Annotated in this window: 47 protein-coding genes, 1 rRNA gene and 1 other annotated feature (1 of these 49 running past the window's edge); of the genes, 17 read left to right on the plus strand and 31 right to left on the minus strand. The window is 43.6% G+C overall.

The features are described 5' to 3' along the window. The 4 genes from ACED59_RS09245 to rluD all read right to left on the minus strand — a co-directional run. Positions 1-483: ribosomal RNA gene (locus ACED59_RS09245) — 16S ribosomal RNA — on the minus strand; the annotation flags it as partial. A 577-nt stretch (positions 484-1,060) separates the two neighbouring features. Further along, positions 1,061-3,634 (minus strand): ATP-dependent chaperone ClpB, encoded by a 2,574-nt coding sequence (gene clpB / locus ACED59_RS09250; RefSeq protein WP_017098368.1) that lies wholly within the window; start codon positions 3,632-3,634, stop codon positions 1,061-1,063. 142 nt (positions 3,635-3,776) lie between these two features. Then, positions 3,777-4,511: a peptidoglycan editing factor PgeF gene (pgeF, locus tag ACED59_RS09255; RefSeq protein ID WP_009848468.1), complete on the minus strand. Its 735-nt coding sequence runs from the start codon at positions 4,509-4,511 to the stop codon at positions 3,777-3,779. A gap of 8 nt (positions 4,512-4,519) precedes the next feature. Beyond that, complete coding sequence (rluD, locus tag ACED59_RS09260; RefSeq protein WP_009848467.1) at positions 4,520-5,494, minus strand: 23S rRNA pseudouridine(1911/1915/1917) synthase RluD; 975 nt, start codon at positions 5,492-5,494, stop codon at positions 4,520-4,522. A 137-nt stretch (positions 5,495-5,631) separates the two neighbouring features. On the opposite strand from rluD, the gene ACED59_RS09265 reads away from it, so the two are divergent. The 6 genes from ACED59_RS09265 to yjjX all read left to right on the plus strand — a co-directional run bounded on the left by ACED59_RS09265 (position 5,632) and on the right by yjjX (position 13,338). After that, complete coding sequence (locus ACED59_RS09265; RefSeq protein WP_009848466.1) at positions 5,632-6,360, plus strand: outer membrane protein assembly factor BamD; 729 nt, start codon at positions 5,632-5,634, stop codon at positions 6,358-6,360. A 157-nt stretch (positions 6,361-6,517) separates the two neighbouring features. Next, the gene (locus tag ACED59_RS09270; RefSeq protein ID WP_017098365.1) at positions 6,518-7,942 is read left to right on the plus strand and encodes a transporter substrate-binding domain-containing protein; all 1,425 of its coding nucleotides are present in this window, start codon (positions 6,518-6,520) and stop codon (positions 7,940-7,942) included. A gap of 424 nt (positions 7,943-8,366) precedes the next feature. Further along, positions 8,367-8,702, plus strand: coding sequence for a ribosome hibernation-promoting factor, HPF/YfiA family (hpf, locus tag ACED59_RS09275; protein ID WP_017098364.1), 336 nt, complete (start codon positions 8,367-8,369; stop codon positions 8,700-8,702). 110 nt (positions 8,703-8,812) lie between these two features. After that, positions 8,813-8,934 (plus strand) — a sequence feature (Phe leader region). A gap of 12 nt (positions 8,935-8,946) precedes the next feature. Continuing rightward, on the plus strand, positions 8,947-10,122 hold the full coding sequence (gene pheA / locus ACED59_RS09280; protein ID WP_017098363.1) for a prephenate dehydratase: 1,176 nt from the start codon (positions 8,947-8,949) through the stop codon (positions 10,120-10,122). Between the two features lie 353 nt (positions 10,123-10,475). Next, complete coding sequence (locus tag ACED59_RS09285) at positions 10,476-12,854, plus strand: bifunctional diguanylate cyclase/phosphodiesterase (protein WP_017098362.1); 2,379 nt, start codon at positions 10,476-10,478, stop codon at positions 12,852-12,854. Beyond that, positions 12,817-13,338: an inosine/xanthosine triphosphatase gene (gene yjjX, locus ACED59_RS09290; protein WP_017098361.1), complete on the plus strand. Its 522-nt coding sequence runs from the start codon at positions 12,817-12,819 to the stop codon at positions 13,336-13,338. Before ACED59_RS09285 ends, yjjX begins: the two co-directional genes overlap by 38 nt. Positions 13,339-13,455: 117 nt before the next feature. On the opposite strand, the gene trpR is transcribed toward yjjX, so the two are convergent. Further along, positions 13,456-13,752 carry a trp operon repressor gene (gene trpR, locus ACED59_RS09295; protein ID WP_009848461.1) on the minus strand — a complete coding sequence of 99 codons (297 nt, stop codon included), beginning with the start codon at positions 13,750-13,752 and terminating at the stop codon, positions 13,456-13,458. 172 nt (positions 13,753-13,924) lie between these two features. After that, entirely contained in the window at positions 13,925-15,874 is a 1,950-nt protein-coding gene (locus ACED59_RS09300) for a transglycosylase SLT domain-containing protein (RefSeq protein WP_017098360.1), read from the minus strand. A gap of 263 nt (positions 15,875-16,137) precedes the next feature. Between ACED59_RS09300 and ettA the strand changes: the two genes are divergently transcribed. From ettA to ACED59_RS09315, 3 genes are all read left to right on the plus strand, one after another. Beyond that, entirely contained in the window at positions 16,138-17,805 is a 1,668-nt protein-coding gene (ettA, locus tag ACED59_RS09305; protein WP_009848459.1) for an energy-dependent translational throttle protein EttA, read from the plus strand. Between the two features lie 90 nt (positions 17,806-17,895). Continuing rightward, entirely contained in the window at positions 17,896-18,264 is a 369-nt protein-coding gene (locus ACED59_RS09310) for a PilZ domain-containing protein (RefSeq protein ID WP_009848458.1), read from the plus strand. 49 nt (positions 18,265-18,313) lie between these two features. Then, positions 18,314-19,324, plus strand: a complete 1,011-nt coding sequence (locus ACED59_RS09315; protein WP_032499914.1) for a M23 family metallopeptidase — start codon at positions 18,314-18,316, stop codon at positions 19,322-19,324. A gap of 208 nt (positions 19,325-19,532) precedes the next feature. Here ACED59_RS09315 and tyrA read toward each other — a convergent pair whose 3' ends face one another. From tyrA to nagZ, 3 genes are all read right to left on the minus strand, one after another. Next, the gene (tyrA, locus tag ACED59_RS09320) at positions 19,533-20,660 is read right to left on the minus strand and encodes a bifunctional chorismate mutase/prephenate dehydrogenase (RefSeq protein ID WP_017098357.1); all 1,128 of its coding nucleotides are present in this window, start codon (positions 20,658-20,660) and stop codon (positions 19,533-19,535) included. Positions 20,661-20,777: 117 nt separating this feature from the next. After that, on the minus strand, positions 20,778-21,851 hold the full coding sequence (locus ACED59_RS09325; RefSeq protein ID WP_017098356.1) for a 3-deoxy-7-phosphoheptulonate synthase: 1,074 nt from the start codon (positions 21,849-21,851) through the stop codon (positions 20,778-20,780). A gap of 246 nt (positions 21,852-22,097) precedes the next feature. Continuing rightward, positions 22,098-23,087: a beta-N-acetylhexosaminidase gene (nagZ, locus tag ACED59_RS09330; RefSeq protein WP_017098355.1), complete on the minus strand. Its 990-nt coding sequence runs from the start codon at positions 23,085-23,087 to the stop codon at positions 22,098-22,100. 121 nt (positions 23,088-23,208) lie between these two features. Between nagZ and ACED59_RS09335 the strand changes: the two genes are divergently transcribed. Beyond that, positions 23,209-24,324 (plus strand): anhydro-N-acetylmuramic acid kinase, encoded by a 1,116-nt coding sequence (locus tag ACED59_RS09335; protein WP_029223989.1) that lies wholly within the window; start codon positions 23,209-23,211, stop codon positions 24,322-24,324. A 45-nt stretch (positions 24,325-24,369) separates the two neighbouring features. Next, positions 24,370-25,290 (plus strand): N-acetylmuramic acid 6-phosphate etherase, encoded by a 921-nt coding sequence (gene murQ / locus ACED59_RS09340; RefSeq protein WP_017098353.1) that lies wholly within the window; start codon positions 24,370-24,372, stop codon positions 25,288-25,290. 94 nt (positions 25,291-25,384) lie between these two features. Here the strand turns inward: murQ and ACED59_RS09345 are convergent, their stop codons facing one another. After that, positions 25,385-25,735: a DUF2799 domain-containing protein gene (locus ACED59_RS09345; protein WP_017098352.1), complete on the minus strand. Its 351-nt coding sequence runs from the start codon at positions 25,733-25,735 to the stop codon at positions 25,385-25,387. A gap of 252 nt (positions 25,736-25,987) precedes the next feature. Here ACED59_RS09345 and ACED59_RS09350 point away from each other — a divergent pair, with 252 nt between their 5' ends. The 3 genes from ACED59_RS09350 (at position 25,988) to btsR (ending at position 30,243) form a co-directional block, all read left to right on the plus strand. After that, entirely contained in the window at positions 25,988-27,478 is a 1,491-nt protein-coding gene (locus tag ACED59_RS09350; RefSeq protein WP_017077728.1) for a carbon starvation protein A, read from the plus strand. Between the two features lie 257 nt (positions 27,479-27,735). Further along, positions 27,736-29,406, plus strand: coding sequence for a sensor histidine kinase (locus ACED59_RS09355; protein ID WP_017098351.1), 1,671 nt, complete (start codon positions 27,736-27,738; stop codon positions 29,404-29,406). A 105-nt stretch (positions 29,407-29,511) separates the two neighbouring features. Next, positions 29,512-30,243, plus strand: a complete 732-nt coding sequence (btsR, locus tag ACED59_RS09360) for a two-component system response regulator BtsR (protein WP_017098350.1) — start codon at positions 29,512-29,514, stop codon at positions 30,241-30,243. A 154-nt stretch (positions 30,244-30,397) separates the two neighbouring features. On the opposite strand, the gene ispH is transcribed toward btsR, so the two are convergent. The 6 genes from ispH to murJ all read right to left on the minus strand — a co-directional run bounded on the left by ispH (position 30,398) and on the right by murJ (position 38,468). Further along, positions 30,398-31,354 (minus strand): 4-hydroxy-3-methylbut-2-enyl diphosphate reductase, encoded by a 957-nt coding sequence (gene ispH, locus ACED59_RS09365; protein WP_012603278.1) that lies wholly within the window; start codon positions 31,352-31,354, stop codon positions 30,398-30,400. Between the two features lie 175 nt (positions 31,355-31,529). Next, positions 31,530-31,961, minus strand: a complete 432-nt coding sequence (fkpB, locus tag ACED59_RS09370) for an FKBP-type peptidyl-prolyl cis-trans isomerase (protein WP_017098349.1) — start codon at positions 31,959-31,961, stop codon at positions 31,530-31,532. 357 nt (positions 31,962-32,318) lie between these two features. Continuing rightward, complete coding sequence (gene lspA, locus ACED59_RS09375) at positions 32,319-32,819, minus strand: signal peptidase II (RefSeq protein WP_009848445.1); 501 nt, start codon at positions 32,817-32,819, stop codon at positions 32,319-32,321. 158 nt (positions 32,820-32,977) lie between these two features. Then, positions 32,978-35,836 (minus strand): isoleucine--tRNA ligase, encoded by a 2,859-nt coding sequence (gene ileS / locus ACED59_RS09380; RefSeq protein WP_017098348.1) that lies wholly within the window; start codon positions 35,834-35,836, stop codon positions 32,978-32,980. Positions 35,837-35,899: 63 nt separating this feature from the next. Then, the gene (ribF, locus tag ACED59_RS09385) at positions 35,900-36,835 is read right to left on the minus strand and encodes a bifunctional riboflavin kinase/FAD synthetase (protein ID WP_012603275.1); all 936 of its coding nucleotides are present in this window, start codon (positions 36,833-36,835) and stop codon (positions 35,900-35,902) included. A 70-nt stretch (positions 36,836-36,905) separates the two neighbouring features. Next, positions 36,906-38,468, minus strand: a complete 1,563-nt coding sequence (gene murJ / locus ACED59_RS09390; RefSeq protein ID WP_009848488.1) for a murein biosynthesis integral membrane protein MurJ — start codon at positions 38,466-38,468, stop codon at positions 36,906-36,908. 250 nt (positions 38,469-38,718) lie between these two features. On the opposite strand from murJ, the gene rpsT reads away from it, so the two are divergent. Next, a complete protein-coding gene (rpsT, locus tag ACED59_RS09395; RefSeq protein ID WP_012603273.1) occupies positions 38,719-38,979 on the plus strand; it encodes a 30S ribosomal protein S20 in 261 nt (86 codons plus the stop codon). A gap of 220 nt (positions 38,980-39,199) precedes the next feature. Here the strand turns inward: rpsT and ACED59_RS09400 are convergent, their stop codons facing one another. Next, on the minus strand, positions 39,200-39,493 hold the full coding sequence (locus tag ACED59_RS09400; RefSeq protein ID WP_009848443.1) for a metalloregulator ArsR/SmtB family transcription factor: 294 nt from the start codon (positions 39,491-39,493) through the stop codon (positions 39,200-39,202). A gap of 100 nt (positions 39,494-39,593) precedes the next feature. Continuing rightward, positions 39,594-40,484, minus strand: coding sequence for a transcriptional activator NhaR (gene nhaR, locus ACED59_RS09405; RefSeq protein WP_009848442.1), 891 nt, complete (start codon positions 40,482-40,484; stop codon positions 39,594-39,596). 388 nt (positions 40,485-40,872) lie between these two features. On the opposite strand from nhaR, the gene ACED59_RS09410 reads away from it, so the two are divergent. After that, positions 40,873-42,018 (plus strand): Na/Pi symporter, encoded by a 1,146-nt coding sequence (locus tag ACED59_RS09410; RefSeq protein ID WP_017102996.1) that lies wholly within the window; start codon positions 40,873-40,875, stop codon positions 42,016-42,018. A 302-nt stretch (positions 42,019-42,320) separates the two neighbouring features. Here the strand turns inward: ACED59_RS09410 and ACED59_RS09415 are convergent, their stop codons facing one another. The 7 genes from ACED59_RS09415 to rppH all read right to left on the minus strand — a co-directional run bounded on the left by ACED59_RS09415 (position 42,321) and on the right by rppH (position 49,853). Beyond that, positions 42,321-42,797 carry a hypothetical protein gene (locus ACED59_RS09415; protein ID WP_017098347.1) on the minus strand — a complete coding sequence of 159 codons (477 nt, stop codon included), beginning with the start codon at positions 42,795-42,797 and terminating at the stop codon, positions 42,321-42,323. A gap of 217 nt (positions 42,798-43,014) precedes the next feature. Next, on the minus strand, positions 43,015-44,406 hold the full coding sequence (locus ACED59_RS09420; protein WP_017098345.1) for a winged helix-turn-helix domain-containing protein: 1,392 nt from the start codon (positions 44,404-44,406) through the stop codon (positions 43,015-43,017). 136 nt (positions 44,407-44,542) lie between these two features. After that, positions 44,543-45,394, minus strand: a complete 852-nt coding sequence (locus ACED59_RS09425; RefSeq protein ID WP_017098344.1) for a thymidylate synthase — start codon at positions 45,392-45,394, stop codon at positions 44,543-44,545. A gap of 9 nt (positions 45,395-45,403) precedes the next feature. Continuing rightward, on the minus strand, positions 45,404-46,225 hold the full coding sequence (gene lgt, locus ACED59_RS09430; protein WP_017098343.1) for a prolipoprotein diacylglyceryl transferase: 822 nt from the start codon (positions 46,223-46,225) through the stop codon (positions 45,404-45,406). A gap of 57 nt (positions 46,226-46,282) precedes the next feature. After that, positions 46,283-47,074: a sulfite exporter TauE/SafE family protein gene (locus tag ACED59_RS09435; RefSeq protein ID WP_017098342.1), complete on the minus strand. Its 792-nt coding sequence runs from the start codon at positions 47,072-47,074 to the stop codon at positions 46,283-46,285. A gap of 8 nt (positions 47,075-47,082) precedes the next feature. Further along, a complete protein-coding gene (gene ptsP, locus ACED59_RS09440; RefSeq protein ID WP_017098341.1) occupies positions 47,083-49,332 on the minus strand; it encodes a phosphoenolpyruvate--protein phosphotransferase in 2,250 nt (749 codons plus the stop codon). Positions 49,333-49,334: 2 nt separating this feature from the next. Continuing rightward, positions 49,335-49,853, minus strand: coding sequence for an RNA pyrophosphohydrolase (rppH, locus tag ACED59_RS09445; RefSeq protein WP_009848435.1), 519 nt, complete (start codon positions 49,851-49,853; stop codon positions 49,335-49,337). A gap of 616 nt (positions 49,854-50,469) precedes the next feature. Here rppH and mutH point away from each other — a divergent pair. Next, on the plus strand, positions 50,470-51,135 hold the full coding sequence (gene mutH / locus ACED59_RS09450; RefSeq protein ID WP_086017877.1) for a DNA mismatch repair endonuclease MutH: 666 nt from the start codon (positions 50,470-50,472) through the stop codon (positions 51,133-51,135). 98 nt (positions 51,136-51,233) lie between these two features. Here mutH and ACED59_RS09455 read toward each other — a convergent pair whose 3' ends face one another. The 6 genes from ACED59_RS09455 to recJ form a co-directional block, all read right to left on the minus strand. Further along, a complete protein-coding gene (locus tag ACED59_RS09455; protein ID WP_009848433.1) occupies positions 51,234-51,545 on the minus strand; it encodes a DUF6482 family protein in 312 nt (103 codons plus the stop codon). Between the two features lie 192 nt (positions 51,546-51,737). Then, positions 51,738-51,989 carry a hypothetical protein gene (locus tag ACED59_RS09460; protein WP_004735015.1) on the minus strand — a complete coding sequence of 84 codons (252 nt, stop codon included), beginning with the start codon at positions 51,987-51,989 and terminating at the stop codon, positions 51,738-51,740. A 572-nt stretch (positions 51,990-52,561) separates the two neighbouring features. After that, complete coding sequence (gene vpsR, locus ACED59_RS09465) at positions 52,562-53,896, minus strand: cyclic-di-GMP-binding transcriptional regulator VpsR (RefSeq protein ID WP_009848431.1); 1,335 nt, start codon at positions 53,894-53,896, stop codon at positions 52,562-52,564. 277 nt (positions 53,897-54,173) lie between these two features. Further along, positions 54,174-55,706 (minus strand): lysine--tRNA ligase, encoded by a 1,533-nt coding sequence (lysS, locus tag ACED59_RS09470; protein WP_009848430.1) that lies wholly within the window; start codon positions 55,704-55,706, stop codon positions 54,174-54,176. A 98-nt stretch (positions 55,707-55,804) separates the two neighbouring features. Further along, positions 55,805-56,903, minus strand: a protein-coding gene (gene prfB / locus ACED59_RS09475) for a peptide chain release factor 2 (protein WP_139137270.1) whose coding sequence is annotated in 2 segments (ribosomal slippage) — positions 55,805-56,827 and positions 56,829-56,903 — 1,098 coding nt in all. Because the reading frame shifts where the segments join, the coding sequence is not laid out codon by codon here. Positions 56,904-57,154: 251 nt separating this feature from the next. Next, a protein-coding gene (gene recJ / locus ACED59_RS09480) for a single-stranded-DNA-specific exonuclease RecJ (protein WP_012603262.1) crosses the window boundary here: on the minus strand, positions 57,155-57,671 show its 3' end. 1,220 nt of this gene lie beyond the right edge of the window; only the last 517 of its 1,737 coding nucleotides appear in the window; its start codon lies beyond the right edge, outside the window; its stop codon occupies positions 57,155-57,157.

Consider the following 57,671-nt stretch of genomic DNA (forward strand, 5'->3'; position numbering starts at 1 on the left):
GCAGCTATTAACTACACACCCTTCCTCACAACTGAAAGTACTTTACAACCCGAAGGCCTTCTTCATACACGCGGCATGGCTGCATCAGGCTTTCGCCCATTGTGCAATATTCCCCACTGCTGCCTCCCGTAGGAGTCTGGACCGTGTCTCAGTTCCAGTGTGGCTGATCATCCTCTCAGACCAGCTAGGGATCGTCGCCTTGGTGAGCCATTACCTCACCAACTAGCTAATCCCACCTAGGCATATCTTGACGCGAGAGGTCCGAAGATCCCCCTCTTTGGCCCGTAGGCATTATGCGGTATTAGCCATCGTTTCCAATGGTTATCCCCCACATCAAGGCAATTTCCTAGGCATTACTCACCCGTCCGCCGCTCGACGCCCAACAAATCCTCCGAAGATTCAATGTTGTCGTTTCCGCTCGACTTGCATGTGTTAGGCCTGCCGCCAGCGTTCAATCTGAGCCATGATCAAACTCTTCAATTTAAGATTTTGTCGGCTCAATGAATACTGACTTCAAAACTACAAAAAGTAATTCTAAAGCTATTATCTTTCCAACAGAAAGATAATGAATTGACTGTGCCAAGCCCTAAGACTTGATTGGTCACTCAGTTCATTGAAACCAAAGTTGATTCCGAAGAATCTGTTTTACTTCTCTTAATAAAAAGGGAAGATAAAACGTTTTGATATTCATCAACGAGTGCCCACACAGATTGATAGGTTTAAATTGTTAAAGAGCTTTACTTATTGAGCGTTCCTTTTAGTAAGGAGCCTCTCTAAGTGGACGGCCATTCTAGCGAATTGGGTTCCAGTGTCAAACACTTTTTCCAGCTAATTTTTCAAAGCATCTTAAATGCTTAATGTCGTCTCGTTACTTAGTTCAAACCGCTTGGTTATCCCTAGCAACGGAGGCGCATTATAGAGAGAATCCCCCTTTGCACAAGACCAAAAACGGAAAAAAATCGCCACAGGCGATCGTTCGGACACTATTCACTCAAAGCGTTCAAAATAGGTACGATTGCGTCTTAATTTCGACTAATCGTACCTATCGTTCTTACCTTGATTATTGGTGAGCAATAATTCGGTCATTATTCACTAATAGCTGCACTTTCTTATCCGGATTGATTTTCCCCGCAAGTATCGCTTTCGCTAACGGGTTCTCAACAGTTTGTTGAATTGCTCTTTTAAGAGGCCTTGCACCATATACAGGGTCAAAACCAACTTGAGAGATTAGCTTGAGCGCTTTTTCTGAAACTTCGAGTTCATAACCATTGTCTTCCATTCGCTTTTTCAAATGATCAAGCTGAATAGCGGCAATTGACTCGATGTGCTCTTGGCCTAATGGATGAAACACGACACTTTCATCAACTCGATTCAAAAACTCAGGTCGGAAATGTTTACCCACCACTTCCATAACCTCATTTTTAATCCCTTGGTAATCCAATGTATTAAAGTTCTCTTGAATACGAGTTGAACCTAAGTTCGATGTCATGATTACCACGGTATTTCTAAAATCAACCGTACGACCTTGTCCGTCAGTTAATCGCCCATCATCTAAAACTTGCAATAGAATATTGAAAACATCTGGGTGAGCTTTCTCTACCTCATCAAGCAGAATGACAGAATAAGGTTTTCGACGAACAGCTTCGGTTAAGTACCCACCTTCTTCATAACCCACATAACCAGGGGGAGCACCAACTAAACGAGCAACAGAGTGTTTTTCCATAAACTCAGACATATCGATACGAACCATGGCATCTTCACTATCGAACATAAAGTTAGCTAATGTTTTACACAGTTCCGTTTTACCTACACCTGTTGGCCCTAAGAACAAGAACGAACCAATCGGCTTATTCGGATCAGACAAACCAGCACGGCTACGACGAATCGCATTCGATACCACTTCGACCGCTTCCGCTTGACCGATAACCCGCTTATGCAGAACACCTTCCATTTTCAGAAGCTTCTCCTTTTCTGCTTCTAGCATTTTAGAAACAGGAATACCGGTTTGCTTTGAAAGGACATCGGCGATCTCAGCGTCGGTCACCTTATTACGTAATAAGGTCATTTCTTGCATTTCAGCTTGAGTCGCGAGATCTAACTGCTTCTCCAATTCTGGGATTCGACCATATTGCAATTCAGACATACGGTTAAGGTCACCAGCGCGTCGTGCAAAATCCATATCCATTCGAGCTTGTTCTAGCTCTGATTTAATATGTTGCGTACCAGACAGCGCCGCTTTTTCAGCGTTCCAAACTTCTTCAAGCTCTGCGAAATCGCGTTCTTTCTCAGAAAGTTCGCTTTGTAACGTACGAAGCCTCTTTTCACTGGCCTCATCATTTTCATTCGTCAGAGCTTGCTGTTCGATCTTCAATTGAATGATTTTGCGCTCTAACTTATCCAATGACTCGGGCTTTGAATCTATCTGCATTCGAATACTCGAAGCCGCTTCATCAATGAGATCAATCGCCTTATCTGGTAACTGACGATCTGAAACATATCGGTGAGATAGCGTTGCCGCCGCTACGATAGCAGGATCGGTAATTTCTACATGATGGTGGAGTTCATAGCGCTCTTTCAAACCACGAAGAATCGCTACCGTGTCTTCAACGGTGGGTTCATCCACGATCACTTTTTGGAATCGACGCTCCAAAGCCGGGTCTTTCTCTATATATTGTCGGTATTCATCGAGCGTTGTTGCGCCGACACAATGCAGTTCACCACGAGCTAATGCTGGTTTCAGCATGTTACCCGCATCCATAGAGCCTTCGCCTTTACCTGCGCCGACCATCGTATGAATTTCATCGATAAAGAGAATGACATTGCCTTCTTCTTTCGATAATTCATTAAGCACTGATTTTAGACGCTCTTCGAATTCACCACGATATTTAGCACCCGCAACTAATGAGCCCATGTCTAATGAAAGCACTCGTCGGCCTCTTAAGCCTTCAGGCACTTCATTATTGATAATACGCTGAGCCAAACCTTCGACAATCGCAGTTTTACCTACACCGGGTTGACCGATAATGACAGGGTTGTTCTTAGTACGACGTTGAAGGACTTGAATCGTGCGACGAATTTCATCATCACGACCAATCACAGGATCTAGCTTGCCTTGCTCTGCTCGCTCGGTCAGATCAATGGTGAACTTCTCTAAAGCTTGGCGTCTATCTTCCGCATTCGGGTCATCAACCTTTTGACCACCACGAACTTGCTCGATAGCTTGAGATAGTTTTTGCTCAGTAAGGCCTAACTCTTTAAGTAAGTTACCTAGAGGTCCTTTGTCTTCTATTGCAGCGAGTAGGAATACTTCTGAAGATATATAACTGTCTTGACGCTTTTGCGCGACCTTGTCACATAGGTTGAATAGCGTTCCCATTGCGTTAGAAAGCTGAACATCACCACCGATACCGCTGACTTTTGGGACTCTGTCTAATATTTCGCTCAATTTAGAACGCAATTGAACAACGTCAATATTCAGCATAGTGAGCAATGGACGAATCGCACTGCCATCTTGATTAAGCAAAGACACCATTAGGTGTACAGGTTCTATATATTGGTGATCACGACCTAATGCGAGCGACTGAGCATCAGATATCGCAATTTGGAATTTACTAGTGAATCGATCGAGACGCATGCCAACCTTCCTACTCTTAGATATGTTTATCTTATGGTTAGAAGATGGATACGGTAACGCAGATTTTCAAGGGATAAGGATGAAGAATAGAGCTGATATGAAAATATAAATGAACTGGATGAGTGGTTATGCTAGTCAGAGATTACTCTAACCAAATAAATGTTGCCTGACGCCCAGTAATACCATCACGACGATAAGAATAGAAAGCATCTGAATCTGCGTATGTACATAGATTCGAATCTGTCACCGAAGTCACGCCAACTTTCATTAATCGTTGAGTCGCAAGTTGAGACATGTTTGCTAACCACTTGCCGGGTTCAGATTTAGCTTTAAATGCTAATTTCGCTTGAGGGTCAAAACGAACAAAAGCGTCCAACACATCGTTGCCAACCTCAAACGCATCTTTACCAATAGCAGGGCCAAGCCAAGCAATGATCTGATTATCTGAATCTAGGTTTGAAAACTTTGCTACGGCATTTTCAAGAATGCCACCAGCAAGACCACGCCAACCGGCATGAACGGCAGCAACTTGAGTGCCTTTGGTATCGGTAAGGATGACCGGTAAGCAATCAGCTGTCATCGCAGAACACACAATCCCCTTTGCAGTGGTAAATGCACCATCCGCATCAAGCACATTCGCCACAGGTTCTAAAACCGTAATGACATCCGTTGAGTGAGTTTGATTTAGCCATACTGGAGCCGTGGGCATCTTAGATTGTTGCTTTAGCCATGTTCGATTACTTTCAACAAGTAAAGCATCATCCCCAACATGCATACCAAGGTTTAACCCTTGATAAGCACCTGTAGAACAACCATCAAAACGAGTCGAAGCAAATGCTTTCACGTTTTTTGGTGCATTCCAGTCAGGGATGATCATTGACACGATTAAATGTCGTCTTCTATGTTTTCGCGAGCATCAACACGCAACGCTTCAGCCATCACAACCATGTCATTTGGCACAGGTGCGTGGAACTCTACTTCTTCACCAGTAATCGGGTGAACAAACTTCAGCATAACCGCGTGTAGCGCTTGGCGATCAAAAGAACGAATCATTGTCGTTAGCTCTTCAGATGCACCTTTTGGAATACGTGCACGACCACCGTACGCAATATCACCTAACAACGGGTGCTGAAGGTATGACATGTGAACACGGATTTGGTGAGTACGACCCGTTTCTAGGCGCAGACGAATACGAGTATGTTCGCGGAAGTGCTCAGCAACACGGTAGTGAGTTACCGCAGGCTTACCCAGTTCATTAACGTCCATTAACGTACGCTTAGTTGCATGACGGCTAATGCCTTTCTCAACCACACCACCCGCGGTCATTTTACCAATAGCAATTGCTTCATATTCACGAGTAATACGACGTTTAGCAAGAGCTCGTACAAGGCGAGTTTGAGCTGGAACCGTTTTAGCCACAACCATAAGACCAGTTGTGTCTTTATCAAGACGGTGCACAATACCCGCACGAGGTACTTCAGCAATCTGAGGGTAATGGAAAAGCAATGCGTTTAGTATGGTTCCATCCGGCGTACCTGCACCTGGGTGTACAACCAGATCGCGAGGTTTATTGATAACCAATAAATCATCATCTTCATAGACAATGTCTAACGGAATATCTTGTGCTTCCCAGCGCTCTTCATCCGCAAGCTCTGCTTGTAAGATGATCGCTTCACCGCCCAAAACTATGGTGCGCGGTTTAGTGATAACTTCGCCATCCACTTGGATTTTGCCGTCAAGAAGCCACTCTTTAATACGAGAGCGAGAAAAATCGGTAAATAGTTCAGCGACAGCTTGGTCTAAACGTTGACCTAACTGGCTGCTTTTTACTGTGTCTGTTAATGTTATCTGCTGAGCCATATCGAACTTTTTTAAAAACCGTGAGACTAATACCCATTAGTATGGATAAAATAGAATAATTGCATCATTGTATCTGTTACTGGTTAGAAAGTAACGGAAGCTTACGAAATATTTAATTCAAGGAATCGACGCCTGACATGAAACACCTTACTTTAACGGGTCTATTAGCCGTATCACTCTTAGTTGGTTGTTCAAGTAGTGAAGAAATAGTACCGGATGTACCGCCATCGGTTCTTTACTCTGACGCCCAAGAATCACTGCAGAGTGGTAGCTGGCTTTCTGCAATCGAAAAGCTAGAAGCCTTAGACTCACGTTACCCATTCGGCGCCTATTCTGAACAAGTACAACTGGATCTGATTTACGCTTACTACAAAAATGATGACTTGGCGCTTGGCCTTGCGACTATTTCGCGATTCCTACGCTTAAACCCTACTCATGAAAAACAGGATTGGGTTCTTTACATGCGCGGTTTAACGCATATGGCACAAGACCGAAACTTCATGCATGATATTTTTAATATCGATCGTAGCGACCGAGACCCAGAACCTGTGAAACTTGCATTTGCTGATTTCAAACGACTGTTAGAACGTTTCCCAGCAAGCCCATACGCTGAAGATGCACAAAAACGCATGTTCGCACTGAAAAACCGCCTCGCGGAGTATGACTTAGCAACCGCTGATTTCTACCTGCGTCGTGAAGCTTGGATTGCAGCTATAAACAGAACACAAGAGTTGCAGAAGACTTACCCTGACACCATTGCTGCACGTAAGTCTTTAGACATTCAATTAGAAGCTTATGAACAACTAGGCTTAGAAGACGCAGTGTTACGAACAGAAAAGTTAATCGAGCTCAATCCACTGCCTTAGTCAGCGAATCACACTCGTCGTTAACTAAAACAATCACTTCAAAATCGCGCTAATTTGTTAGCGCGATTTTTTTTGAACTTCGTCTGGTAAACTTGATGAATGGCAACATAAGCAGTATCTTCAATAGATAACTTTTAACAAAACATCAACATGGAGTGTGGATGTGAGCAGGATGTTATTATTTATCTGGATCGGGTTATTTAGCCAACTTTCCAACGCATTAGAACTGTCCCCATTGAGCAATCAACCTTACATGGGAGACTTAGATGTACTCAAAACAAAAGGAACAGTGAGAGTATTGGTTTCGGCTGATCTGGGCTTTTACTACATAGAAGATGGCAAGCCAAAAGGTATTGTGGCAGAAATGCTCTACCACTTTGAGAAAAGTCTTCGTAAGAAGCACCCCTATCTCAACGTTCAAATCATCCCCGTGCAACGAGATGATCTACTCCCCTCGTTAGAATCTGGTTACGGTGATGTCGCTGTCGCCAACCTAACGATCACCGACAAGCGGTTAAGTGTCATCGATTTTTCCGATCCAATGATCAAAGATGGGAAAGAACTGATTATCACCGGAAAAAATTCTGCCCCTATCACCGAAATCAAGCAATTGAGTGGTCAAGAGGTCTGGATCCGAGCTAGCTCGAGTTACTTCGAGAGTGTTCAAAGAGTCAACAAAGAGCTTAACGCACTAGGTTTACCACCACTGCATGTCCACTTTATCGAAGAATCATTGCAAGACTACGAGCTGATAGAACTGGTTAATCAGGGTTATATACAAGGTACAGTTCTAGATAGCCACAAAGCTAAGCTCTGGCTCGATGTTATGGAAAACATTCAGGTACACACTGAGTTGCCGCTGCGTGAAAATGGTCAAATTGCTTGGGCACTGAGAAAAGACAGCCCTCAGCTAAAGAAAGAGATCAACAAATACGTAAAGACCGCACGAACAGGAACTCTACTTGGGAACGTTATCTATAATAAATACATCGACAACACTCGTTGGTTAGGACGAGCACTCAACCCTAATAAAGTAGACCGAGTGGCAAAACTGGCAGATGTCTTTGAAAAATATTCGAATGAATACGAATTCGACCCTTTGATGATGTCAGCTCAAGGTTTCCAAGAGTCTGGACTTGATCAAAGCAGGGTTTCTCACCGAGGCGCCATCGGTGTAATGCAGGTGTTGCCAAGTACCGCCAAAGACAAAAACGTCAATATAAAAAACATACATAAGGTGGATAACAACATCCATGCTGGTGTGAAATATATGCGCTTTATCAAAGACCGATATTTTGACGATCCAGCGATATCGCCTGACAATCAAATCTACTTCACTTTAGCTTCTTACAATGCAGGCCCCGCTAAGATAAGAAAGATGCGAAACATTGCTAAAAAGAAGGGTTATAACCCAAATATCTGGTTTAAAAACGTCGAAATCATCACTCGTAAGTACGTGAGTAAAGAACCCGTAACCTATGTCGCCAACATCAATCGTTACTTCGTCATTTACAAACAATTGCAAGCAATCAATGCCATCCGAGAGGACAGTACAGCGAGATTACTGAACACTAACGATTAACTTCCTCCTCAACATCAGAGCTTGAAGAACAAAGGTGTTAGATAAGGTTAAAAACATAAAAGCCGCATAAGAAAACTTATGCGGCTTTTGTTTATCTAATTCTGAAGAAGCTTACGTAGAGAGCTACATCATGATACCTATATCACAAAACACTATTGAGTAAATTTCAATCAAGCACTTTCTATAGGCTGTAGTCCGCCCCTAAAAACTGGTTTAATTTTTAGCGAAGCCTTGTCTCCAACTTATCGTTTTTCATAGGGATAACAAGTATTTTTCGACAAAAAGATATCAAGACTTGCGTGAGATCACATTTGATTTTAATGCTTATCCCACCCAACCAAAACAAGACCTAGATCACGTTCTTTATTCCTAAAAGTCGTAATCTGAAGTTAACCCATGAGGGATACAACAGAGGAAAACTTCTATGAAAATGAACATCACTGGTAAAAATATCGACATTACCTCTGCAATCCGTGATCACATAGAAAGCAAATTTAAGAAGCTGGATAAATGGCAAGTAGACATCATTGGCTGCCAAGCGAGCTTTAGCGAAGAACCAAATAAAAAGAAAAAATTTGAAGCCGTTCTAACGGTACCAAAAGGCCAACTTGTTGCTTCATCAATTCATGACGACCTCTACGTAGCTATTAACGAAGTAGAACAAAAACTAGAGCGTCAACTCAACAAGCTGCGCCATAAACCAGAAGCGCGCCGCGCTGAAAAGCCTGAAATCGAAGAGCTAGAAGCTAAAGTAGAATAAGGAAATATGACAGATTAAAAAATAGCGCCTCAGGGCGCTATTTTTTTGCTTGACGCTCGTAGCTCGCTTGCTTATTGTGTTTAAACATTCATAAAACAATCACTTTTTATGCACTCTCACTCTTTGTTTATTTTTGACTTCTTTTTTCTTCCGTAAATCGGAGGCTAAGTCGTTTTAGAAAAACAAGTCAAAAACGAACAAGAAGCCTCCCACACTAGGGGGGCTTTTTTATAAGGACACATTTATGACTGACCGAACAATTTCACTAGATGATATCCGCCTTCGTCTCAATGATTTAGACGACGAACTCCTAAAATTACTTTCAGAGCGTCGTAAGCTGAGTATCGAAGTCGCTAAAAGCAAGGTAGAAACATCAAAACCCGTTCGTGATGCAGTACGAGAGCAACAACTACTAGTCAAATTGATCAACAACGGAAAAGACAAGTACGAATTGGATGCTCAGTACATTACTAAGCTGTTTCACACCATCATCGAAGATTCCGTTTTACTGCAGCAGTCATACTTACAAAACCTAGCGAATCCGCAAAGCCGTAAACCACTAGCTCGCGTTGCATTCTTAGGTTCTAAGGGATCGTATTCTCACCTTGCGAGCCGTGAATACTTCAGCCGCAAGAATATGGAATTGATTGAGCTGAACTGTAATCACTTCAAAGAAGTCGCATCGACTGTAGAATCGGGCCATGCCGACTACGGTGTACTGCCGATTGAAAATACCAGTTCAGGGTCAATTAACGAAGTCTACGATCTGCTACAACACACAACGCTTTACATCGTTGGTGAACTTTCTCAACCGATTGAACATTGCCTTGTCGCGAAAAATGATATTCGTTTAGAAGACATTAAAACGCTCTATTCGCATCCACAACCTCATCAACAATGCAGTGAGTTTTTAAGCCGCCTTAAAGATGTCAGCCTTGAATCTTGTGCAAGCACAGCTGATGCTATGAAAAAGGTGAAAGATCTAGGCGGTGATGATGTGGCAGCGATTGGTAATGCATCGAGCGGCAAGCTTTATGGACTTCAACCAATCCAAGGCAACATTGCAAATCAAACTGAGAACCACACTCGTTTCATCGTGGTCGCTCGTAAGCCTGTTGAAGTATCGACTCAGATCCCAGCTAAGACGACACTCATCATGTCGACTTCTCAAGAAGCCGGTTCTTTGGTTGAAACACTGCTGATTCTGCAACGCTTAGGTATTAACATGACCAAGCTGGAATCTCGTCCTATCATGGGTAACCCTTGGGAAGAGATGTTCTATGTGGATTTAGAAGCACACTTAGATTCAGATAATATGCAGCAAGCGATAACGGAACTAACAGCCATAACTCGTCACCTAAAAGTGTTAGGTTGTTACCCAAGTGAGAACATTAAGGCTACTCAAGTTAAGTTGTCTTAACTTTTTATTATCTGTTCCCCCATTTTAACTGCTATAAGCTTTTCACTAATACAAGCATTTGGCCTACTGCAGGCCAAATGCTAAAAGAAAGTAACTAATGGAATAAAACTCGAACTAAGGAATACGCAAAGTCTGTATACTTAAAAAGGAATTGGTTGTGTTACTGATTCTCACTCCTATCCACTTCAATCACCCCCACCGTACTTAAACACTCATTACTGATAATTTAATCATTAAATACAAAAACTTAAAACCCAAACAAAACTCTTCAAACACAATATAATCGATGGCAAGAACTCTCGAAATAACATAAACTTGCGCGCTAAAATTTATAAACCATGTTGTGAATAACCATGAAGCTAAGTACTAAAATATTACTTGTGATTGCCCCCGTAATACTGTTCAGTACAGCGGCTTCTAGCTATATCATCTATTCCACGCAAAAAAACAGCTTTATCAAACGTGAAGACAATGCACTGCAATTAAGCATGGAAAAATTAGCAGGCTATTTTCAACAGTCTCGTTCTTTCCTCAACAATTACTCCTACACCCTCACCAATAGTGACCTGGTTAAGCGTTATTTTATGGTTGATGAAAATGTCGACCACCAACGTGAACTGACTGATAACCTAAACGAAACGATTAAGTTACTGCAAGATGGTAACGACAGTTTTACAAGGGTCGCGTTGCTTGATAGCGATCGAGCTCTTAAATATTACGCTGACAATACCAATGATCCTTTCGCAAAAATGGATCCCAAGATATTAGAGTTCATTGAGCATCAATATCAAAAAACGTTAGCAACTTCGAGTACGGACTACATACAGAATTCCCAAGGTGAAGGGGTATTAGTTCATTATGATGTTATTGATAAAAAAGCAGTTTCGACACCAATAAACGATCCACCCAACAATGTGTTTTTTGTGGTTGTATCTGTCTCTCTTGATAAGTTTAATTCACTACGAAAACAGATAGAGTTCGACTATCAAACTAGTTTGTTTTTTACCCCTACGTTAGTGACACAGGGGCGTGAGTTAACACAATCTATAAAGCTAGCACCTGGCCTCTACGCCACGCTCGATCCTGCACCATTCTTATTAGACAACAAACTCAAATCTATCTGGAATGAACTGAGCCTATCCTTTGCCCTATCTGCATTTGTCAGTGTTACCTTACTGCTGATCCTGCTATCTCGCTGGGTGATAAACCCGATCACCCGTTTAGATAGGCAGCTTCAAGAGGTTGAGAAAAAACAGAGAAAAAACATTGAGCGCCTAAGAACAAATGATGAGTTGGGGCGCTTATCCCAACGCTTTTATGATATGTACCAAGAGTTGGATGACACGTACCAACAGACTAAGTTGTTGGCAGAAAATGATCAGTTGACCCAAATAGCCAATAGGCACCAGTTTCAAACCTTCGTGCAGCAGTCGTTGTCAAAACCTAGCTCGAACACCGAAACCTGGGTTCTCTACTTTGATTTAGATAACTTCAAATTTGTGAACGACAAATACGGACACCAAATCGGCGACTCGATTCTCGTCAGTTTTGCTCAGCGTATCTCCAATATTTGTAACCACTACAAAACAGAATTAAATGCCCACTGTCTGCCAGCCCGACTTTCTGGGGACGAGTTCGTTGTATACATTAATGCTCCAAATCACCAAGAAAATATCGCACATCGATTTTCGAATGATTTACTCACCCCACTACAAAAGGGGTTTGTCACCGAGTCAGGTAATTTCCCGATTACGGTCAGTATTGGTATTGCGACCCACCCTAATGATGGCGATACAATCGAGAAGCTTCTTTCGAATGCTGATACCGCGATGTATCAAGCCAAACGTGCAGGTAAAAACCAATTCGCAGATTACTCGTTAGACTTAGATAAAACCATTCAGCGTCAAGCCAGTATTGAGAGCGCCCTCAGAGAAAATAATTTTGATGAAGAGTTTAAGCTCGTTTACATGCCTTATATGGACTCAACAGGAAGTTATATTATTGGTGTAGAAGTGCTATTACGTTGGCACTCGAAACACCTTGGTTTAGTGGCACCCGATGAATTCATTCCTATCGCCGAACAAACCGGATTATTTGAAATAATTGATCGCTGGGTTATCCAGAATGCATTTGCTTCATTTCATCAACTTCAAGCTCAATTCGATCACTCTATTCAGCTATCGATTAACTTATCTTCAGCCGGGATTAAAACCACTCACCTTGCTGATTTCATCAAAGAGCATGCGAAAATCAATCAGATTCCGCCCAATTTGATCGATTTTGAAATCACAGAAACCTTTTACTCAAACTCTCAGGGGTTCCCATTACTTAACCAGTTATCATACATGGGCTATAGATTAGCAATCGACGACTTTGGTTCTGGTTACACCTCGATCACTCAACTGGTTCAGTATCCAACTCAGAAGATTAAATTGGATAAAACCTTTTTGGACACCTTGATTGAGACAGATAACCAGAACATAGTGAAACCGATTATCGGGCTATGCCATGCTCAAGGGAAAAAGGTCACAGCCGAAGGAATTGAAACTCAATGCATGCATCAGTGGTTACAAGATGCGCAGTGCGATATGCTGCAAGGCTATTATTTTGGTAAGCCTATGCCATTAGAAGAGCTGACGGAATGGTACCGACAGCATCAACTCAATTTTATCGATAATAAAAAGAATCAACCACATGAAATCTGTAATCATCGCATCGCTGAATCCAGCTAAAATTAGCGCCGTTAAAAGTGCATTCTTATCTGCTTTTCCTGATACTGAATTTGACTTCAAAGGCATCAGCGTCCCTAGTGGCGTTGCCGATCAACCCATGAGTAATGAAGAAACCTATCAAGGAGCAGTAAACCGCGTGCACAACGCAACTCAAGCTCAACCTGATTCGGATTTTCATGTTGGATTAGAGTCTGGAATCGAAGGAAAGGTTACATTTGCTTGGATGGTCGTTGAAGCAAACGGTCAGCGCGGAGAATCTCGATCTGCAAGCTTGATGCTGCCACCTGTTGTGCTTGATAAGCTCCAGCATGCGAATGAGCTAGGGGATGTTATGGATGATGTGTTTGGCACAGATAATATCAAACAAAAAGGCGGGGCGATTGGCCTACTAACACATAACCAACTAACACGCAGCTCTGTCTATCATCAGGCTTTAATTTTAGCGCTGATCCCATTTGTGAATCCAGAGCACTTTCCTATCTAGATCTTCGCTAAACTTCGAAAGTCTCAGAGAACAATCACCAGAAATAAAAAACGCTAACATTCAGTTAGCGTTTTTATCGAATTCATAGCCACACTACTCAGTGGTTGCTTAACTCTGTTATTGTTTGAGCAAAAGGTCGGCGATCACGGCTTTCTCTTGTTCAGATTTGGCCTTTAGCTCATTCGAGCCTCTGGTTATCGTCGCGACACCTACTCCCAGCATTTGGCTAACCTGTCGTTGCGACATCTCACCTTTCATCAGCTCACAAAAGATATTAATTCGAGCAACCAAAGCATCTCGCTCGTCTGGTGTCATCATCATGGTCAACAATAGTTCATGTTGATCTTTTTCGACAGCCGTCTTTACCAAGTCCATCAGTTGTTGCCAATTCTCATATTCAGGTTGTGATGCCATATCTCTACACTTACTTTTAAATTCTGACTTTAAAGAGTCGCTTAACGATTGAAAGCGTCGAACACTTTATACCGAAACACTTGATGTGATCCAATGTAAAAAGGCAGTAAGTGGAAATGGTTCGCACTCACTGCCTTTAATATTACTCAGCTTGGAGAAAAATACAGAAAGCTTAGTATTTCGTTTTTGCCTCATGGGGCGCTAAAAACGTCCCTTTCTCACCCAGGAGATCTCGATAGTAAGTCTCAAACATCAAGATATTCTGAACGTAACCACGAGTCTCTTTGAATGGGATCATCTCGATAAAAGCAAATGCATCGAGCTTTTCATCGCTGCGTGATCGCCACTGTTTCACACGACTAGGGCCAGCATTATACGCGGCAAATGCGAAGATGCGGTTATCATCATATTGAGCGAGTAGGCCATCTAGATAGTGGCTACCAATCTCAATGTTCTTGCCGACATCATAAAGATCATCGCTGCCCTGGTACTTAATCTTATGTTTATTGGCCGTGTATTGTGCCGTCTTTGGCATAATTTGCATGATGCCACGCGCGCCAACTGGAGAGCGAGCCTCTGAATCCATCGCACTCTCTTGTCTTGCTAAAGACATCAAAGTAATTGGATCGAGATCGTGCTTCTCAGCATAGAAATTAAACCACCACTTATGAGCGACAGGGAAACGTAACGCAATGTTATCCCACATCTTCGCAGAAATACTCGCCGTTACCGTAAAGTGATTCCATCGCTGTGTCGCAGCATGAGCTGCAAGCATCGCTTTTTGCTCTTTATCTGCATGACTTAATAACCAGCGCCACTCACTCTTTGCAGCCGCTATTTTATCTCGCTCAATCAGCTCACCGATACGAACCAAAGAAGTGTCGAATGGTTTCACCATTTCTGCACTGTATTTAAGGGTCGAAGTTGGATAGCTAACTGGCTTATTTAATTGCTTAGCGGCAGCCACACTGTAGAAATTACGCTGACCCAAAATGTCTGACAGTCGCTTATTACCTTCAGCAGTATCGCCTAGTGCAATCTCAGCTCTACCCTGCCAATACTGCCAGCGAAGCGAAGCCTGATGCTTATCATCTAAGCGCGCAATCCACTCTTTCAAACCCGTCCAATCGGCATGTTGAATCGCTAAGCGAGCTCGTCTTTCCAGCAAAACTTGCTTTGATGAACTCGCGAGCATTTTGTCTCGCCACGCCATCAACTCTTCAGAGTCGGTATTGATCAAGCGGAACGCTAGGTAATCCGCGAGCTCTTGGGATTTTTCTTTCGAAAATTTTTGAGCTTTCACAACATCATCAAAAACCTCTTGAGCGCTGCTTGCGGATTTCCTTACTAGCTTCTCGAAACCAAATTCAGTTTGAGCTTGGTAGAATTCATTCGCTGGGTGCTTCTTAGCAAACGCGAGTACATTTTCAGGCTTGTTGTACAACGCCTTCATCTGCTTCGCTTGAGTAATTGACTCATCATGATCTAATTGCTTAACCAAGTAGCTCATTAACTTACCGTTTCGACTCTCGAACGCTAAAAGCATTCTGTCCAGAATCAGCTGATCCGTTCTTAAGCCCGCTTCATCCCAACTTTCGAAAAGTGAATCACAGTTATCATCAACACCACTGCCACTTAACCAAAGTTGTTTCGCACCTTTAAAGGCGAGATCTTGATTACCTTGTTCATAATTAGCGCGGTAATAGATACATTGATATTTTTCACCAACAGGCTCTTGGGTTTGAAACTCAAGGATCGTCTTCCACTGTTTTTGAGCCGCCAATAAATCTAAATAAGGCGCTCGTATACGATTGGAAAACGGCAGTGCTTTGTTCTCTTCAATAAAAGCATCCACCTCGCTTGGCGTTCGATCACCTAAGCCCAATAAAAAGGCGCGATAGTCAGTGTAAGGTGTTAACGGGTATGTTTGAATTTTATTACGAAGTGCTGAATAAGCTTTTAGATCACGGTTGTCTAAAACCTCTTGCGCTCTGTCATAAACATCACGCTGCATTTCAAGCTCGGAAGCATTGCTGGCCATAGCCATTGGAGCCTGTGAAAATGAAAACAAAATTGCCGATGCAGCGACAGCAATTTTCGTATTACCAATGCGGAAAAACATTCGCTCTTTCCTTAGTGCGTGTATGAATACGTGAAGTCTATTTACGCCCGACATCACATCAAATGTAAAGAGTTTGAGTGTAAATATTGTTAATATTTAACACATCGCCTCGAAAGCTTATTAAATATAGTTTTAATGACCAATGTGACAATAATAGGTGAGGATTAGTTCAAGAATGGCTTTTCTGTCCTAGGAGTAACATCTTTGAGGATATTGGTATAAAATAGCAAACAATTTTGAACAATAATTAGGATCGATCGGCAATGGCTGAATACGTATATACCATGTCTCGGGTGAGCAAAACTGTTCCACCTAAGCGTCAAATTCTTAAAGACATTTCTCTTAGCTTTTTTCCTGGCGCTAAAATCGGTGTTTTGGGTCTAAATGGTTCAGGTAAATCTACCCTACTACGTATCATGGCTGGTATTGATACTGATATTGATGGTGAAGCACGTGCACAACAAGGTCTAAAAGTAGGTTACCTACCTCAAGAACCTGTCCTAGACGAATCAAAAACCGTTCGTGAAATCGTAGAAGAAGCGGTTTCAGATGTTGCTGACGCACTTAAGCGCATCGACGCAGTATATGCTGCTTACGCAGAACCTGATGCAGATTTCGATGCATTAGCGAAAGAGCAAGGTGAACTTGAAGCACTGATCCAAGCAAAAGACGGTCATAACCTAGAAACAGCTCTAGAGCGAGCTGCAGATGCACTTCGTCTTCCTGAGTGGGATGCGAAAATCGAATTCCTATCAGGTGGTGAACGTCGTCGTGTTGCTATCTGTCGTCTACTTCTTGAGAAGCCAGACATGCTGCTTCTTGATGAACCAACCAACCACTTGGATGCAGAATCAGTTGCTTGGCTTGAGCATTTCCTTGTTGATTACAGCGGTACTGTTGTGGCGATTACCCACGACCGTTACTTCCTAGACAACGCTGCAGGTTGGATTCTAGAACTTGACCGTGGTGAAGGTATCCCATGGGAAGGTAACTACACATCTTGGCTAGAACAGAAAGATGAGCGTTTGAAGCAAGAAAAAGCAGGCGAAAGCGCACGTCAAAAAACGATTGAGAAAGAACTTGAATGGGTTCGTCAAAACCCTAAAGGTCGTCAAGCTAAGTCTAAAGCTCGTATGGCTCGTTTTGAAGAAATGACGACTGGCCAATACCAGAAGCGTAACGAAACCAACGAATTGTTCATCCCACCAGGTGAGCGTTTAGGTGACAAGGTACTTGAAGTTAAGAACCTAACGAAGTCATTTGGTGATCGCGTTCTTATCGATGACCTATCATTCAGCATGCCTAAAGGCGCTATCGTTGGTATCGTTGGTGCCAATGGTGCGGGTAAATCAACACTATTCAAGATGCTAAGTGGCGCAGAACAGCCAGATTCAGGCACAGTTGAACTTGGCGAAACGGTTAAGCTTGCTTCTGTTGATCAGTTCCGTGACAGCATGGACGACACAAAAACAGTATTCCAAGAGATCTCTGAAGGCGCTGATATCATTAAGATCAACAACTTCGAAATCCCTGCTCGTGCATACTGCTCTCGTTTCAACTTCAAAGGCAACGACCAACAGAAGATCATCGGTCAGCTTTCAGGTGGTGAACGCAACCGTGTTCACCTAGCGAAACTGCTAAAAGCGGGCGGTAACGTGCTGCTACTCGATGAACCAACCAATGACCTTGATGTTGAGACACTACGAGCTCTTGAAGAAGCACTACTTGAGTTCCCTGGCTGTGCAATGGTTATCTCGCATGACCGTTGGTTCCTTGACCGTATTGCGACCCATATCTTAGACTACCGCGATGAAGGCCAAGTTAACTTCTACGAAGGTAACTATACTGAATATACAGAGTGGCTGAAAAAGACTCTAGGTGCACAAGCGGCAGAGCCTCACCGCATCAAATACAAACGTATTGCAAAGTAAATAAGCTTGTATTTTGAACAAAGGCCGCGATAATAGCGGCCTTTGATATATCTGGCTTACTATTTACCTATTGATATAGAGAGATTACCTATGCTTGAAAGACGTAAATTTTCACGAGTTATTTATCAAGTTCCGACTGAGATTTCACAAGGACAAGTAAATGTATCAGGCTCAGTGCAAGACCTATCTCTTCATGGTTTACTCATTCAATGTGATAAATTACAGCAACTCAGAACTGACACTCCTGTTCAAGTCAGCTTTAAGCTCGAAAACAGTGATATCAATATTCAGTTAGAAGCAACGATAGTCTCGACCATCAATACCTCAATGCGTTTACGTATAGAGCATTTAGATATTGATAGTATCAGCTACCTTAAGCGCCTTGTGGAACTTAACGTTGGCGACGATGAACTGCTTTATAGAGAGATTGAACACCTTACCGATTTAGGTAATGAGTGACGTCTCCATTCCCCTTTTTCTATTAGAAGCATTTAGTTAATACAGAACCATGTCTAAAAAAGTTTCCATTACAATCCCCTTAACCCAAGGGGATCAGACGTTTTATTTCGGTCGAAAAGCCGTACTACTATGTACTACCGCAATTTTTTCAGTGCCTCTATTGATTAGCGGGGCTGCATACATGCACTTTGAGGGCAAGCAAGAACTCGCCCTACAAGCCGATGATGCACAACAATTGATTGAAACACTGATTGTTGAAAAAGAACAAACCGACTTTCTTTACGCTGAGCAGGTAGAAACCAATCACTCACTGTCTCAAGCATTAACCGAGAAAGAAGGCACTATTCAGTTACTTGGCAAGCGTGTATTTGATGTGGAATCAGTGCTTGGCCTGACCGATGAAGAGCCGCTTACTGATGACGTCTCTTTAGAAGACCGAATTGATGCAGCGGCAGTAGATTCAGCAGTCAGAGCCACAATGTTTCGTTTGATTCCAAATGACAGCCCTATGGCTTATCAACGCATATCATCCTCTTATGGTCGTCGCTCTAACCCTATAACAGGTAAACGCCACGTTCATACTGGTATCGACCTAACGTGTAAGCGTGGTGAAGATATAGTAGCGCCAGCAGATGGCGTAATTGAAACCGTGCGCCCAAGTAAGAAAGGCTTCGGTAACTTTATAACTATGCGTCACTCATTCGGCTTCATGAGCTCTTATGCGCACCTACAGAAGTTCAAAGTACGTAGCGGTCAATTTGTGAGTAAAGGCGATGTGATTGCGAGCTGTGGTAACTCAGGTAACTCAACCGGGCCACACTTGCACTATGAGGTACGCTTCCTTGGTCGTTCATTGAACCCTCAATACTTGATGGATTGGACACCTGAGAACTTCAACTACGTGTTCGAGAAAGAGAAAAAGGTTAAGTGGGGTCCATTGGTTCAACTGATTGATAATGTGGTTCGCTTGCAGATCAACCTGACTAACGTGCCTTACATTAGCTCGACCATAGACACCGTATCGAGTGAAGATAGTAAGAAACCTATCACGACTAACTAGTTATTGGTTATTGGTTATTGGCTATTGGTTATTGGTTATTGGTTATTGGTTATTGAGGGATATTGGTTATTGGTTATTGAGGGATATTGATTTGGCCTATGATGATCTCATTGCTTTTAGCCTACAGTAGACCAAATGCTTTCATAGCGTTCAGCACAAACAAAAAGAGCGACCAAATGGTCGCTCTTTTTTATGACTTCAAATCGTATTAACCACGATGAATCGAGTCATGTGCTTGTTTTAGAAGACTTTGGCTCTCTTGCAAGAACTGCTGCGAGTAGTCGCCAAACCAATCACTGACTTGATTAAAGCTATCAACGAATTTAGCTTTATCTTTCCCATCCAAGATTTCCAATGCTTCACCGAAACGACTATGGAAACGTCGAATCATCTCAATGTTCTCATCTGAAGAAAGAATGATATCACCGTACAAGTTCGGGTCTTGAGCAAACAGACGACCAACCATCGCAATCTCAAGTCGGTAGATTGGCGAGCTTAACTTCAAAAGTTGATCAATGTTCGGGTTCTCTTTACTTAGGTGCAAGCCGTAAGCAAAAGAAGTGAAGTGACGAAGAGCTTGAATCAGAGTCATGCCGTGATCGTGTTCCGCAGCATCCATCTGGCAAAGGCTCGCGCCCCAAATACCAAATTGATTCAGCAACCATTGGTAGCTTTCAGAGCCACGCCCATCACTGTAAACAATCACTTGTTTCGCAAGGCTTGGAACATCAGGACCAAACATTGGGTGTAATCCAACCACAGGGCCTTGGTGCATGTCTAACATAGCTTGTAGAGGCTTTGATTTTATCGACGTCAAATCACACAGAATACAATCGCTTGGTAGGTTACCCAACTTCGCAATCACACCTTCTGTCAGGTGAATTGGAACCGTTACAACCACAAGGCCAGCATTATCTAAGATCTCATCGGCTTTGTCCCAATCTTGGCTGCCAAGGATTTTCACTTCGTAACCAGAAAGCTTGAACATACGTCCAAACAGACCACCAAGCTGACCATTACCACCAACGATAACCACTGAACGTAACTCTGGGTTAAGGCACTTAAAACCAGAATCTTTTTCACTGGCATAAGACTCACGCATCGTACGACGTAAAATATCTTCGATTAACTGCGGTGGTACTCCTATTTTCTCGGCTTCTTGACGACGAGATGCCAACATCGCGGCTTCACGTTCCGGTACATAAATAGGTAAACCATGTTCACTTTTTACTTCACCGACTTTCTCCACTAGAGCCAGTCGTTGAGCCAGTAAATCCAACATTTGTTTATCGACAGCATCGATTTGGTCGCGTAATTCGTTCAGTTCAACGGCCATTTTATTCCTTACTCATCTATAAGCCCGTGCCAATCTAAAAGCCCGCACTGATGCAGGTTCGTTAGCAACAGATCTTAAAATGCCCCATTAGATGAGGCACTTAAATTTAAACTCTGACTAACCTTTCAAGCGGTTCTCTAAGAACGGGACTAATTCCGTATGTGCATGTTTCAATAGTGCCTCAGTTGAATCCCAATTGATACACGCGTCGGTAATAGATACACCGTATTTCATCTCATTGAGAGGTATATCTGAAGATTGGTTTCCTTCGTTAATATGGCTCTCAATCATCAGGCCGATAATCGACTTATTACCTTCACGAATCTGATGGATGACATCTTCAGCCACCAGCGGTTGACGACGGAAATCTTTACGAGAGTTCGCATGACTACAGTCGACCATTAGTGCCGCCTCTAAGCCAGATTTACCCAGCTCTTGCTCACATTCGTGTACCGATACTGAATCGTAGTTCGTCTGCTTACCGCCACGTAAAATTACGTGACCATTTGGGTTACCTTGCGTCGTTAGTAGTGCGACTTGACCTTCACGGCTGATACCCATGAAACGGTGGCTAGAAGAAGCCGCCTGCATTGCATTGATTGCAGTACCTAGATTGCCATCCGTACCATTCTTAAAGCCGATTGGCATTGAAAGACCACTCGCCATTTCACGGTGGGTTTGTGATTCAGTCGTACGAGCGCCGATTGCAGCCCAGCTGAATGTATCTGCTAGGTATTGCGGACTGATTGGATCTAGCGCTTCCGTCGCTAGTGGGATTTCCATCTCAGCAAGTTCAACAAGTAACTCACGACCAACATGTAAACCATGCTCAATATCGAAAGTACCATCTAGGTGAGGGTCATTGATCAAGCCTTTCCAACCAACAGTAGTACGAGGCTTCTCAAAGTAAACACGCATTACAATATACAGTTGATCGCTAAGCTGCTCAGATAAAGCTTTTAAGCGTTTCGCGTACTCTTTCGCCGCTTCAACATCATGGATAGAACATGGGCCACATACCACAAGCATGCGATGATCTTTCTTATGAATAATGTCTGCAATAGTTTGACGAGACTCTTGAATGAAACGACGAGCATTATCACTCAAAGGCAGTTTTGCTTTTAACTCCTCTGGAGTAATCAGTACCTGTTCGTCGATAATATTGACATTGCTTAATTCACTTTTCTGCATAACTCAACCTGTATATTTATTTTTACACCCAATATTTCCATTTGGGCTAACAATCTTTAAAAACACAATAACAGCTACAAAAACGATTGCAAGTGTAAACAATAAAAAACATTTAGTGTAAATTAAAATTTACACGCCATCTTTAATTCACTCTAATACACAAACCAGTTTAAACCGCGGCCCACACATACAAAAAAGGCGATATTTCTCATATCGCCTTCTTCAAACTTATAGAGTGTTTATTTATCACCCAGCGTTTAACATTCGCTTAATTTGCTCTGAAGCCTTTTTCCATCGACTATCCGAGTGAAGCGTCGATAAATCAAAGCTGTGCTTTTTAAGCAATGAGTTGGCTAAAGGCACCACTTGAATCGCTAAGTGATCAAGAGCCTCAATTTGTGCATCTCGCTTATTACACATCAACACCATGTCACACCCCGCATTCAGAGCAGCCTTCGCTCTATCGGCTGGCCCACCCATAATCGCAGCACCTTCCATAGTTAGGTCATCAGAGAACACCAAGCCTTTAAATCCAAGCTGTTGCTTCAATACTTTCTGCAACCAATACTCAGAGCCACTCGCTGGCTGATCATCATAGTGCGAAAAAACCACGTGCGCAGGCATCATCGCATCTAATATTCCAGCTTCAATTTGAGCCTTGAAAATGGCCATGTCAGTTTCAAAGATGTCGTCTCTAGGATCGTAAGGCGTTTCAAGGTGCGAATCAGCAATCACGCCACCGTGTCCTGGAAAGTGCTTTCCTGTTGTCGCCATTCCAACCGATTTCATGCCTTTAATAAAAGCACTGCTGTGGCGAACGATGGTATCAATATCTTCACCAAACGCTCGGCTACCAATCGCTTTACAGTCATGGCCTTTGTCTAAAACAGGCGCAAAGCTCAGATCGATATCATGGGCAATCAATTCCGCCGCCATCAACCAACCGGCTTGTTCTGCTAACTGCTCACCATTATTCTTAGTCGCGAATTCTTGAGCGGCAGGGATAATTGAAAAGCCATCGCGAAAGCGCTGAACTCGGCCACCTTCTTGGTCAACGCCAATCAAAATAGGACGTTTCGCTACCTTGCGGATCTCTTTATTTAACGCCGAAAGCTGTTTGCTATCGTGGTAGTTTCGAGCGAATAAAATGAGACCACCAACGGTTGGGTGCTCTAAAATTTCTCTGTCTTCAGCTGTCAGTTCGTAGCCCGCGACATCTACCCACAACGGTCCCATATTTATCCCTTATTAAACCTAATTTCATAAACTTCCCGAGATTATTCTCTTTAAATTTGCTTTACAATGTTTTTAAACCAATCTTTGGAAGACTTTAAGAATGCAGTGCAAGAGCTTAGGAATGGATCGTAAAGAACTGTATATCGGTGTGATGTCGGGAACGAGTATGGACGGTGTTGATACCGCCTTAGTGTCGATTGAAGATTCGCGCATCACATTGCTCGCTCATGATGAGTTCCCAATGCCTGATGATCTCAAAGCGCGTCTGCTTGAAGTTTGTATTGGTCAGAAAACGAATTTGATTGCGATTGGCGAACTAGACCACCAACTTGGTCATCTATTTGCTGATGCTGTTCTGCAACTTCTCGATAAGTCAGGTACGCCTGCATCTTCTGTGACTGCGATTGGGAACCATGGCCAAACAGTATTCCACCAGCCAACCGGTACTTCGCCATTTACCATGCAGTTGGGTGACGCTAATATCATTGCCGCTAAAACACAGATTCAAACTGTTGCCGACTTCAGACGCAAAGACATGGCGCTTGGCGGACAAGGTGCGCCATTAGTCCCCGCGTTTCACCATACGATTTTTCACCCGCGAGACAGCTCGGTTGTAGTCTTGAATATTGGTGGTATCTCGAATATTTCAGTACTGCGCCCGAATCAGCCTACTCTTGGTTATGATACAGGCCCCGGCAATATGTTGATGGACGCTTGGGTAGATAAACACACGGGCGATAAGTTTGACCGTGATGCGCTGTTCGCTTTAAAAGGCCAACTAAATCAAGCTTTACTCGAACAGCTGTTGAACGAATCTTATCTATCTCAAATGCCACCGAAAAGTACCGGTAGAGAACTATTCAACCTACCTTGGCTAGAGCAACAATTAACAGAATTTAAAGATCTTGCAGTAGAAGATGTTCAGCGCACGCTTTGTGAATACACCGCATTGACGATAGCCAATGAAGTGGAGACTTATCGCTTGGGTAACCAGCCTGCAGTGTATGTGTGTGGCGGTGGTACACGAAATCCATTGTTGATGAAGAGACTGTCTGAACTGCTTCCAAGTTGGGAGGTTGACTCAACCACCAGTAAAGGCGTGGATGCCGATTACATGGAAGCGATGGCTTTTGCATGGCTTGCTCAGCGTCATGTTCATCAACTGCAAAGCAACTTACCAGAAGTGACTGGCGCAAGCAGAGCGGCCTCTCTAGGCGTTCTCTATCGTGCTGACTAAACAACTTTAGAACCATCATTTTAGAATCACCATTTAAGGACCATTATGAGTAACGACGCTCTCATATCAGCGCTCTCGCACCTCGTTTCGGAGGGGAGAAACCCTGACACTATGGATATTGATCTGCTCACCTCTCTCGAAGTGGTTGAAAAGATTAACCAACAAGACAAGCAAGTCCCGCTGGCGATTGAAGCGGAACTGCCACAGATCGCGAAAGCGGTCGATAAAATTGCTCATGCCTTTCAAAACGGTGGTCGACTGATTTATATGGGCGCAGGCACCAGTGGTCGATTAGGTGTGTTAGACGCCTCAGAATGCCCACCGACTTTCGGTGTTTCGGACAAAATGGTTATCGGCTTAATTGCAGGCGGACCAGAGGCGATTTTAAAAGCCAAAGAAGGTGCAGAAGACTCGCTAACTCTCGGTATTGAAGATCTGAAAGCGATTCAGTTTTCAGAAAATGATGTCGTGGTAGGTATTGCTGCGAGCGGTCGCACACCTTACGTGATTGGTGCACTCAACTATGCCAATCAGCTTGGCGCAGTAACGGTTGCATTGTCTTGTAACCCTGATTCTCCAATTGCTGAAATCGCTCAAATCGCAATTAGCCCGGTGGTTGGCCCAGAAGCATTGACTGGTTCAACACGACTCAAATCAGGTACAGCACAAAAGCTGGTGCTTAATATGCTGACCACTGCCAGCATGATTCGCATTGGTAAGAGCTACCAGAACTTGATGGTCGACGTAAAAGCGACCAATGAGAAGTTGGTTGCCCGCGCAGCTCGTATCGTAATCCAAGCAACGGAGTGTGACAAAGCCCTTGCAGTTTCGACACTTAAAACCACCGATTATGATGTGAAATTGTCTATTTTGATGATTCTAACAGGGCTAGATTTAGAACTGGCCAAGGCTCAACTTGATCAACAAAATGGCTTCTTGAGAAAAGCAGTCGAGAATAATCAGTAATCTAGATTCTGTTGTGAGCGTTACTCTCGCTACAAAAAAAAGACCAGTACACATACGGCACTGGTCTTTTTAATTTCTAATCGCTAGCTTGAGCTTAGTAGTCGTTAGAAAACTCATCCCAGCCGCGCTGCCATTCCATACGGAAACGTTGAGCGTCTTCCGTACCTGAACAAACGCCTTCATAAACCTGGCCAGATAAACCAATTTGATAAGCATGGTTTGGGTTGCAGTATTCAGTCACACCTAGGTGGTAACCTTCTGTGTAACTCGCTTGATCGACTGCGCCAAGCTCAGTCATCTCTGAATACGAACGCTGAGTGTGCCCTTTAATACCATCACGATAGCCAATCTCTTGCCAATTGCCTTCGGCCGCTAAATCTTGAACATTGGCGCTGCATCCTGCAAGGCTAAATGCCACGGCGAATAGTGCTATTATTTTTTTCATTTCAATCCTTTATATTGTAACTTCACCACTTCCTGACGAAGCGCTGCCTTTGTGGCGATTCTCCGCTGAACACGTACTGATGTCCACTCATTGTCTGTTATTGTCCTCTTAAGCAAGAGAACAAACCGCTCAATCAGTTATAACACCACTTAATTAGCTATTCGACCACTCACTCTCATAGCGGAAGTTTCTTCTCATACACTCCTTTAATATACACCCTGACTTAATTAATACATTCAGGGATAACAAATTATGATGTGGTTTCTTACCTGTGTTGCAGCACTCATTGGTGGCTACTTTATTTACGGTGCCTTTATCGAGAAGATTTTCGGTATCAATGAAAAGCGTCAAACACCCGCTCACACCAAGCAAGACGGCGTGGACTTCGTTCCAATGTCGACGCCAAAGGTTTACCTAGTTCAACTGCTTAACATTGCAGGTGTAGGTCCAATCTTCGGCCCTATCATGGGTGCCCTTTACGGCCCAGCAGCAATGCTTTGGATCGTGCTAGGTTGTATCTTCGCAGGTGCCGTACACGACTACTTCTCAGGTATGTTATCTATCCGCAATGGTGGTGCTTCGGTTCCAACTATCACTGGACGCTACCTAGGCAATGGCGCAAAACACTTTATGAACATCTTTGCCATTGTTCTACTGCTTCTTGTTGGTGTGGTATTCGTTTCTGCTCCAGCAGGTATGATCACTAACCTAGTGAACGACCAAACTGATTTCGTAATGTCTACGAGCACCATGGTTGTTATCATCTTTGCTTACTACATCATCGCAACGATTGTCCCTGTCGATAAAATCATTGGTCGCTTCTACCCACTGTTCGGTGCACTGCTTATCTTTATGTCTGTTGGCCTAATCACTGCGATTGGTCTATCTGACGAGCACCAAATCATGGGTGGCTTCGAGATGAAAGACATGTTCACTAACATGAACCCTAACGATCTACCGCTTTGGCCTGCTCTATTTATCACCATCGCTTGTGGTGCTATCTCTGGCTTCCACGCAACTCAGTCTCCACTAATGGCGCGTTGCATGGAAAACGAGAAAAACGGCCGCTTCGTATTCTACGGTGCAATGATTGGTGAAGGCATCATCGCTCTAATCTGGTGTGCGCTTGCTCTGTCATTCTTCGGTTCAGTTGAATCTCTATCTGACGCGATTGCAAACGGCGGCCCTGGTAACGTGGTATACAGCGCTTCATTTGGCCTACTGGGTGTATTTGGCGGTATCCTTGCTTTCCTTGGCGTGGTTATCCTGCCTATCACTTCTGGTGATACAGCGTTCCGTTCAAGTCGTCTTATCCTTGCTGAATACTTCAACATGGAACAGAAGACACTGCGTAACCGCCTACTGATGGCTCTACCACTGTTCGTTATCGGTGGTATCCTGACTCAAGTAGACTTCGGCATCATCTGGCGCTACTTCGGTTTTGCTAACCAATCAACAGCAGTCATGATGCTATGGACAGCTTCGGCTTACCTACTTCGTCACAATAAACTGCACTGGGTAACAACGGTTCCAGCTGTGTTCATGACATCTGTGTGTATCACATTCATCCTGAACAACAGCCAACTGGGCTTTGGTCTACCAATGCAGCTTTCAACCATCATCGGCGTGGTGAGTGCATTCGGAATTGCGGCTTACGTTATCAAAATTTCAAAAGGCAAAGGCGATATCGACCTTGCTGATGAAGAAGAAAAAGAAGCAAAAGGCGTCACCAAAACCGCCTAGTTCTTTCAGACTCTTGAGAACAAGAGACACGTCTTCATAGAGAGACAAAAGAACAAGCCAAACACACTTCGCTTGCTCCCGTAATCACCCAGTGATTCGTGGAAATTAAGACTAAAGCCCGTCCTCTGTGATGGGCTTTACTGTATCTCAGCATTGAGAAGCAATCGTCACTGGATATAACCAACGAAAACACAAGCAAAGCTACCGTTACCACGCAATGAGCTTTACACTTAACCAGCGTCTCAATAGGTGAAAATATGGAACTCATTCTCTCTCTGCTGCAACAAACCTGTGTCTACTTAGTGATTGCTTACATGCTAAGTAAAACTCCATTGATTCTCCCTTTGTTGAGCATCTCTTCACGCTTAAGTCATAAGATAAGCTGCTACGTTCTGTTTTCCCTGTTTTGTATTATGGGCACCTATTTTGGACTGCAGATTAATGACGCCATCGCCAACACTCGTGCGATGGGTGCCGTTATGGGTGGTCTATTTGGCGGCCCTGTCGTTGGCTTTGCGGTCGGCTTTACTGGCGGTATTCACCGTTACTCATTAGGTGGTTTCACTGACCTCGCTTGTGCTATTTCAACCACTGCTGAAGGCTTAATTGGCGGCCTACTGCACGTTTACCTAGTGAGAAAGAACAAAGCCAGCCAGCTGTTTAATCCATTGGTGGTTTTCTCGGTAACCCTGTTTGCAGAGATTATTCAGATGCTAATTCTGTTAGCGGTCGCGAAACCGTTTGAGCAATCCTACGCTCTAGTATCCGATATTGCCGCGCCAATGATCATCGCCAACTCTGTGGGTGCAGCGCTGTTCATGAGCATCATCCAAGACAGGAAAACCATCTTCGAAAAATACTCTGCGACCTTCTCACGTCGCGCATTAACCATCGCCGAACGTTCGGTTGGTATTCTGCATGGTGGGTTTAATTCCGATAACGCACAAAAAATCGTGCGGATCATTTACGAAGAGACCAACGTTGGTGCGGTGGCGATCACCGACCGAGAAAAAATCCTCGCGTTCATCGGCATTGGTGATGAACACCATATTCCGAACACGCCGATTTCATCGCAAAGCACGCTCACCTCGATGGAACAGAACGACATCATCTACCTTGATGGCAAAGAGAACCCATACCAATGTTCCTTGTCGCAGGATTGTAAATTGGGTTCTGCGTTGATTATTCCATTGCGCGCGGGTAACGAAGTAGTCGGTACCATCAAATTGTATGAGCCAAAACTGAAACTATTCTCGACCATCAACATGTCGATGGGTGAGGGTATCGCTCAGCTATTATCGAGCCAGATCCTCTTTAGCAACTATCAGCAGCAGCAAACGCTACTGACACAAGCGGAAATCAAACTGCTGCACGCTCAAGTGAATCCGCACTTCTTGTTCAATGCGCTTAATACTATCAGCGCAGTAACACGCCGTGACCCAGATAAAGCTCGAGAGTTAATTCAGCACCTGTCTCACTTCTTTAGAAGCAATCTAAAGCAGAACATCAACACCGTGAAGCTCAAAGACGAACTGGCACACGTCAACGCTTACCTGACCATAGAGAAAGCACGCTTTACCGATCGACTAGAAGTGGAATGGGATATCGACCCGCAGTTATATGAATCTCAATTGCCGAGCTTTACCCTGCAACCGCTGGTAGAAAACGCCATCAAACATGGGATATCTAATATGTTGGAAGGCGGTAAAGTGAAGATCTATAGCGAGGCTTTCGAGGGTGGATTCAAGTTAATCGTTGAAGACAATGCTGGTAATTATCAGAAGCCATCCCAAGATCACGTTGGATTAGGTATGGAGATTGTTGATAAACGACTCACTAATTTCTTTGGACAAGATTCAGCACTAAAAATAGAATCTCAACCACAGCAATTTACTCGAATGAGCTTTATCATACCTATACTGAAATAAAGGCATTTTCGGAGACGAATCACTCCGAGTTGAAACATTTAGAAGCCGACATTTAAAAGAAAAGCGTGAAACAAGCAGGGATAGAACCAAAATGAAGATTGTAGGATGTTAAAGGCATTCGTTGTCGATGATGAGCTTTTTGCTCGCGAAGAGCTGATTGAACTACTGACTGAAACCGGACAAGTAGAAATCATTGGCCAAGCGAGTAACGCGATCGAAGGACTGAAACAGATCAATCTGCTCAAGCCTGATGTGGTGTATTTGGATATCCAAATGCCGCAGGTTACCGGAATTGAACTGTTAAGCATGCTTGATCCAGACACCATGCCCTACGTGGTATTCGTCACCGCCTACGACCAATATGCGATTCAAGCATTTGAAGACAATGCCTTTGATTACCTACTCAAGCCGGTTGAACCTTGTCGATTAAACAAGAGTGTTTGTCGTCTGAATAAGGTCATCAAGCTGAACCAGAAAGCGCCAGAACAAGATATATCTGCGATTGCTCCGTGCCGTTTAGAACAGATCCCATGTATCGGCCATAACCGCATTGTGATCATGGCGAGCCAAACGGTCGAGTGCGCTTATTCGGATATCAGTGGTGTGCATGTTCGTAGCTCCTCACAAACGGCGACCTCACAGTTGACGCTAAAGATCTTGGAAGAAAAGACCGATTTGATCCGCTGTCATCGACAGTATTTGATCAATATAAAATCGATCCAAGAGATCAAACTGTTAGAGAATGGATTAGCGGAGATCATCACACTGACCGGCTTTGAAGTACCTGTCAGTCGTCGTTACTTAAAGGCTTTAAAGGAGCAACTCGGTCTCCAGTAACCCCATAAGTTTCGACTTTTTTCCAAAATACGATCAAAAAAGCCAACGCATCAACGTTGGCTTCCTGCTGTTTACAAATCAATAGTGTTTGCAAATCGATACTGTTTGCGAATCGATAAAGTTACGAATCGATCTTGTCGCCAATCTATAGAGATTAGTCGACTTGCTTAATCTGCAGCTCTTTCGGTACTTCGAAGAACATGTTCTCTTCACGACCTTGAATCTCTTCAACCTCGGTAGCACCCAGCTCACGAATACGATCTAAGATTTGGTTTACCAACTCTTCAGGAGCAGAAGCACCGGCTGTTACACCGATTTTCTTTTTCCCTTCAACCCATTCAGTTTGAATGTCTTCAGGGCAGTCGGTTAGATAACCTGGCGTGCCTAGCTTCTCAGCCAGCTCTTTTAAACGAGTTGAGTTCGATGAGTTCTTAGAACCAACAACTATCACGACATCAACATCACCGGCCATCTCACGAATTGCGTCTTGACGGTTTTGTGTTGCGTAGCAAATATCATCTTTACGTGGCCCTTGGATCTCAGGGAACACGCGGCGTAACTCTTCAATCACATCCGCCGTTTCATCAACTGACAAAGTGGTTTGGCTAACATAATGCAGGTTACTTGGATCATTCACCACGAGGTTCTGTACATCCTCTGGTCTTTCAACCAAATACATACCACCAGTTTGGCTAGCGTACTGACCCATGGTGCCTTCAACCTCAGGGTGACCTGCGTGACCAATCAGAACCACTTCCATATGCTTGCGGCTCGCACGAGCAACTTCCATATGGACTTTGGTTACCAATGGGCATGTTGCATCAAATACCGTGAGTTCACGCTCTTTCGCTTCTTTACGAACAGCTTGAGAAACACCGTGAGCAGAGAAGATCACGATATTGTCGTCTGGCACTTCACTCAGTTCTTCGACAAAAATAGCACCACGCTGCTTGAGCCCCTCTACAACAAAGCGGTTGTGCACCACTTCATGGCGAACATAGATCGGTGGCTGATACATTTCTAGTGCGCGCTCTACGATGCTGATCGCACGATCGACACCGGCACAAAAGCCACGAGGGTTAGCTAACATTATTTTCATTTCATTGCTCATCATTTACCGCGGTACTAAGGTTGTTTCTATAGAGTTCGCTGTCAGCGAGGTTCGCATTCTACAGTGAAGCGCCTAGACAGTGAAGCTCTGGGTTGCATCACACCTGTAAGGCGATATTATTCTACTGTTAAGATAGTGATTAACCGCTAAGATAGCTACTCCACCGTTAAGACAGTTAGTCCACAGCTAAGATGTTAACGTCAAACGTAACGTCTTGGCCTGCTAATGGATGATTAAAATCAACCGTCACTGAATCACCCGCGATCTCAGTGATAATACCTGGAATTTCCATACCATCAGGACCAGAGAAAGCCATAATAGTGCCAACCTCGACTTCAGAATCGCCAACAAACTTAGCACGATCCATATGATGAATATGATCTGGATTTGGCATACCAAACGCGTCTTCCGCCTTCAATTCGATAGACTTTTCAGTCCCCGTTTCAAGGCCAATCAGGCACAGTTCAAAGTTCTCACTTAGGCTGCCATCACCCATCACGAACTTTGCAGGCTTACCCATATTTTCGGTGCTATCGGCAACTGAACCATCCTTCATTTTAATCGTAAAATGTAGAGTTACTGCTGAATCATTTTTAATTGCTGCCACGTTACTTTCCTTAGATTTCTTTATTATTTGAGAATGCATTTTGCTTCGCTCTCATATCATATCAATCACAGTAAGTAAGTACTCAGACATAGTTCAGGGAAAAGGCTTGAGAACAAGGCAGAGTTTTTCGATAAGTAGTTATTCTACAATCAAAAATTCTAACGAAGTTATCGAGGCTTTTAGCAAACTAGGGAGAGTAGTTATTTACTACGATTGATATTAATTGCAGCATAAAAAAAAGCGCCGTCGGAATCAACCGACAGCGCTTAGGGCTATCCTATTCTGTGAGTCATAGGCTGACTTTAGGACAATCTATTACAAAGCGATTTGCTTGATACTCATTAATGTCTGAGTAGTCTATTGGCTTTCATCTTTCTTACGGAAACCATCTAAGATGATCATCGCGGCGCCGATACAGATTCCCATATCCGCTAGGTTAAATGCAGGCCAGTGGTAAGTACCCCAATAGAAGTCTAAGTAATCGACGACAAAGCCATGTACAACACGGTCGAACACGTTACCAACAGCGCCACCAATGATGATCGCATAAGCAATGTTGTTCCACTTATCTGTTGCTGGTAGCTTGCTCATCCAGTACGTCAGCATCCCCGTTACTGCAAATGCGATACCAGTAAATAACCAGCGCTGCCAACCACTTTGATCACTCAAGAAGCTAAATGCTGCACCGTAGTTATGCACGTACAAAAAGTTAAAGAATGGCAACACCTCAATACGGTTTGCCCAGCCATAACCCATGTTGTCCATAACAAAAAGTTTGATACCGATATCAGCAAGGAAGACCAGTAGAGCCAACCATAACCAACGCACACCAGATTGTTTTAACGAAACTTCACTCATTTCTATTCCTAGTATTTACGAATTTGGTATTCACTGTTACTCAATTTAAGTGACCTTGATTACCAAACTTGGCTAAACACATTTCCTATAATTAAAAATAACCCCAGTTGGTACTGGGGCTATGATTTTTACAAAAAGTTCAGTCTTTCTCTGAGTCGTTATGCGTACTTACGCACTTCGCCTTCACCGTCGATGTTCGACACACAACGACCACAAACTTTCTCGTGACCTTCAATTGTGCCTACATCTGGAGTGTGGTGCCAGCAACGGTCACACTTCTCAGCTTCAGTTGCTGCAACTTCAACGTACAGACCTTCAACGTCTGTCGCTTGAGCTGTATCAGACTTATCGCTAAGTGGTTTAACAACCGCAGCAGAAGTAATAAGTACGAAACGTAGCTCATCTTCTAGCTTGTTGATTTTAGCAGCCAGTGCGTCGTCAGCGTATAGAGTCACTTCAGCCTGCAATGCACCACCGATCGTTTTCTCTTTACGAGCATCTTCAAGAAGCTTGTTCACTGCGCCACGAACTGACTGGATTTCAGTCCAGAATTCGTTGCTTAGCTCTTCGTCGTCAGCAAGACCAAATAGGCCTTCGAACCACTCGCCTGTGAATACAAACGTGTCGCGTTCGCCAGGCATCTCGTTCCAGATTTCATCTGCAGTGAACGACATGATAGGCGCCATCCAACGAACTAGAGCTTCTACGATGTAGTAAAGTGCCGTTTGACAGCTACGTTGAGCATGGCTGCCCTGTTTCGCTGTGTACTGACGGTCTTTAATTACGTCTAGGTAGAAAGAACCCATTTCGATAGAACAGAACTGCATTAGACGTTGAGTCACACCGTGAGTGTTGTACTCACCGTATGCTTTAACAATCTCTTCTTGTGCCGCTTGAGCACGGCCAACAGCCCAGCGATCAAGTGCGACCATTTCTTCAGCAGGCACTAGGTCAGTTTCAGGGTTGAAACCGTTCAAGTTCGCTAGGAAGAAACGAGCCGTGTTACGAATACGACGGTATGCATCAGCAGAACGCTTAAGGATCTCGTCAGAAACCGCAACTTCGTTAGTGTAATCCGTAGAAGCAACCCATAGACGTAGAATATCTGCGCCTAGCTTGTTGGTTACATCTTTAGGAGCAACAACGTTACCGATAGATTTAGACATCTTACGGCCGTTACCATCAACCACGAAACCGTGCGTTAGCACTTGCTTGTATGGTGCTTCGTCTTTCATCGCGATAGATGAAATCAAAGATGACTGGAACCAGCCACGGTGTTGGTCAGAACCTTCAAGGTACAGATCAGCACTGTGCGTTCTTTCTTCATTCGGGAAGTTGTACTCTTCACGAGAATCCACAACAGAGAAGTGCGTTACACCTGAGTCGAACCATACGTCTAACGTATCAAGTACTTTCTCGTACTTGTCAGCGTCTTCAGCACCCATCAGTTCAGCAGCATCGACATCCCACCAAGCTTGAATGCCTTTTTCTTCCACAAGCTTCGCTACTTTTTCAATAAGAGCTGGGCTATCTGGGTGAAGTTCTGATGTTTCTTTATGAACGAACAGAGCAATTGGCACACCCCAAGTACGTTGACGAGAGATACACCACTCAGGGCGACCTTCGATCATACCTTCGATACGGCTTTGACCCCATTCTGGCATCCATTCAACACTCTTCGTTGACTCTAGTGCTTTTGCACGTAGGCCAGCTTGATCCATAGAGATGAACCACTGCGGTGTTGCACGGAAGATGATTGGAGTTTTATGTCTCCAACAGTGTGGGTAGCTGTGCTCGTAAGCGTGGTGATGCAGTAGTGCACCTTTCTCTTTTAGAACTTCTAAAACAGAATCGTTCGCTTTGAATACATGCTGACCAGCAAATAGCTCAGTATCTGGCAGGTAAACGCCGTTTGAGCCTACTGGGTTAGCGATTTCTAGGTCGTACTTCTTACCAACCACGAAATCCTCTTGACCATGACCAGGCGCAGTGTGAACCACACCAGTACCTGAATCCGTTGTAACGTGGTCGCCAAGAACAGCAGGAACAGTAAAATCGTAGAACGGGTGGTTGAACTGAGAAAGCTCAAGATCAGCACCAGTCGCAAAACCAAGGTTATGGAAGTGCTCGATACCTGTACGATCCATTACGTCTTTTGCTAGTTCAGAAGCAACAACGATACGTTGAGCTGGCTGTTCGCCATTCGCTTCAACTTGGATAAGTACGTATTCAAGATCATCACGTAAACATACTGCGCGGTTAGCAGGCAGAGTCCACGGTGTTGTCGTCCAGATAACGATAGAGATTTCGCCCTGACCCGCGTGACCTTCCGCTAGAGTAAATTTCTCTAGAAGCGCCGCTTCGTCAGCTGCTGTAAATTTCACATCGATAGATGGAGAAACTTTATCTTTATATTCAACTTCAGCTTCAGCCAAAGCAGAACCACAGTCAGTACACCAGTGAACGGGTTTGAAACCTTTAAGAAGGTGACCTTTGTCTGCGATTTTGCCTAGAGAACGAATGATGTTCGCTTCAGTGCCGAAATCCATAGTGCGGTAAGGTTTATCCCACTCGCCCATGATACCAAGACGTTTGAAGCTCTCTTTCTGACCTTCAACTTGGCCCGCAGCGTACTTACGACACTCTTCGCGGAATTCAGCAGCCGAAATCTTCTGACCAGGCTTACCTTTCTTCTTCTCAACCATTAACTCGATTGGAAGACCGTGACAGTCCCAACCTGGGATGTACGGTGCATCAAAACCAGAAAGGGTCTTAGATTTGATAATAATGTCTTTAAGAATCTTATTCAGCGCGTGGCCAATGTGAATGTCGCCGTTCGCGTATGGAGGGCCATCATGCAGCACGAAAGATTTTTTACCTTTCTTTGCCTTACGGATTTCGCCGTAAAGATCTTCTTTGTACCAACGCTTCAGCATTTCTGGTTCACGATTTGCCAGATTGCCGCGCATTGGGAACCCTGTTTCTGGTAAGTTCAGGGTATCTTTATAATCACTCATCGATTCTTAATTCCGTTATATTGGGCGAAGTTAGACATTATGTTAATCGGTGGAATCATCCGACTAATTCTTTAGCTGAAGCAGCCACACCCTTGCGGCTTCAGCATCCAATTCTATTTGATTCTTTAGTGCGTCGAACGATTCAAATTTTATCTCGTCGCGCAGTTTGTGCAAAAGTCGTACTTCTAACTGTTTACCATATAAATTGGCTTTAAAGTCAAAAAAATGTACTTCTAATTGCTGCCTTACACCATTAACTGTTGGTCGTTGTCCAATATTAGCAACACCACCAACAGGAACACCGTCGATATCTAATGCTTCAACAACATACACTCCCGACACAGGAGAAACACAACGTTTTAATGGAATATTAGCGGTAGGGAAACCGATAGTTCTCCCTAGTTTACGACCATGAGAAACACGACCACTGATACTGTAGTCACGCCCAAGCATGGTAGCACTAGAAGCCAAGTCATTGGCCGCTAACGCATTTCGTATCTCAGTGCTGCTTACTCGTAATTGGTTTAAGCAATAGCTTTGGGTGCTCACCACCTCAAAACCATATTTTTCGCCCGCTTCTTTAAGCATAGCGAAATTACCTGTTCGGCCTTTGCCAAAGCAAAAGTCGTCACCAACCACCAAGAATTTCACACCAAGCTTATCAACCAAAAGATCCTTAATGAACGCTTCCGCAGACAAGCTTGCAAAATACTGATTGAAATTCACACACAATAAACGACTAATCTCTAGCTTGCTCAATTGCACGTACTTATCTCGTAAGCGAGTTAAACGCGCTGGCGCTCGACCTTTAGCAAACAACTCCATAGGTTGCGGTTCAAACGTCATGACAACAGAAGGGAGTCCCAGAGCTGTAGCTTGTTTAGAAACCTGACTCAGAACCTCTTGATGCCCTAAATGAACACCATCGAAGTTACCTATGGTTAATACACAGCCATGATGCTGTGCTTTAATATTGTGTATACCTCGGATCAGTTCCATTGTGATCAGCTAAAACCTGTTATTTGCATCATTTATTGTGTGAAACCGACGGATTATATACTAATCAGTATTAATCTGTCGCTGCTTTTAAATGTTTTACTCGGATACCTAAAACCAGTACCGACACAATATAAGCAAAGCCACCAAGTGCGATCAACCCTGTTAGCGTCAACGCTCTTTGGTTGAAGCTCCAATCAAGCCACAGCTGCATATTGTCTAGTTGCCATAAAATCACGCCAACCATCACAGTTCCAGATACTAATAATTTAAGGCTAAACAACAATGTAGTCTTGGTTAAACGATAAACACCCGCTATATGCAGACCACGATAAAGTAGAGTCATGTTCACGAACGCAGATAACGCCGTTGCGATTGCCAAACCAACATAACCATAGAAATAAGCGAAAATCGCGTTGAACACCATGTTAGTGACCATCGCAATGATGCCGTACTTCACAGGAGTTTTAGTATCTTGACGTGAGTAATAGCCCGGAGCCAACACTTTAATCAACATGAAGTTAAGCAAGCCTGAAGCGTATGCCACCAAAGACATGGAAGCCTGCTGTACATCGTGTGGTGAAAACTCGCCACGCATGAAGAGCACCATCAGCATCGGCTTTGCTAAAACAATAAGACCTAACATTGCAGGAATGCCTAGCAATAAAACCATGCGCACGCCCCAGTCCATTGTATGAGCAAACCCTTCCCCTTGAGCGTCTACGTGTTTACGCGACAAAGCAGGAAGAATAACCGTCGCAATAGCAATACCAAACAAACCGAGTGGGAATTCCAATAATCGATCCGAATAATATAGCCAACTGATAGAGCCGGTTGCTAGAAAGCTGGCAATGAAGGTATCGAACAACAAGTTGATTTGGCTCACTGACACACCAAACAAGGCAGGGATCATTAGCGTCCGGATCTTAACTACACCGGGATCTCTCCACCCCCACTTCGGCTTAACCAACACACCCGCTTTAATCAAGAAAGGCATTTGGAAAAGGAACTGGACTAAACCACCAAGAAACACACCGATGGCCAAGCCAATTTCGGGTTGTTCTAAATTAGGAGAGATAAACCATGCTGAACCTATGATCATTACGTTCAGGAACACAGGGGTAAATGACGAAACCGCAAATTTGCCCATGGTATTGAGGATTGCACCAGATAAAGCAACAAAGGTGATAAACCATAAATAAGGAAAGGTAATCTTGAGCATAAAGCTCGCCAGCTCAAATTTTGGTGCTGCTGGGCCATCATTTAACCAATCGATAAACCAACCTGCGCCAAACATCGCAGTGATGACACCCGAGCCCAACACCCCGATAACGGTGACGATAGAAACTAGTACCCCGAGCGTGCCCGATACTTTGGCAATTAAATCTCGAGTCTTATCTTTATCACCAGCAGCGTGATATTCTGTTAATACAGGAACAAACGCTTGAGAAAAGGCACCTTCTGCGAAAAGTCGACGTAAGAAATTAGGGATTTTATTAGCGAAGAAAAATACGTCGGCACTCGCTCCTGCTCCCATCAAATTTGCTACTACTACATCACGTACTAGCCCCAATACGCGCGAAACAAAAGTCATTGCACTGACAATCAGGCCTGACTTTAATAGTCGTTTACTCACACAAACCTCTGACACTGGTTGATTACTTTCAAGCGAGGATAAATACTATCCTGTCCTAAGAAGCATATTTATTAGCATTGGTCTAAAAATGCTGTTAGAATCCCCGCCATCTTAACCGCGATGACCTTTCCATACCAAAGTTTGTTTGGCTACGATTGGTTTTTGCACAAATCATTTGACAATTAAGCGCCTATGAGGGATAGTCCTCGCCCTTAAATTGTCACCGAACTAAGTTTTTGGGAGTTAGACCTTGGCAAACAGTAAATCTGCTAAGAAGCGCGCTATCCAAGCTGAGAAACGTCGCCAGCACAATGCTAGCCGTCGTTCTATGATGCGCACTTACATGAAAAAAACTATTGCAGCTATTGAAGCTGGCAATAAAGAAGCTGCAACTGCTGCTCTTGTAGAAGTTACACCTCTTCTAGACCGCATGGCGACTAAAGGCCTTATTCATAAGAATAAAGCTGCACGTCATAAGTCTCGTTTCGCTGCTGCAATCAAAGCTCTTTAATAGAAATTTGATTACAACGCAAAACGAAAAAAACCGGCCTCGGCCGGTTTTTTTATATCTAAATTTTGAGTAACACAGAGATTTTTCTTGCTGAGCGTTACTTGGTTTACTTAAAGATATGCGGTTTACTGATAGGCACTAACGTTCGACATGAAATACTGACACTTCCTTGTGTCGACCCTACCCCTGGTAAGAAATCACTTCCCCCACCAGCAATAAACTACTTGCAGTACATACCATGCAGCAGGTTAATCATCGCTTTTACTTCTTCACTGCTCAATGTGTAATACACTGTTTGAGCTTCTTTGCGAGTTTCGACCAAACCATCTCTTCTCAACCAAGCAAGATGTTGAGATAAAGCAGATTGACTCAATTCCAACTTGCCACACAACTCCCCAACCGACAGCTCAGTACCATGCAATAGGCACAGAATCTGTAAGCGACGCTCATTGGCCATGGCTTTGAGTAGAATCACAGCTTGTGCTGAATTCTTCTCCATTTCTTTTAAGTTCATAGTTTGGCTCCATACAACCTTTACGCCAAGTCCGGGTTATCAGTATTTCCGGCAGATTATGAAGTCATGATAATCGATATCAATTCATTAACAAACAAGCTCACTCGAACAATTTGCTAAAATCTGCGTCACATACATTTTTTACTGCTGGATGTTGGATCATCCTCTCAGCAAATATGACGTAGTACTCCTCTTTTAACTCCTCGATTCCCCCCAACAATTGCAATGACGTATCTTCCTCAACCTCTGACATATATAGCGTAGGCGCTAAGAAAATAGCGTCGTGGTGGTAACGAGCGAAAGCCTTCATCAATGCCGCGTCATCAAACTCACCCAAAATATCAGGCTTAAGTCCTTGTCTATCAAACCATTGCAGTACTTTACGCCCCATCGAAGTTCGACTTCCTGGGATTAACAGTTTCTTTTGTTCTAATACAGCAGGAAAGTTAACACCTTCCACATTACCTGAACTGAAAAAGCTCATACCACTCTCACCCAACTTTTTACTAAACAAGCCTGGGCTTTGGCTAGAATCCACCGGGCAGTCTGACAAAATCATATCGAGCTTATGCTGAGAAAGTTGTTCAAGTAGCATTTCATGAGTCGATTCAAAGCAGCGTAAATGAATGCTGTTATCGGGTGGGATTGTCGACATCAATATCTTGCTGACTAATCTTTTGGACAGTGCATCCGCGACGCCAACATCAAACAGAATATTGGAGTGCTGGCTGTAATTCACGATATCCAGCATCTCGTAACTCAGGCCAAACATACGATCAGCATACTTAAAGACTAACTGCCCAAGCTCTGTCGGCTCAACACTGCGACCATTACGCTTGGTTAACTTACCATCCATACGCTCTTCTAAGGCTTTTATCTGACCTGTTACCGTTTGTGGTGTTAGGAATAGGGCTTCTGCAGCTTTAGTAACAGAGCCTTGCTTGCAAACCATCCAGAAGTAATAAAGGTGGTTATAGTTGAGATGCGACATAAATGTGCCGTAAAAAAGAGAAGATAACCTGTTATATCAAATATGACACCTCCACTCAACAAGCTCGGAAAAACTATACATAACTATCAATTACTACTTATTTTTACGAAGTGTCTGATTTCATAATGTAATATTTCAACGATTATTTTCAATTTTTCTCTAACTTTTAAGATCTACATCACCTATCAAAAACACGAACAAAAAACTTTAAAAACAACAAGTTAAACCACCACCATTTCAAGACCAAATATTTAAAGAGCAAATCATCACAAAAAAGTCTCACCTAAACCAAAATGTAATATTACTGAAATATTTGTTCTCTAACATCACGCTCAGATTAAACAAACAGACCAAACACAGACTAAAACGGTCCAATGGAGAAAACATTATGAACCAAGCTACTACTGCAGCAGCGCCTATCTCGAGCACAACTCGTTGGCTACGCTGGGCTAACTTGGCATTCATGCTTTACCTACTATTACTTTCAGTTTCAATGGTTGGTACAGGCTTCAAATGGGCAACAGGCGAGCAAGCAAAAGTTCTTTTCGAATTTGCTTCACACCCAGTTGCAGGCTTAATGATTGGTTTAGTAGCAACAGCACTTATTCAATCATCAAGTACAGTTACTTCAATTATCGTTGGCCTTGTGGCAGGTGGTTTACCTGTTGAGCTAGCAATCCCTATGATCATGGGTGCGAACATTGGTACTACGGTAACCAATACGCTAGTTAGCCTTGGTCATGTTCGTTGTAAAGATGAGTTCAAACGTGCATTCGCAAGTGCGACGATTCACGACTTCTTTAACCTATTAGCCGTTGCTATCTTCCTACCACTAGAGATGGCGTTTGGTATTCTAGAGAAAATTTCTCACTGGTTAGTATCACCGATGCTAGCAACAGGTGATATGAGCATGGGTGGTCTTAACTTCATCAAGCCAATCACTAAGCCTGTTGTAAGTGCGATTAAAGAACCACTATCAACGTTTGGCGACACTGTTGGTGGGGTTATGCTTATCGTTCTAGGTATCGCGACTATCTTCGTAGCTATCACGGTAATGGGTAAGCTAATGAAGAGCCTAATGGTTGGCCGTGCTCGTGAGATTCTAAAGAATGCAATTGGTCGAGGCCCTATCCACGGTATCGCTTCTGGCTCTATCGTTACTATCCTTGTTCAGTCTTCTTCAACGACAACAAGTTTGATGGTTCCACTAGTTGGTTCAGGTGTTCTTAAAGTACGTGACGTTTACCCATTCACTTTAGGTGCAAACATCGGTACGTGTATTACCGCGCTATTAGCAGCGACAGCAGTATCTGGTGAGTTTGCAGTATTCGCACTACAGATTGCTCTAGTACACTTGGTGTTCAACATCATGGCTACGGTATTCATCTTTGGTATTCCGTTCCTACGTGAACTGCCAGTGAAAGCCGCTGATATCATTTCAGACATGGCAGTGAAAAACAAAGCTGTAGTGGCAGGTTATCTTGTTGCGGTATTCCTTGTACTGCCTGGTAGCGTGTTAGCACTGACAGCTTAATAGCAAAACAAACATCGCTTATAGCAAAGCCCGCAACCTCCTAGGTTGCGGGCTTTTTCTTTTCTGAAAGGCAGATGTGGGAAACAAAAAGAAGATTGGAGTAGCGAATAACAAGTTGAAAGCAGATACGGAATGCGAGTGAACGAGTAACGAAAAGCCCGTTTTACTCGCATCTATATATCCCCGTCATTCCCTACAGCGAGGAACGAGCGTGATAGGGAATGACGGGGGTTTTTGATCTTAGTATCCCGAATCTCTTCTACTTGTATCTAACTCCCCTTATCTCGCATCTAAAGAAACGCTTACTTACCTTGCTCATTACGCAGATACATAATGGCAACCATGCCAAAGCCGATAAGTTGCCATAGATACTGCCCATCGCTTGCGCCAGTGATGGTTTGAGTGAAAGCCATACAAGCAGTTACAAACAGAGAAGCGAATGCCGCATAGAGTAACCACGGGCGTTCTTTACCAGCCATGAATTCACCTGCTAGTACTGAACGAAGAACCAATAAAAATGGTAAACATTGCAAAGCAATCAGAATAGGAAACATAAAATCGAACGTAGGGCTCAGTAAAACATGACCAACTTGGCTCTTATCCCAAGTGCCGACAATATAGCCTTTCCAGCCAGCCCAAGTGTCACCTGCATAAGCGGTATCGGGCGTAATGAAGCCAAGTAGCACGCCCATCACTTTATCGATAAAGCCATTTTTGAACCAAAAGACGAATAAGAAGATCTGAATTGGAATGATCTGAAAAGCAAACTTCTTCAACATGTGTATACCCCAAATAATAAATGATTTGGTGACCAGTATGTGGAAGTCGATGTTTTTATGCTTGATGCAAGGCAATCGAGCCTAACTCCAAACAATAATCAAACATGTTGAGAAGCCTGTTAGCACAAGGAAACCTTGCGGAAGAGCCGTTACTATTAGCGGTAACTCAACGTCTTCACTTCAAAGAGAATTATGTGGTTTAGGAAAGGTTTGTTTTTTATAAAGATTCAATAAGATCAAACAGTTGGCCATTATACTCTTTTTTCACTTCGGTATAGCGCTGATAGTTGTATTGCGAACCTTCTGGGTTATCCGACAGCTTGTCAGCCACACTAAGTAGATAAAAACTGATAGGGCTCGGTGTACTTTCGGCCGCATAAAAAAGGTAAGGGAAAGCTTGATTGGCATGTTGGTTGATTAACAGTGCAAGACCCAAGGTAAGGTTGGCAATATCACAACGTGGGTTCATCTCAAAGGCTTGCTTTGCCAGTTGCAGTGCATGTTCGCGATCTTCTTGCTCATGACTTTGCAAATAAGCCAAAGATTCCGAATACGACAATAAGGCATTGACCAAATAATTGTCTCTTCCTTGCTGTTGAATCGTATCCAACTGAAGTGCGATCTCTGCAAATGGCTGTCCACCTTTGCCTTGGTAGAAAAGCGATATTCCCTCTGAAATAACCTTCCAATCGTCGTAGTTATCAATAGAAGTCACTCGATGACTGACGACACCGTATTCTGAACTCATTGGGGCAATAATGGCTTTAATCTCAAGAATCACATCCCCAATGGCATCAAAGAAGTTATCTTGGCTAAAGCTCTTTTCCACTTTCTGGCTTTGATTGGGCTGGCGGTTGTTTTGTATCAGCACGCTCAGTATATAATTACTGCCCTTTTGCTTGAGCCAACCTTTGAGTTCGACACCATTATTGGCAAGTGATTGCTTGCCCTGTTTCGAGAGCTGAGAGAAGTGGTAACCCGATAAATTTCTCGCTGAGTTCAGCCCGTAGAATAGGTAGTTGTACACGCTTTCCGACATCTCATAATCGTCCGCAGAATCGAGTGTTATGTCATGGATATAAACGGGAATCACATCACTTTGAGGCGCAGAAATAACAGCTGTGTCATTGGTTGAGACATCAATTTGCCACGCCCAAGTTGCTATTAAGCCAATAGAGAATACTGCGGTTGTAATCAGGGCGATGGTTTTATTTTTAGGCTTAGAAACAACTTTGATTTCAGGTGGGGGAATTTCTACTACGGGAGTAGTCTCAACGCTAGGCTGAATTATCTCAATATCGAACAGATAACCTTGCTTAGGAATGGTCTGAATGATGCGATACGGACGTACTTTATCCTGAAGCTGACTGCGCAGTAAACTGATGACCTGTCTGACCAAGTTGTCAGACACTTGAGTTCTTTGCCACACATCAGCAGCTATCTGCTGCGTACTAACCACTTGCCCGCGCTTGTCGATGAAATAGCTGAGCAGCCTTGCTTGTAGTGGCTCTAAATGAATCTCTTCACTATCAATCACCAACTGGTTTTTATCAGGGTAGAAAGAAATAGGAAAGTCGTGTTGCAATACAAAGCAATGCGAGCGAGTCATAGTAGTTCTGTGGTTAGAAAAGACCACTCAAGATTATTGGTTTTACGAATAGTAAGCAAGCCAAGCATCAGAAATAAAAAAGGCTGCGCAGAGGCAGCCTTTCGATCAATCAGTCAGTCAAACAAAGCAGATTAGATTAAACCGAGAATGGGTACTTAATCGCTTCGTGGCATTCGTAGCCTTCAACCCAGAAGTCATCCATCGTCACCCACGTTTCCAAATCTTCTAAAGACTTAATCTCAGGATTGATATGGAATGTTGGCCCCGCTAAAGGCTCACGCTTCAACTGGATATCACGCATAGGTGCGAGTTGATCTTCGTAGATATGTGCGTTAACAAGCTTGTGATAAGCCACGCCCGCTTTCTTGCCTGTGATTTGCGCCATGATAGCGAGGAACACATACACTTGAACCATGTTGAAGTTCAGGCCTAGTGGTACATCGCAAGAGCGCTGAGTGCTGTTTAGGTACAGAGTATCACCAAGTAGAGAGAAGTGATGGCTGTACATACACGGACGCAAACAACCCATGTGGAACTCACCTGGGTTATAGAAGTTTAAGATCTCGCCGCGGTCATCAATGCCGTTTTTTAGATCATCAACAATCTTCTTCAGTTGGTCGATATGACCGCCGTCAGGTTTTGCCCATGCACGTCCTTGAACGCCATAAACACGACCCATGTCGTCTTCACCCTTGCGGTAAGGATTATTTAGCCATGCTTCATTCAGGTTAGAATTCGCATCCCAAGTTTTAGTCCCTAGCTTACGAAAATCTTCAGCATTATCGTAACCACGGATATAGCCAAGCAATTCAGCAACTGCCGCTTTCCAAAAACTTTTACGTGTTGTTACCAGTGGGAATTGGTTATTACCAACATCATATTCAAGGTCAGCATTGATCACAGTTAGGCAGCGCTTGCCTGTGCGTTCATTTTCAATCCAAGTACCGTCATCAACGATACGCTGACAGAGATCTAAATACTGTTTCACACCAATTCCTTACTTCGTTTGTTGTGGTAATTCATCTTTGTAGTGACCACGCTTGTATGCCCAAACCATCATCAGCACACCGATGATAACCATTGGCAGTGACAAAATTTGTCCCATAGAGATAAATCCACCGAACAAACCTAGCTGAGCATCAGGTTCACGTACGTATTCAACTAGGAAGCGGAATGTACCATATCCTGCTAGGAATAACCCTGATACAGAACCAAGAGGGCGAGGCTTTTTGATGAACCAGTTCAAGATGAAGAACAGTACAATACCTTCAAGCGCCATTTCATAAAGCTGAGATGGGTGACGAGGAAGTGGACCACCGTTAGGGAATACAATCCCCCATGGCACATCAGTCACACGACCCCATAGCTCACTGTTCATGAAGTTGCCCATGCGGCCCATACCTAAACCAAATGGAACCAATGGTGCAATCATGTCAGCGACACCAAAAAAGGTTCGACCGTTCTTTTTGGCATACCAAAGCATCGCGGTGATCACACCAAGTAAACCACCGTGGAAAGACATACCGCCAGTCCATACCTTAAATAGGTAGAGTGGATCATCAATGAAAAGGCCAAAGTTGTAGAAAAGTACGTAGCCAATACGACCACCAAGCACCACACCTAGAAAGCCAGCAAACAGTAGGTCTGATACTTGCTCTCGAGTCCAACCACTACCGGGTTGATCAGCTCGGCGATTTGCTAACCAAAGAGCAAACATAAAACCGACAAGGTACATTAGGCCGTACCAACGAACTGAGATTGGTCCTAGTTCAATAAGAACAGGATCGATATTTGGGAATTCGATAAAACCCTGAGACATACTTGGCTCTCTATCTAAATTGATTAACGGTTAGCTCAATAGCTAACAGAAAAGACACTACAGCAGCATTGTCGCTGCTATAAACATTAAAAATACCGCAAAGAATTTCTTCAGAACAGAGGTTGGTAATTGAGTGGCCAGTTTCGCACCCACTCGAGTGGTCAACACTGAGGTACAAGATATCGCAATCAAAGCCGGCAGATAAACATAACCTAAGCTATACGCAGGAAGATCATCGACAGAAGATCCATGCCAAATGAAACCTAGCATTCCCGAAATCGCGATAACACAACCGCATACCGAAGATGAGCCGACGGCTTTACGCATTTCCACACCGTGATGGTTGAGGAAAGGTACCGACAAAGACCCACCGCCAATGCCCGCTAAACTTGATACCAAACCAATACCGCCACCACACAGCACGGTTTTAGCTGAACCCGGCATCGACTTTTGGCTCTTAGAGCGAATCGACAACAGCATTTGCAACGCCAATACCAAGACAATCACACCAAAGACTTTTGGTAAGTATTGAGCTGGAATCACATCGGCCACGAAAGAACCTAGGAAGCCACCTATCACGACACCTGGTATCAACCATTTAACGACAAAAATCTCTACATTACCCAATTTTAAATGGTTAATCGCAGACGATCCCGACGTAACGATGATGGTTGATAACGAGGTAGCCAATGCCATTTGCATCGCAAACTCTTGAGGGATACCCGCTTTAGGAAGCAAAAAGAGTAAGGCAGGAACCACCAGCAAACCACCACCAATGCCCAGCAAGCCAGCTAAAACACCAACAATAGCACCAAGGCCTGCTAGCAAGCCTATCAGTTCATATGACACGTTAAATCCTATTTTTTACCCGCTCGAATGAAGCCTGTAAATTCACGCTCTTCGAAATAGTTGAGCATCATACTATAGATGTCACTTCCATACGGTTTTGATAGCGCCTCATTTGCCAAATCTTGCAGTTCACTAAGCTTAGATTGACGAATCAAATACTTAGTCCTTGCGACATTTGAGGTGTTCATACTTAACGTCTCATACCCTAACCCAATCAAGAGCAATGCACCCATTGGATCACCCGCGAGCTCTCCACATATACACACCGGCAATTGATATTGCTTACAAGTATCATGGATGTGTTTCAATGCCATGATCACTGCAGGGTGCATGGATTCATAGACATCAGAGACACGGGAATTGTTCCGGTCAACCGCCAATAAATATTGGGTTAAATCGTTGGTACCGACTGAAACGAAGTCGACCTTATCCGCTATCAACGGCAGTATGTAAAGCATGGATGGCACTTCAATCATGATACCGATACGCGGCATGCGAACTCGACTGTCGAGTTCATGCACTTCATCGTAGGCTTGCTCGATGAGTTGAACAGTATCATCCAGTTCTTGAGTGCTAGAGATCATCGGCAACAAGATACTCAAGTTCTGGCTATCACAACTCGCACGTAACATGGCACGTAACTGAATAATAAAGATGTCAGGATGATCGAGCGTAAAACGAATACCACGCCAACCAAGGAATGGATTGTCTTCTTCTATTGGGAAATAAGGTAACGCCTTATCTCCACCAATATCCAAGGTTCGCATCACCACTTGCTTCTCAGGGTAACTAGCGAGCACAGAACGATACTGCTTGAATTGTTCGTCCTCTGACGGAAACCTTTGTTGTAACAAGAAAGAAATTTCGGTTCGATACAGACCAACCCCATCAACCCCTTGGTTGATAGCGATGTTAGTGTCTGCACTCAAACCCGCATTAAGCAGAATCTCGACTTGCTTGTCGTCTTTCGTTTTTGCCGGTAAGTACAGTTCTCGATTGACCATAGAGGAGAGCTCACTCTCTTCTAGAATTAGCCCCCGATACTCTTTGAGCAGGTTTTTAGTCGGCTCAATAAAGATCTCGCCGCTATACCCGTCAACAATCGCTTGCTTACCATTAGCTTGCGAAAGATTAAGGTTAACTCCCATAACAGAAGGAATACCCAAAGCTCGAGATAAAATCGCTGCGTGCGAGTTCGCCGCCCCTTCCAAGGAAATAACCGCTAATAGTTTTTCTTTAGGAATAGACGCTAATACAGAGGCCGTTAACTCACGAACCACCAAAATAATCGGTTTATCTAACGTGCGAAGTTCATGTTCAGAATTGTGGAGGAAATAGAGCAGTCTTTGACCAAGCTCTCGGACGTCTTGCGCTCTCTCCCGAAGGTACACATCTGACATACGAGCAAAACGGTTAGAGTAACTCTCAACAACCTGTCTCAATGCCCAATCGGCTTTGTCGCCTTTCTGAATTTGACTCTTGAGATCCTTACGTAACATGGGATCGTTGAGTAAGTGAGTAAACAGATCAAAGATCGCCAACGCGTCTTTATTGATTTCACTGTCTAAACGCTTTCGCATTCGCTTAAAATCATTGAGAGCATTTTCGACAGCGACTGCCAACAGCTCATGCTCCCTTTCAACATTGAGCGTCGAAGCAGGGTAAACATCGGTGAGTTCAGGCTGAGTGTTGTCCCACCATAAGTCACCAATCGCCACACCCGATGAAGCTGCAATACCTTTGGTCGCAGGTAGCTTCTGTTGCTCTAACAGCCAATGGCCTTGAGTTTGGGCATGCGCCACAATAACCGCAAGTTGTGCTGAGAGTGTAACAAGGAAGGATTCTTCCATCTCACTGAATAAACGGGGGGACTTCTGTTGAATGACCAATACGCCAAGCACTTGCTTGCGATAGATAATCGGAGTGCCGAGAAAAGAGTGATAAACCTTTTCTCCAAGCTCGGGAAAAAACTTATAAGCAGGGTGAGCAGACGCTTGTGCAAGGTTGATCGGTTCAGCACTTCTTTTAACAAGGCCAACCAAACCTTCGTCAAAACCAATGTGAATACTATTGCCTTTGAAGATCAGGCCTTGAGTTGCCATCAACTCAAGACGCTGCATATCATTATTTGCCAAATACACGGTGCAACATTCTGTCTGCATCGCGCTGCATGTCTCTTTAACCAAAATATCAAGAGCCGTCGACACATCTTCAACTCTTGATACGTGTTCAACTATTTCCCTTAGTTGGCTGAGCATGCTTAACCTCTACGCAATTTGCGCTTTCCTTTTGTTTTTCGCTCTTTAAACGGCATTGCTAAAGATGCGAATTCTTTCATCGCTCGACGGTAAACATCTCGCTTGAAAGATACAACTTGTCGAACTGGGTACCAGTAACTCACCCAACGCCAACCATCAAACTCAGGTGTGCTTCCACGCTGCATATTGATATGCGATTCATCGCAATCTAAGCGTAAAAGAAACCACTTCTGTTTTTGTCCAATACAGACAGGTTTAGAATCCCACCGAACCAGTCGTTTGGGCAGCTTATAGCGTAACCAATGACGACTTGTCGCGACGATCTTTACATCCTTTTTAGTAAGGCCAACCTCTTCATACAACTCGCGGTACATTGCCTGTTCCGGAGTTTCACCTTCATCTATTCCCCCTTGAGGGAATTGCCATGAATGTTGCCCGTATCGTTTAGCCCAGAAGACCTGACCATGGTTGTTACAGATTACAATACCAACATTTAATCGGTAACCATCGCCATCTATCACTGGCCAACCTCTATCTAAATTTTTAATTACACTGATTTTTCCACATATCCCCAATCGGAGCAAACTTAGTGACGTGACAAGCGCTATATTTATGAATAATAACTACGAATATGGATAAGTTTTGCTCAAATCTTAGTTACCCACACAAGAGTGAGACATAGACCACATTTATTCACCTTTTCTGTGAATAACTATGTGAAGAATTACCCGTAATCGTTTTTTTTAATCCATAGATTTATCAGAACCAAAAACAAAAAACCACCCACCGACAACAAAAACAATTAAAAATCAGTAAATTAAAACAAATTCATCAATTTTAAAAACATGAAAAAATAAAAAGATCTTTCAAAAACCACCCATGGTCAAAGATCAACCACTCCGATGTTTATCCACACTAGTAAGTGAAAGATTCATTTCAAACCCTATTTAGCAAGCATTTTATCCCCTGCAAACCCCTGTTTATTTATCCACTAAATTAATATTTCAATTAATTACCTTCATGTCCTGTGGATAACCATGAGTTTGATCCCTTTTCTAGCAAGGCGATCATTTCTTAACCAGTCGTCATATGGTGATAACTTCTGGTAAAATCATTTTTTTGATCATGCCTTTTATTATGAAACCAGAACCACAAACACAACAAGAGCTGTTAGACAGAGCATATGCTATTGCAGGAATGACCTTCAAAGAGCTCGCCGATGAAGCCAATATGGTTGTACCAAACGACCTAAAGCGAGATAAAGGCTGGGTTGGACAACTATTGGAATGGCACTTGGGTGCGCCAGCTGGCAGTAAACCAGAACAAGATTTTGCCAAGCTCGGGATCGAGCTAAAAAGTATCCCGATTGGTTATTCAGGGAAGCCACTCGAAACCACCTTTGTTTGTGTCGCGCCATTGATGGGCGTGCAAGGCATAACGTGGGAAACCAGTCACGTTCGAAACAAGCTGTCTAAAGTGTTGTGGATCCCGGTAGAGGGAGAAAGAGAGATCCCACTGGCAGAAAGGCATGTAGGATCCCCTTTATTGTGGACACCAACCCAAGCGGAAGACGAGATCTTAAAAAGGGATTGGGAAGAGCTCATGGAGCTGATCGTGTTAGGTAATGTTGAACAGATAACAGCAAGACACGGCGAAGCACTGCATTTGCGACCAAAAGCCGCCAACAGTCGAGTGTTAACAGAAGCTTACGGTGCAAGTGGAAAACCAATAAAGACCAAACCTCGTGGTTTCTATCTACGAACTCAATTCACCCACAGATTGCTGACAACCCATTACGCATAGAGGTTTTATCTAGCATAGATATGCTAAAAGATCAGTACGTTATAAACCGTCTCAATTTAGAAGTAATTTCTCACTACAACGCTCGTTAAAAATACTCTCTAATGAGGTTTGAGCGCCAGTTCAATATCGCAGTAGCTTTGGTTGGGTTCATTACCAAACTCATCATACGCGTTGTGCAAGCGAAGGTAGGCCTTTTCAAAGCCGAGCCGGAGTAATTCCTCTTTCACTTGATCCAAGGATCCAAAGTGAAGCGGCTCGCCGTCTTGCTTTACCGGTTCTAGCTTGTGTTTGTACTCCACCGCCAGTAAATATTCTGAGATATCAGAGCAACCAATAACGTACACTTTCGGTGTCTGATAAGAGTCTTTGTGCTCTCCATGTAACCACATGTCTAATTGATGCTTCTGCATAGTCAGCCTCCCTTGCTCTATAAAGCTTAGCCGAACTATTTACCTTTACTAGATAACGACTTAAAAAAGCAAAAAAGAGAAGCAAGAGCTTCTCTTTTTTGGCCAGTTCTAGTTCAAAAATTTGCACTTTCGACGCCATAACCATCACTGTGACTTATCTTAGGGGTTGAACGGTGCTATCAACCCCGCAGATTACGTCGGTATTCGCGCACTTAGGACACGACGAAGATGGCGTACTCGGCGCTCAATCGTGACAACTTCAGGCTCAGAAAAACCAATTGGTCGACCATCGGCTTCAAGGCCAATATCTCTCAATAAATGGGTGTTGTTCCATGGTAGATCATATGAACTACGACGAACTTTTCGTTGCCATTCACGCTCTTCACGACGAAGGTCTGCACGGATAAGAACTGTTGCTAGTTTTAAATATACTGAGTGACGCATAATAACTCTCCAGTTGTGGAATAAACTGAGGAAAAATAGCGTTCTAGATAGTATGAGGGCTTCTCACTTAGCTGCTATTTTTCCGCAGCCAAATAAGGGTACGGATCTATTAGTTAGGTTTATCTTGGGTGTTTCGATCGGCCATGGCTGATGTGTGTGACATATCAGTCACCATGTCAGTACACGGATCAAACGACGCGCAAATATGCTGTATAAAATCGAAATGTTTCATTTGCGCCTCCAAGCTAACTAAAAAATCCAAAAAGAAATGGGGTCGTAAAAGCAGACAAGTCTTTGTTAAATCGTTGCTTTCACGGTTAAAGTCTAACCAAGTGAGTATATTATTCAACCGATAATTGGTTAACATTTTTAAAACAATGCATTCGCCTGAAATATCAGTTGCATATTCATTTACATATAACATATTCACTATGATTATATAAAATCACAGCATATCTATCTTAGGGCTCTCTCTATAGAACAGCGGACTATCCTTCAGAAACAAAAAAGCCACGTATGATACGTGGCCCTTGAATTTTCACTCACCGGATAGAGTCAATGAATAGAACGTTCTAAACAACGCCCTCAGATATAAGACCATGTTTATTGAGTAAGCGGTACATAGTTGCGCGTGAAACTCCAAGCTCCTTAGCGGCCAAAGACACTTGACCACCATAAGATTCCAACACAATGAGTAAAGCATCTCGCTCTGAACGTTCACGTATACTTTTCAGACTGCGGCGTTCATCATTCTGTTTTGGTAAATCCAGTTGATGATCCTCAATGATGACAGCATCAGACATCAACACAACACGCTTAATCTGATTCATCAATTCACGAACGTTGCCAGGCCAATGGTAGCGACTCATCGAGCGGATAGCATCGTCTGAGAAGCTCTTCGCTTGCGCATTAAACTCTTTTGAGTACTCACGCAGAAAATGATTCGCTAGCACTGAAATATCACTCACACGTTCTTTTAAGCTAGGAACATGAATACGCAGAACATTGATGTAATGATAAAGCTCTTCATTGAAGTCGCCCTCGATCAATGCCTTTTCAATATCAGAAGAGTTAGCAGCCAAAATGCGAACATCAACCGACTTAGCTCCCTTCGTGGTTTCAATTTTCCCTTCTTGTAAAAAGCGTAAAAGGTTCAATTGTTGATTACGAGGCATCGCTAGGACATCGTTGAGTAAGAGGGTTCCGCCATCGGCTTCTTCCAACATACAAGGCGCTGCCGTTGCTGGGGCTGAAATACCAAACATCTCAGTCTCTATCCTCATTTCAGATAGAGCACGGCAATTCACAGTTAAAAATGGTTTCTGAGCTCGCGATGAATTTTGATGAATGGAACGTGCTATTGTCTCTTTTCCTGTCCCACTCTCACCGTAAATCAAAATACTGACATCTGTGGGGCCAATTCGCTTGACTTGGTCTCTCAAGCGTTTCACCGCCACAGAATCACCGAGTAGGCCCATATTGTTGTTAATACCGTAGTTTGGCCATACTTTCTGCTCAAGTTTGAGCATACCCAGTTGATGACCAATGGTACTCAATAGCTGAGCATCAGGGATTGGTGCCGTGAAAAAGTCGATACAGAAGTTAACGATAAATTGGCAGATTGTATCTGAGCTCAATTGCGATTCACGGATAAAAGCAAGCCATCGAACTTGCTTGTTGTTGCTCACGAGGTTAGCGATACCATTAAGGCTAAACTCATCATGACTAAGATCCACAATGCCAATGCAGGGGCCAATATCAGTAATTAAGGCATCGGCTTTTCGTAAATCTGCACACTGGGTACATTGCCAACCCACTTGTTCTAACACTGATAACCAGGGTTCGTACGCACCACCAACGACGATAAGAGAACCTGGTAAGGAATCCATCTTAAATTGAGTTCCCATCCTTCTTCCTTATTCTGTTTTTATTTTTTTCAATCAGGCTAACACGAGTTAAACGAATCATACGGGTACAAAGTTGCCGCAAGATCGTATTCAGATCCGATACGTATAGTAATGAGACTATCTTAGATTTTTTGTCTCAATGGTAAGACTATGTCATAAATAATCATTTTTCGAATCAAGAGTGCGGTACGAGCTAGGTTTTGACGCTAAAAACCGAAAAAGCCACCCGAAGGTGGCTTTTAAATTACACGGGCAGTAAACACCCCATAAGCGAAAATTACGCTTGTGGGCGCATTGCCGGGAACAAGATCACGTCACGGATTGTGTGGGTGTTAGTAAATAGCATCGCTAGACGATCGATACCAATACCTTGACCCGCTGTTGGCGGTAGGCCGTGCTCTAGTGCAGTAATGTAGTCCGCATCGTAGTACATAGCTTCGTCATCACCCGCGTCTTTTGCGTTAACTTGTGCTTTGAAACGCTCGTCTTGGTCTTGTGCATCGTTAAGCTCAGAGAAACCGTTCGCTACTTCACGGCCACCGATGAAGAACTCAAAGCGGTCTGTGAAGAATGGGTTGCTGTCGCTACGACGAGCCAGTGGAGAGATGTCCGCTGGGTAACCCGTGATGAACGTTGGTTGAATTAGCTGAGGCTCAGCCGTTTCACCAAAGATCTCTTCAAGAAGCTGACCACATGTCCAAAACTTCTCAACGTAAAGACCCACTTCTTCTGCAATTTTAACCATCAATTCTCTGTTCTGAAGATCGTCTTCAGTCAGAGCTTGAATGTTTGCATTTTCAGGTGTGTAGTGTTTGATTGCATCGAACATGCTCATGCGAGCGTAAGTGCCACCGAACTCAACTGTTTCGTCACCGTAAGGCATAGAAGTAGAACCAAGAACGTCCATCGCCGCTGTGCTTAGCATCTCTTCCGTTAGATCCATTAGATCTTTGTAGTCAGAGTACGCTTGGTAGAATTCCATCATTGTGAATTCTGGGTTGTGACGTGGAGAAAGACCTTCGTTACGGAAGTTACGGTTGATCTCGAATACACGGTCAAAACCACCAACTACTAGACGCTTAAGGTAAAGCTCAGGTGCAACACGTAGGTACATGTCGATGTCTAGTGCGTTGTGATGAGTGATGAATGGACGTGCTGTTGCACCGCCTGGGATCACGTGCATCATTGGCGTTTCAACTTCTAGGTAGCCTTTTGAGCTCATGAAGTTACGGATTGAAGACACAAGCTTAGAACGCACGATGAATGTGTTACGAGAGTCTTCGTTCACGATTAGATCAACGTAACGCTGACGGTAGCGCATCTCTTGGTCAGTTAGACCGTGGAACTTCTCTGGCAGAGGACGAAGTGCTTTGGTTAGCAATTCAAACTCTTCCATGTTCACGTAAAGGTCACCTTTACCAGACTTGTGAAGCGCACCTTTAACACCGATGATGTCACCGATATCTAGGCCTTGGTACTTCTCTTTCAGTACTTTTTGTACGTCTTTCGCTGCGTACGCTTGGATACGACCAGAAGTTTCTTGAATCGCAAGGAATGGACCACGCTTCGCCATAATACGACCTGCGATCGCAACGATGTGGTTAAGCTCTTCTAGCTCTTCCTTAGTCTTCTCACCGAATTCCGCTTGAAGATCGCCAGCTAGGTGCTCACGACGGAAATCATTTGGGTGACCGTTCGCTTTGCAGTTTTGGCGGATATGATCCAGCTTGCTACGGCGCTCAGCGATTAGTTTGTTCTCTTCAGGTGAAGAAGCTTCTTGTGCATTTTCGTTTTGAACAGCATCAGTCATTTGAGATGTACCCTGCTTTTATAATTTGGACAGCTATATTTTTGAAAATATAGGCATTTTTACCAATATTATTGGTAAAGCTTAATAGTTGATAAAGCTTACAGACCTGATTTCAGGCTAGCTTCAATAAACTTCTCTAAGTCACCGTCAAGAACCGCTTGAGTATTACGGTTTTCGATGCCGGTGCGTAAATCTTTGATACGTGAATCATCCAGCACGTAAGAGCGGATCTGACTGCCCCAACCGATGTCTGATTTCGTTTCTTCGCTCGCTTGTTTTTCAGCATTTTGCTTTTGAATCTCAAGTTCAAAAAGCTTAGCACGTAGCTGCTTCATCGCTTGATCTTTGTTCTTATGCTGCGAACGGTCATTCTGACACTGAACCACGGTGTTAGTTGGAACGTGAGTAATACGTACCGCCGATTCCGTGGTGTTTACGTGCTGACCACCAGCGCCAGAGGCACGGTATACGTCAATACGTAGGTCAGAAGGATTAATGTCGATCGTAATGTTGTCATCAATCTCAGGATAGATAAACGCAGAAGCAAATGAAGTATGACGACGACCACTTGAATCAAATGGTGACTTACGAACTAGACGGTGAACACCAGTCTCTGTGCGTAACCAACCGTAAGCGTACTCACCAGAGATACGTACCGTTGCGCCTTTAAGGCCAGCAACATCGCCATCAGACACTTCGATAACTTCAGTCTTGAAGCCTTTCGAATCTGCCCAACGCAAGTACATACGCAACATCATTGAAGTCCAGTCTTGAGCTTCTGTACCGCCCGAACCTGACTGTAAATCGATGTAGCAATCTGATGCGTCGTGATCACCAGAGAACATACGACGGAATTCCAATTTCTCTAACTTAGCTTCAAGCTCAGCTAGTTCTGGCTCAATTTCATCGAACGTTTCTTGATCTTCTTCTTCAACCGCAAGCTCTAATAGGCCATCAACATCCTCAACACCTTGGTCAAGTTGGTCGATCGTTTCTACTACCGCTTCCAATGCTGAACGCTCTTTTCCTAGCGCTTGAGCACGCTCAGGTTCGTTCCATACATCCGGTTGTTCTAATTCTGCGTTTACTTCTTCTAGACGCTCTTTCTTTGCGTCATAGTCAAAGATACCCCCTCAGGATATTTGTGCGCTCAGACACATCCTGCAGACGGTTTTTTATAGGATTGATTTCAAACATTTTAGCTCATCATTTATGAGTAGAATTTAACCGGAGAATTGTACTCAAAAGTGTGACGGAGATACAGAATTTTTTAGAGTGGTACACCAAGATTCAATAACTTAATCGGATATAAAATTGACGGGCAGAAAAAACACGTAAAATTTGTAAGGCAATAAAGGAAAACAAGCCCTGTTTTTGAACAGAGCTTGTTGGATTAGGTACTAAATGATGAACCTCATTCAGTGAACGATAACGCTATTTGGCTTCAACTATTTCGCTTCGATATGATCAATCATCAACTGCAACGATTGATTGCCACGAAACTCGTTAATATCAAGCTTAAACGCAAGATGTACCGTTTTCACTGAGGCATCAGGCCAGCGACGTAGGTCAACATTAAAGGCAATACCATCAATCATCACATTGGTCGGGTGGCCTTTATACAATGGCTCAAGCATTAACTTTAGGTGCTTTTCACCCACTAATTTTTGATGCAGAACTTTAAACTCACCATCAAAGATGGGCTCAGGGAAAGCTTGTCCCCACGGACCACCTGAACGCAATGTTTCAGCGGTATGCATTGAGAACTCTTCAGGTAGCAGCTCACCATCAGACAAGATAATGCCCTTAAGTGCCGTCTCACCGAGTTCTTTACGCACAACGTCATCAAACATCTTGCTGAATCGCTCGAAGTCTTTTTCCATAATGGTTAACCCGGCTGCCATTGCGTGACCACCAAACTTCAAGATCAGGCCAGGGTTTTGAGTGTCGATTCTGTCTAGCGCA

It is taken from the genome of Vibrio sp. FF266 (assembly GCF_041439695.1).
Classification (GTDB): Bacteria; Pseudomonadota; Gammaproteobacteria; order Enterobacterales; family Vibrionaceae; genus Vibrio; species Vibrio tasmaniensis_A.

Excerpts from the sequence above, each read along its gene's own strand:
- clpB (WP_017098368.1), bottom strand. The coding sequence starts at position 3,634 with ATGCGTCTCGATCGATTCACTAGTAAATTCCAAATTGCGATATCTGAT.
- pgeF (WP_009848468.1), bottom strand. The coding sequence starts at position 4,511 with ATGATCATCCCTGACTGGAATGCACCAAAAAACGTGAAAGCATTTGCT.
- rluD (WP_009848467.1), bottom strand. The coding sequence starts at position 5,494 with ATGGCTCAGCAGATAACATTAACAGACACAGTAAAAAGCAGCCAGTTA.
- ACED59_RS09265 (WP_009848466.1), top strand. The coding sequence starts at position 5,632 with ATGAAACACCTTACTTTAACGGGTCTATTAGCCGTATCACTCTTAGTT.
- hpf (WP_017098364.1), top strand. The coding sequence starts at position 8,367 with ATGAAAATGAACATCACTGGTAAAAATATCGACATTACCTCTGCAATC.
- pheA (WP_017098363.1), top strand. The coding sequence starts at position 8,947 with ATGACTGACCGAACAATTTCACTAGATGATATCCGCCTTCGTCTCAAT.
- ACED59_RS09285 (WP_017098362.1), top strand. The coding sequence starts at position 10,476 with ATGAAGCTAAGTACTAAAATATTACTTGTGATTGCCCCCGTAATACTG.
- yjjX (WP_017098361.1), top strand. The coding sequence starts at position 12,817 with ATGAAATCTGTAATCATCGCATCGCTGAATCCAGCTAAAATTAGCGCC.
- trpR (WP_009848461.1), bottom strand. The coding sequence starts at position 13,752 with ATGGCATCACAACCTGAATATGAGAATTGGCAACAACTGATGGACTTG.
- ACED59_RS09300 (WP_017098360.1), bottom strand. The coding sequence starts at position 15,874 with ATGTTTTTCCGCATTGGTAATACGAAAATTGCTGTCGCTGCATCGGCA.
- ettA (WP_009848459.1), top strand. The coding sequence starts at position 16,138 with ATGGCTGAATACGTATATACCATGTCTCGGGTGAGCAAAACTGTTCCA.
- ACED59_RS09310 (WP_009848458.1), top strand. The coding sequence starts at position 17,896 with ATGCTTGAAAGACGTAAATTTTCACGAGTTATTTATCAAGTTCCGACT.
- ACED59_RS09315 (WP_032499914.1), top strand. The coding sequence starts at position 18,314 with ATGTCTAAAAAAGTTTCCATTACAATCCCCTTAACCCAAGGGGATCAG.
- tyrA (WP_017098357.1), bottom strand. The coding sequence starts at position 20,660 with ATGGCCGTTGAACTGAACGAATTACGCGACCAAATCGATGCTGTCGAT.
- ACED59_RS09325 (WP_017098356.1), bottom strand. The coding sequence starts at position 21,851 with ATGCAGAAAAGTGAATTAAGCAATGTCAATATTATCGACGAACAGGTA.
- nagZ (WP_017098355.1), bottom strand. The coding sequence starts at position 23,087 with ATGGGACCGTTGTGGGTAGATGTCGCGGGCTACGAACTGACAGCTGAA.
- ACED59_RS09335 (WP_029223989.1), top strand. The coding sequence starts at position 23,209 with ATGGATCGTAAAGAACTGTATATCGGTGTGATGTCGGGAACGAGTATG.
- murQ (WP_017098353.1), top strand. The coding sequence starts at position 24,370 with ATGAGTAACGACGCTCTCATATCAGCGCTCTCGCACCTCGTTTCGGAG.
- ACED59_RS09345 (WP_017098352.1), bottom strand. The coding sequence starts at position 25,735 with ATGAAAAAAATAATAGCACTATTCGCCGTGGCATTTAGCCTTGCAGGA.
- ACED59_RS09350 (WP_017077728.1), top strand. The coding sequence starts at position 25,988 with ATGATGTGGTTTCTTACCTGTGTTGCAGCACTCATTGGTGGCTACTTT.
- ACED59_RS09355 (WP_017098351.1), top strand. The coding sequence starts at position 27,736 with ATGGAACTCATTCTCTCTCTGCTGCAACAAACCTGTGTCTACTTAGTG.
- btsR (WP_017098350.1), top strand. The coding sequence starts at position 29,512 with ATGTTAAAGGCATTCGTTGTCGATGATGAGCTTTTTGCTCGCGAAGAG.
- ispH (WP_012603278.1), bottom strand. The coding sequence starts at position 31,354 with ATGAGCAATGAAATGAAAATAATGTTAGCTAACCCTCGTGGCTTTTGT.
- lspA (WP_009848445.1), bottom strand. The coding sequence starts at position 32,819 with ATGAGTGAAGTTTCGTTAAAACAATCTGGTGTGCGTTGGTTATGGTTG.
- ileS (WP_017098348.1), bottom strand. The coding sequence starts at position 35,836 with ATGAGTGATTATAAAGATACCCTGAACTTACCAGAAACAGGGTTCCCA.
- ribF (WP_012603275.1), bottom strand. The coding sequence starts at position 36,835 with ATGGAACTGATCCGAGGTATACACAATATTAAAGCACAGCATCATGGC.
- ACED59_RS09400 (WP_009848443.1), bottom strand. The coding sequence starts at position 39,493 with ATGAACTTAAAAGAAATGGAGAAGAATTCAGCACAAGCTGTGATTCTA.
- nhaR (WP_009848442.1), bottom strand. The coding sequence starts at position 40,484 with ATGTCGCATCTCAACTATAACCACCTTTATTACTTCTGGATGGTTTGC.
- ACED59_RS09410 (WP_017102996.1), top strand. The coding sequence starts at position 40,873 with ATGAACCAAGCTACTACTGCAGCAGCGCCTATCTCGAGCACAACTCGT.
- ACED59_RS09415 (WP_017098347.1), bottom strand. The coding sequence starts at position 42,797 with ATGTTGAAGAAGTTTGCTTTTCAGATCATTCCAATTCAGATCTTCTTA.
- ACED59_RS09420 (WP_017098345.1), bottom strand. The coding sequence starts at position 44,406 with ATGACTCGCTCGCATTGCTTTGTATTGCAACACGACTTTCCTATTTCT.
- lgt (WP_017098343.1), bottom strand. The coding sequence starts at position 46,225 with ATGTCTCAGGGTTTTATCGAATTCCCAAATATCGATCCTGTTCTTATT.
- ptsP (WP_017098341.1), bottom strand. The coding sequence starts at position 49,332 with ATGCTCAGCCAACTAAGGGAAATAGTTGAACACGTATCAAGAGTTGAA.
- mutH (WP_086017877.1), top strand. The coding sequence starts at position 50,470 with ATGAAACCAGAACCACAAACACAACAAGAGCTGTTAGACAGAGCATAT.
- ACED59_RS09455 (WP_009848433.1), bottom strand. The coding sequence starts at position 51,545 with ATGCAGAAGCATCAATTAGACATGTGGTTACATGGAGAGCACAAAGAC.
- ACED59_RS09460 (WP_004735015.1), bottom strand. The coding sequence starts at position 51,989 with ATGCGTCACTCAGTATATTTAAAACTAGCAACAGTTCTTATCCGTGCA.
- vpsR (WP_009848431.1), bottom strand. The coding sequence starts at position 53,896 with ATGGGAACTCAATTTAAGATGGATTCCTTACCAGGTTCTCTTATCGTC.
- lysS (WP_009848430.1), bottom strand. The coding sequence starts at position 55,706 with ATGACTGATGCTGTTCAAAACGAAAATGCACAAGAAGCTTCTTCACCT.